Source organism: Marinomonas alcarazii, assembly GCF_003208215.1.
Lineage (GTDB): Bacteria > Pseudomonadota > Gammaproteobacteria > Pseudomonadales > Marinomonadaceae > Marinomonas > Marinomonas alcarazii.
The window spans coordinates 443,590-501,260 of the sequence record NZ_QKLW01000002.1; the positions used below are offsets into that span (position 1 = coordinate 443,590).

Annotated in this window: 45 protein-coding genes (2 of these 45 only partly in view); 14 read left to right on the forward strand and 31 right to left on the reverse strand. The window is 44.4% G+C overall.

Annotated elements, in window-relative coordinates:
• The 3 genes from DFP75_RS06965 to DFP75_RS06975 all read left to right on the forward strand — a co-directional run.
• Window positions 1-815, forward strand: the 3' portion of a protein-coding gene (locus DFP75_RS06965) for an ABC transporter ATP-binding protein (protein ID WP_110573644.1). It extends 40 nt beyond the left edge of the window; the window shows 815 of its 855 coding nt (coding positions 41-855); the start codon falls outside the window, past its left edge; its stop codon occupies window positions 813-815.
• Between the two features lie 67 nt (window positions 816-882).
• Window positions 883-2,121 (forward strand): MDR family MFS transporter, encoded by a 1,239-nt coding sequence (locus tag DFP75_RS06970; RefSeq protein ID WP_110573646.1) that lies wholly within the window; start codon window positions 883-885, stop codon window positions 2,119-2,121.
• A gap of 158 nt (window positions 2,122-2,279) precedes the next feature.
• Window positions 2,280-6,278, forward strand: a complete 3,999-nt coding sequence (locus tag DFP75_RS06975) for a non-ribosomal peptide synthetase (RefSeq protein ID WP_110573648.1) — start codon at window positions 2,280-2,282, stop codon at window positions 6,276-6,278.
• 64 nt (window positions 6,279-6,342) lie between these two features.
• Here the strand turns inward: DFP75_RS06975 and DFP75_RS06980 are convergent, their stop codons facing one another.
• The 7 genes from DFP75_RS06980 to DFP75_RS07010 form a co-directional block, all read right to left on the reverse strand.
• Window positions 6,343-8,004 carry a glycoside hydrolase family 3 protein gene (locus DFP75_RS06980; protein WP_110573650.1) on the reverse strand — a complete coding sequence of 554 codons (1,662 nt, stop codon included), beginning with the start codon at window positions 8,002-8,004 and terminating at the stop codon, window positions 6,343-6,345.
• A gap of 20 nt (window positions 8,005-8,024) precedes the next feature.
• Complete coding sequence (locus DFP75_RS06985) at window positions 8,025-9,371, reverse strand: MFS transporter (RefSeq protein ID WP_110573652.1); 1,347 nt, start codon at window positions 9,369-9,371, stop codon at window positions 8,025-8,027.
• Between the two features lie 183 nt (window positions 9,372-9,554).
• Window positions 9,555-10,454: a helix-turn-helix transcriptional regulator gene (locus tag DFP75_RS06990; RefSeq protein ID WP_110573654.1), complete on the reverse strand. Its 900-nt coding sequence runs from the start codon at window positions 10,452-10,454 to the stop codon at window positions 9,555-9,557.
• Window positions 10,455-10,610: 156 nt separating this feature from the next.
• Complete coding sequence (fucP, locus tag DFP75_RS06995; RefSeq protein WP_110573656.1) at window positions 10,611-11,915, reverse strand: L-fucose:H+ symporter permease; 1,305 nt, start codon at window positions 11,913-11,915, stop codon at window positions 10,611-10,613.
• A 347-nt stretch (window positions 11,916-12,262) separates the two neighbouring features.
• Window positions 12,263-14,629 carry a zinc/cadmium/mercury/lead-transporting ATPase gene (locus tag DFP75_RS07000; RefSeq protein ID WP_110573658.1) on the reverse strand — a complete coding sequence of 789 codons (2,367 nt, stop codon included), beginning with the start codon at window positions 14,627-14,629 and terminating at the stop codon, window positions 12,263-12,265.
• 99 nt (window positions 14,630-14,728) lie between these two features.
• Complete coding sequence (locus tag DFP75_RS07005; RefSeq protein WP_110573660.1) at window positions 14,729-15,013, reverse strand: hypothetical protein; 285 nt, start codon at window positions 15,011-15,013, stop codon at window positions 14,729-14,731.
• 192 nt (window positions 15,014-15,205) lie between these two features.
• Window positions 15,206-15,745, reverse strand: coding sequence for a hydrolase (locus tag DFP75_RS07010; RefSeq protein WP_110573662.1), 540 nt, complete (start codon window positions 15,743-15,745; stop codon window positions 15,206-15,208).
• 225 nt (window positions 15,746-15,970) lie between these two features.
• Here DFP75_RS07010 and DFP75_RS07015 point away from each other — a divergent pair, with 225 nt between their 5' ends.
• From DFP75_RS07015 to DFP75_RS07045, 7 genes are all read left to right on the forward strand, one after another.
• A complete protein-coding gene (locus DFP75_RS07015; RefSeq protein ID WP_110573664.1) occupies window positions 15,971-17,800 on the forward strand; it encodes an ABC transporter permease in 1,830 nt (609 codons plus the stop codon).
• Window position 17,801: 1 nt separating this feature from the next.
• Entirely contained in the window at window positions 17,802-18,962 is a 1,161-nt protein-coding gene (locus DFP75_RS07020; RefSeq protein ID WP_110573666.1) for an ABC transporter ATP-binding protein, read from the forward strand.
• A 36-nt stretch (window positions 18,963-18,998) separates the two neighbouring features.
• Window positions 18,999-20,117 carry an ABC transporter substrate-binding protein gene (locus DFP75_RS07025; RefSeq protein WP_110573668.1) on the forward strand — a complete coding sequence of 373 codons (1,119 nt, stop codon included), beginning with the start codon at window positions 18,999-19,001 and terminating at the stop codon, window positions 20,115-20,117.
• Between the two features lie 99 nt (window positions 20,118-20,216).
• Window positions 20,217-21,071: an inositol monophosphatase family protein gene (locus DFP75_RS07030; protein ID WP_110573669.1), complete on the forward strand. Its 855-nt coding sequence runs from the start codon at window positions 20,217-20,219 to the stop codon at window positions 21,069-21,071.
• A 32-nt stretch (window positions 21,072-21,103) separates the two neighbouring features.
• Window positions 21,104-21,739, forward strand: a complete 636-nt coding sequence (locus tag DFP75_RS07035; protein WP_110573671.1) for a dual specificity protein phosphatase family protein — start codon at window positions 21,104-21,106, stop codon at window positions 21,737-21,739.
• Window positions 21,736-22,752 carry a LacI family DNA-binding transcriptional regulator gene (locus tag DFP75_RS07040; RefSeq protein ID WP_110573673.1) on the forward strand — a complete coding sequence of 339 codons (1,017 nt, stop codon included), beginning with the start codon at window positions 21,736-21,738 and terminating at the stop codon, window positions 22,750-22,752. The genes DFP75_RS07035 and DFP75_RS07040 overlap by 4 nt, the downstream gene beginning before the upstream one ends.
• A 108-nt stretch (window positions 22,753-22,860) precedes the next feature.
• Window positions 22,861-23,274: an acyl-CoA thioesterase gene (locus DFP75_RS07045; RefSeq protein ID WP_110573675.1), complete on the forward strand. Its 414-nt coding sequence runs from the start codon at window positions 22,861-22,863 to the stop codon at window positions 23,272-23,274.
• A gap of 75 nt (window positions 23,275-23,349) precedes the next feature.
• On the opposite strand, the gene iolG is transcribed toward DFP75_RS07045, so the two are convergent.
• The 9 genes from iolG to DFP75_RS07090 form a co-directional block, all read right to left on the reverse strand.
• Window positions 23,350-24,348, reverse strand: coding sequence for an inositol 2-dehydrogenase (gene iolG / locus DFP75_RS07050; RefSeq protein WP_110573677.1), 999 nt, complete (start codon window positions 24,346-24,348; stop codon window positions 23,350-23,352).
• A 271-nt stretch (window positions 24,349-24,619) separates the two neighbouring features.
• Entirely contained in the window at window positions 24,620-25,432 is an 813-nt protein-coding gene (iolB, locus tag DFP75_RS07055) for a 5-deoxy-glucuronate isomerase (RefSeq protein WP_110573679.1), read from the reverse strand.
• Window positions 25,433-25,452: 20 nt separating this feature from the next.
• Window positions 25,453-26,973, reverse strand: a complete 1,521-nt coding sequence (locus DFP75_RS07060) for a CoA-acylating methylmalonate-semialdehyde dehydrogenase (protein WP_110573681.1) — start codon at window positions 26,971-26,973, stop codon at window positions 25,453-25,455.
• Between the two features lie 51 nt (window positions 26,974-27,024).
• On the reverse strand, window positions 27,025-27,957 hold the full coding sequence (iolE, locus tag DFP75_RS07065; protein WP_110573683.1) for a myo-inosose-2 dehydratase: 933 nt from the start codon (window positions 27,955-27,957) through the stop codon (window positions 27,025-27,027).
• Between the two features lie 29 nt (window positions 27,958-27,986).
• Window positions 27,987-29,849 (reverse strand): 3D-(3,5/4)-trihydroxycyclohexane-1,2-dione acylhydrolase (decyclizing), encoded by a 1,863-nt coding sequence (gene iolD / locus DFP75_RS07070; RefSeq protein WP_110573685.1) that lies wholly within the window; start codon window positions 29,847-29,849, stop codon window positions 27,987-27,989.
• Complete coding sequence (locus DFP75_RS07075; RefSeq protein WP_110573687.1) at window positions 29,849-31,807, reverse strand: bifunctional 5-dehydro-2-deoxygluconokinase/5-dehydro-2-deoxyphosphogluconate aldolase; 1,959 nt, start codon at window positions 31,805-31,807, stop codon at window positions 29,849-29,851. Before DFP75_RS07075 ends, iolD begins: the two co-directional genes overlap by 1 nt.
• The gene (locus tag DFP75_RS07080) at window positions 31,804-32,970 is read right to left on the reverse strand and encodes a Gfo/Idh/MocA family protein (protein ID WP_110573689.1); all 1,167 of its coding nucleotides are present in this window, start codon (window positions 32,968-32,970) and stop codon (window positions 31,804-31,806) included. The genes DFP75_RS07075 and DFP75_RS07080 overlap by 4 nt, the downstream gene beginning before the upstream one ends.
• An 11-nt stretch (window positions 32,971-32,981) precedes the next feature.
• Complete coding sequence (locus tag DFP75_RS07085; protein ID WP_110573690.1) at window positions 32,982-33,779, reverse strand: ATP-binding cassette domain-containing protein; 798 nt, start codon at window positions 33,777-33,779, stop codon at window positions 32,982-32,984.
• Between the two features lie 53 nt (window positions 33,780-33,832).
• Window positions 33,833-34,990 carry an ABC transporter permease gene (locus tag DFP75_RS07090; protein WP_245926998.1) on the reverse strand — a complete coding sequence of 386 codons (1,158 nt, stop codon included), beginning with the start codon at window positions 34,988-34,990 and terminating at the stop codon, window positions 33,833-33,835.
• A gap of 470 nt (window positions 34,991-35,460) precedes the next feature.
• Here DFP75_RS07090 and DFP75_RS07095 point away from each other — a divergent pair, with 470 nt between their 5' ends.
• Both DFP75_RS07095 and DFP75_RS07100 read left to right on the forward strand, forming a co-directional pair.
• On the forward strand, window positions 35,461-36,420 hold the full coding sequence (locus DFP75_RS07095; RefSeq protein WP_181417005.1) for a sugar ABC transporter substrate-binding protein: 960 nt from the start codon (window positions 35,461-35,463) through the stop codon (window positions 36,418-36,420).
• A gap of 131 nt (window positions 36,421-36,551) precedes the next feature.
• A complete protein-coding gene (locus DFP75_RS07100) occupies window positions 36,552-37,412 on the forward strand; it encodes a MurR/RpiR family transcriptional regulator (RefSeq protein WP_110573692.1) in 861 nt (286 codons plus the stop codon).
• Here DFP75_RS07100 and DFP75_RS07105 read toward each other — a convergent pair.
• From DFP75_RS07105 to katG, 3 genes are all read right to left on the reverse strand, one after another.
• Window positions 37,409-37,828: a GNAT family acetyltransferase gene (locus DFP75_RS07105; RefSeq protein WP_110573694.1), complete on the reverse strand. Its 420-nt coding sequence runs from the start codon at window positions 37,826-37,828 to the stop codon at window positions 37,409-37,411. The two genes, DFP75_RS07100 and DFP75_RS07105, sit on opposite strands and share 4 nt — an antisense overlap.
• A gap of 16 nt (window positions 37,829-37,844) precedes the next feature.
• Window positions 37,845-38,312, reverse strand: coding sequence for a DUF2127 domain-containing protein (locus DFP75_RS07110; protein ID WP_110573696.1), 468 nt, complete (start codon window positions 38,310-38,312; stop codon window positions 37,845-37,847).
• A 178-nt stretch (window positions 38,313-38,490) separates the two neighbouring features.
• A complete protein-coding gene (gene katG / locus DFP75_RS07115; RefSeq protein ID WP_110573698.1) occupies window positions 38,491-40,689 on the reverse strand; it encodes a catalase/peroxidase HPI in 2,199 nt (732 codons plus the stop codon).
• A 240-nt stretch (window positions 40,690-40,929) separates the two neighbouring features.
• Here katG and codA point away from each other — a divergent pair, with 240 nt between their 5' ends.
• Window positions 40,930-42,177: a cytosine deaminase gene (gene codA / locus DFP75_RS07120; protein WP_110573700.1), complete on the forward strand. Its 1,248-nt coding sequence runs from the start codon at window positions 40,930-40,932 to the stop codon at window positions 42,175-42,177.
• A gap of 314 nt (window positions 42,178-42,491) precedes the next feature.
• Window positions 42,492-44,429 carry a methyl-accepting chemotaxis protein gene (locus DFP75_RS07125; protein ID WP_245926999.1) on the forward strand — a complete coding sequence of 646 codons (1,938 nt, stop codon included), beginning with the start codon at window positions 42,492-42,494 and terminating at the stop codon, window positions 44,427-44,429.
• A gap of 69 nt (window positions 44,430-44,498) precedes the next feature.
• On the opposite strand, the gene DFP75_RS07130 is transcribed toward DFP75_RS07125, so the two are convergent.
• The 12 genes from DFP75_RS07130 to DFP75_RS07185 all read right to left on the reverse strand — a co-directional run.
• On the reverse strand, window positions 44,499-44,918 hold the full coding sequence (locus DFP75_RS07130; RefSeq protein ID WP_110573704.1) for a hypothetical protein: 420 nt from the start codon (window positions 44,916-44,918) through the stop codon (window positions 44,499-44,501).
• 124 nt (window positions 44,919-45,042) lie between these two features.
• Window positions 45,043-46,011 (reverse strand): D-2-hydroxyacid dehydrogenase family protein, encoded by a 969-nt coding sequence (locus DFP75_RS07135; RefSeq protein ID WP_110573706.1) that lies wholly within the window; start codon window positions 46,009-46,011, stop codon window positions 45,043-45,045.
• A 207-nt stretch (window positions 46,012-46,218) separates the two neighbouring features.
• Window positions 46,219-47,394 carry an acetyl-CoA C-acyltransferase FadA gene (fadA, locus tag DFP75_RS07140; protein WP_110573709.1) on the reverse strand — a complete coding sequence of 392 codons (1,176 nt, stop codon included), beginning with the start codon at window positions 47,392-47,394 and terminating at the stop codon, window positions 46,219-46,221.
• 27 nt (window positions 47,395-47,421) lie between these two features.
• The gene (gene fadB, locus DFP75_RS07145) at window positions 47,422-49,572 is read right to left on the reverse strand and encodes a fatty acid oxidation complex subunit alpha FadB (RefSeq protein WP_110573711.1); all 2,151 of its coding nucleotides are present in this window, start codon (window positions 49,570-49,572) and stop codon (window positions 47,422-47,424) included.
• Between the two features lie 120 nt (window positions 49,573-49,692).
• On the reverse strand, window positions 49,693-50,622 hold the full coding sequence (locus DFP75_RS07150) for an electron transfer flavoprotein subunit alpha/FixB family protein (protein ID WP_110573714.1): 930 nt from the start codon (window positions 50,620-50,622) through the stop codon (window positions 49,693-49,695).
• Entirely contained in the window at window positions 50,619-51,371 is a 753-nt protein-coding gene (locus tag DFP75_RS07155) for an electron transfer flavoprotein subunit beta/FixA family protein (protein ID WP_110573715.1), read from the reverse strand. Before DFP75_RS07155 ends, DFP75_RS07150 begins: the two co-directional genes overlap by 4 nt.
• A gap of 425 nt (window positions 51,372-51,796) precedes the next feature.
• A complete protein-coding gene (locus DFP75_RS07160) occupies window positions 51,797-52,549 on the reverse strand; it encodes an enoyl-CoA hydratase-related protein (RefSeq protein ID WP_110573717.1) in 753 nt (250 codons plus the stop codon).
• Window positions 52,549-53,109, reverse strand: a complete 561-nt coding sequence (locus DFP75_RS07165; protein ID WP_110573719.1) for a DUF2889 domain-containing protein — start codon at window positions 53,107-53,109, stop codon at window positions 52,549-52,551. Before DFP75_RS07165 ends, DFP75_RS07160 begins: the two co-directional genes overlap by 1 nt.
• Window positions 53,110-53,146: 37 nt before the next feature.
• Window positions 53,147-54,841: an AMP-binding protein gene (locus tag DFP75_RS07170; RefSeq protein ID WP_110573721.1), complete on the reverse strand. Its 1,695-nt coding sequence runs from the start codon at window positions 54,839-54,841 to the stop codon at window positions 53,147-53,149.
• A gap of 103 nt (window positions 54,842-54,944) precedes the next feature.
• On the reverse strand, window positions 54,945-55,259 hold the full coding sequence (locus tag DFP75_RS07175) for an SCP2 sterol-binding domain-containing protein (protein WP_110573723.1): 315 nt from the start codon (window positions 55,257-55,259) through the stop codon (window positions 54,945-54,947).
• 80 nt (window positions 55,260-55,339) lie between these two features.
• Complete coding sequence (locus tag DFP75_RS07180; protein WP_110573725.1) at window positions 55,340-57,145, reverse strand: acyl-CoA dehydrogenase C-terminal domain-containing protein; 1,806 nt, start codon at window positions 57,143-57,145, stop codon at window positions 55,340-55,342.
• Window positions 57,146-57,355: 210 nt separating this feature from the next.
• Window positions 57,356-57,671, reverse strand: partial view of a CobW family GTP-binding protein gene (locus DFP75_RS07185; RefSeq protein ID WP_110573727.1) — the 3' end only. It continues 722 nt past the right edge of the window; 316 of the gene's 1,038 nt are visible here — the last part of the coding sequence; its start codon lies beyond the right edge, outside the window — the gene reads right to left on this strand; it ends in the stop codon at window positions 57,356-57,358.

Sequence of the window (57,671 nt, forward strand, 5' to 3'; positions counted from 1 at the left end):
TCGTTCTAGCAAATGATATGTCCTTTGCTTTAGAGCCAGGTAAAGTAAACGTGATTATCGGACCAAACGGTACAGGCAAAAGCACACTTCTAAAAACGTTGTTTGGCGACATTCAAGCTAAATCCGGTGTGGTGTCTTTTGAAAACGAAACACTTCAGCGCAAGCAGCTGTCTCGATGGCGCAAACAATTTGGCTATATGCCCCAAGACATTCGTCTTGATGTTGAGTTAAGCGTTTTAGAAGTGGTGTTACTGGGACAATTAAATACTCTAGGGTTTCGCTTGGATGACAGCGTTATCGAAGAAGCGCTCTCTGCCTTAGATAAAATTGGCCTGCTGCATCTTGCCGATCGACAGGTCAATAAGCTGAGTGGTGGCCAATGCCAGATGATCTTATTCGCTCAAGCTTTGATGCGTAAACCCAAAATCCTCATGCTAGACGAGCCTGTCAGCGCATTGGATCTGCACTTTCAGCACGTTCTTCTTGATCATCTAGATGCGCAAACCAAAGAACAAGGCTGGGTTACCATCATGGTGCTTCACGATCTAAATCTTGCCGCGCAATATGCTGACAACCTCTTAGTTCTCAAAGATGGTAAGCTCGTTGCCAATGGTCACCCAAGTGATATTCTCACACCTTCTTTGGTTAAAAATGTCTATAACGTCAATGCAGACATCACAAAAGACTCTGCCGGTATCCCTTTTGTACGCACGATTAGAAATACGCGGACAACTTCCTCCAGCAAAACCTCAGAATCAAATAACCTGTCAGGAACGAGAAAAAAGATAATAAGCATCGCTGAAGGTGCTATCTGATTCTTCTTAAGACAGCAAAACCCTTGCTTCAAGGTATTATTCCATTAAGGCTTACAGTCACAACATCATGTTTTCGAAACACCTACTAAAAGATTGGCACTTACTCTCTCCAGCAGGACGAGTTTTGGTCATCAACGGCTTCACTTTCAATCTTGGCTTTTACATGTTACTGCCTTATCTAGCCGATCATTTGCAGCATAATTTGGGCATCAGTGGTTGGTATGTGGGTCTGATAATAGGGCTTAGAGTATTAAGCCAACAAGGCATGTTTCTGGTAGGCGGAACTTTAGGTGACAGATTAGGCTACAAACGCCTTATTCTATTAGGCTGCGCTGTACGTATCATTGGTTTTACTTTACTTGGTATTGGTCAAACGGTTCCCGTCCTAATCTTAGGGGCATTTTGTTCTGGCTTTGCTGGCGCCCTTTTTACACCAAGCAGCCAAGCTTATTTAGCCTCCGAATACCCAGAGCAAAAAGCCAGAGACAAAGTATTCGCGCTGCAAAATGTCACATCCGGAGCAGGAATGCTGCTAGGGCCATTGGTAGGTTTATCTCTTCTTTATTTCGATTTCGCTTTAGTTGGTGTCATTTCAGCGGCTTTATTTACTGTCTTACTGGTCATTCAATGGCGTTATTTACCTGAGTTGGCATCACAAAGAAACACCACACACGCCCACTCAAAATTTTGGCAACAATGGGGGCAAATGCTTACACACAAAGCCTTTATGCAATTTGTCCTGTGCTCTTCCGTTTACCACTTACTGTTTCATCAATTGTATATTGCTGTTCCTCACGAAATACGTGCCATCACTCAAGATGTCAGCATTATCACTTGGGTTTTCGCTACTTCTTCTATCTTGGGCGTGTTAATGCAAATGCCTGTCAGTCGATTCGTAGAATCCTATTTGGGAACAGCACGCGGAATCGGCTTAGGAATGGCTATGATGGGCTCTAGCTATTTGTGGCTCAACCTTAGTTTCTCTTCGTTACCGGCACTGCCCTTTATCCTTTGTGCCGTGTTTTTTAGCCTTGGCTCAATGTTAGTGTTCCCGCTGTTAGGTGCTTATGTCCCTAAATTTTGTTCTCCCAAAGAACTAGGTAGCCATTACGGATTGTATTCGTGTGTGGGAGGTGTTTACGCTTTTATCGGCAACATCACCACCGGCTGGCTATTGTCTTCCACCAGCATACATCACGGCTGGGTATGGTCAGGTTTAGCAAGCTTTGGCATTTTGTCTGGAGCACTGCTTTTCTTGCAAGTGAACCAACATATTAAGCGTCAAAACGTAAGTTTAATACGTTAAAACAACGCGCCACTCCCCTTCTATTTTTTACACTTATTCTTATGTAAATTATTACTTAACAGCTTAATACTAAGGTGACTTTATGTTAATTTAAGTAAATGTTAAGCGTGCTTTAATCACACGCTTCAAATGGACTATTTTTTTGCAGGAGCAAACAAATGATTAAAAGTCATAGTAATTGCTATGGTTCAAAAGAACCTATTTCTCAACAATCATTTGCCCTACCTCTTTCTACTGCCCAACGAGGGCAATGGATCGCCCAGAAACTAGCCCCTAAAGACACTGCCTTTAATATTGCCGAATACCTTGAATTAAAAGGGTTCATTGACGTCATTCACTTTACTTCAGCCATCAGCCAGCTCATCCGCGAAGCCGATTGCATTCGCTGCCAAATTATTGAAGAAAATGACACAACCTCACAGATAATCCATCAAAATGACGAAGGGTATTTTTCGTTACTGGATATGAGCGATAACGACGACCCACATCAAGCTGCGATGAGGTGGATGACAGAGGATATGATGCAACCCCTTACCAAAGCGGGTGATAAATTATGGCGCAGCGCCCTTATTAAAATAGCCAATAACCATTACTACTGGTACCACCGCTGCCACCATGTCGCTTTAGACGGTTTTGGGGGTAATTTACTGACCCTTAGACTCGCTCAGATATACAACGCACTGATTAACAACCAGGACGCAGGAGCCAACCCTTTTGGCTCTCTGGCAACACTCATAGAAAGCGAGAATGAATATAAGTCTTCTAAACGCTATAAGAAAGACCGTCAGTACTGGCTAGAAAACCTAATTGACTTGCCTGACCCCACATCACTATCACAAAGAATCGACCCTTCCCAAGATCAAAAACCATTACGTCAATCGTTAACAATATCGCAAACACTAAAAGACACGCTAAGCACTGTTGGACAACAGGTTAATGCCAGCCTACCGCAAACCCTCATCGCACTTGTTGCCGCGTATTTTTACAGAATGACAGGCTCGAATGATTTAGTGTTTGCTATGCCGGTTACAGCGAGAACCCAACGCGCCCAACGCAACACCCCAGGTATGATGGCCAACGCCGTCCCTATCCGACTAAGCTTATCAACTGAAATAACATTAGATGAATTAATTACCCAAGTCTCTAAAGTAGTACTAAAAGCCCTCCGTCATCAGCAATATCGCTATGAAGACCTAAAGCGTGACCTAGGACTAATGTCTGCAGGACAGCAAATTGCTTCACTGGGTGTCAACATTGAACCCTTTAACTATGATTTAACATTTGGCAATTGTTCGACCTCTTTGCACAACTTGAGCAATGCTTTAATAGATGATCTCACCGTTTTCGTCTTCGATCGCAACGATAATAATGGCCTACAAATTGAATTTGATGCCAATCCAACTCGGTATACTCGAAAAGAGTTAGAAAACCATTTAGTGCAATTTGAGAACCTAATAAACAGCATGATAATTGCGCCAAGCAGCCCTATCAGTAAGGCGGCGCTATTAAGCGAAAGTGAACGCTATAAAATTTTACATAGTTGGAACGATACCGTAGCCCCAATACCGCAAGAATCCGTTGTGGAGAGCTTTATAAAGCAGGCTAAATGTAGCCCGCTTGCGCCTGCCGTCTCTTCGGGTCAAGGCTCGTTAAACTATTTGCAGCTCGATGCACTCTCTAATGCTTGGGCCAACAAACTCATAAAAGAGCAAGTTCGCCCTAGTGATTTAGTCGCGATTGCACTCACTCGCAACATGGATATGCTCGTTGCCCTTTTAGGTACCCTAAAGGCCGGCGCGGCGTATCTCCCCTTGGACCCTGATTTTCCAGAGGAACGTCTTCGCAGCATACTCGAGGACGCGCAACCCAAATTAATACTCAGTTGCCACAGTGCTCAAGAACAACTTCCTAAGACCACAACTCCTTGCATATTAATAGACGATCAACACACCGATATTTCATTAGACCCAAGTGTCTCTCACCCTACGGGGCTGACTATTTCAAAGAACAGCTCGGCGTATGTAATCTACACATCTGGCTCTACGGGGCGACCTAAAGGTGTAGAAATTCCGCATAGCGCTTTGATGAATTTTTTATACGCTATGCAAAAAGAGCTCAACCTTACAAGCAAAGATAAATTCTTAGCAGTGACAACCATTTCATTCGACATTTCTATCCTTGAGTTATTCTTACCATTGACCGTAGGTGCATCTGTTGTCATTGCCGATAGAAAAACGGTTCGTGATCCTCAAGCTTTAACGGAACTTGCGGTTAATAAAGGCGTCACTCTACTCCAGGCCACGCCTTCTCTTTGGCAGGCACTATTGCCAACCTACAGCAATGAATTGCATGGCATTAAACCTTTAGTTGGAGGAGAAGCTTTACCAGGCCATTTAGCTCAAACGATGGCAAAGCTTGGACACCCTGTTATCAACCTCTATGGACCAACAGAAACCACTATCTGGTCAAGTATTATGCCGCTTGTTAATCAGGCAGATCTTCGTCAACCACCTATTGGTAAACCTATCCTGAATACCCAAATGTATGTATTAGACCACGCTATGGAACCAACGCCGGTTGGTGTCACAGGGGACTTGTATATTGCAGGAGAAGGTTTAGCGCTAGGTTATTACCAACGCCCAGACTTAACAAACGAACGTTTTTTACCTAACCCCTACGGTAGCGAAGGAAGCCGCCTGTATGTCACAGGAGATAAAGCTCGCTGGCGACAAGACGGCATACTGGAATACCAAGGCCGTGACGATCACCAAATTAAGATTCGTGGCTTCCGTATCGAAATCGGTGACATAGAATCTGCTTTACTCACGTGTCGTGAAGTGAGTCAGACCGTCGTCGTAGCACAAACATCTCCAAACGGAGATAAGCAACTGGTCGCCTATGTTATACCGGTCGACAGCCAACTAGACACGGGCATATTACGTAACCAATTAATAAAAGTCCTGCCGGATTATATGGTTCCAGCTCACTTCATTTTACTAAACGATATGCCATTAACACCAAACGGCAAAGTAAACCGCAAGGCCCTCCCTTTGCCGACTTGGCAGGCTTCTAATAGTTATGTGAAACCCAGAAACCAGCTCGAAGAGATGTTAGCAAATCTATGGGCCGAAACGCTTGGACTGAAATTGGTCGGCATTCATGACAACTTTTTCGAAATTGGCGGTGACTCTATATCAGCCACAAAAATTTTGAATCACATTCAGAAAAACCTGCTCATTGAAGTACCTCTTGGCGTTCTATTTAAAGCCTCAACCATTGCAGAGCTTTCTGACTATCTAAGTCATAGCGATGACTGGGACCCCATGATTGGCATGTTGCCAATTAAATCCAGCGGTACAGAAAAGCCACTATTTTGCATCCATCCGGCACTTGGCCTAGCTTGGGGTTATGCTGGGCTATTACGTCATTTACCTAAATCAACACCTGTTTATGGTTTACAAGCAACGGGGTTACGTCATGCTTCCCGCTTGCCAGAATCCATCGAAGAAATGGCAGAAGAGTACATACAACAAATAAAGCGCATTCAACCTGAAGGGCCATATCGTTTATTAGGTTGGTCTTTTGGTGGTTTGGTTGCTCATGCAATTACTGAAAAACTGCAAGCTGAGAATAATGTCGTGTCCTTTTTGTGTATGCTGGACAGCTATCCGTATAAAGTTGGCTACCAACAACCTGAGAATGAAGCCGATATTGTCAGAGCGGCTCTGCTATTCCTTGGCTATGACCTTAGTACGTTAGAACAACTACCGATTAACAAAGAAGAGTTAGCCTCTCTCTTATGGCGAGATTACGATGATTCTTCCATGGCTGTGGTACAAGACATTCAAAAAAGCCAAGCAGACATCATGGATAGAGTTCAAATAATTATTGAAAATAATCTTAAATTAGCAAGTCACTTTAAACCAAAAACGGTAGAAGCAGACCTGCTATTTTTTGTAGCGGATGAAAGCGCAAATGGTTCAATGGGGAACATCCTTGAACACCAATCAAACGCTTGGACATCAAGAGTAACAGGTGCAATAGAGGCTCATAATATTCCTTGCCGACATCAAGACATGCTGGATTCTGAGCCTCTCGATATTATTGGCCCAATCCTCAGAGAACACTTAATGAAAGAGTCATCTGAAAAGATCTAAGCCAAGTCACTACAACAGAAATAGCATTATGCTTAATGCTATTTCTGTCGCCTCTTTCAAACTATCAAAAATGCAATTGCTCTAACCCACAAAACGGATCAATGGCGGCAGTTTCATTAAAGGCTAAACGCCCTAATAACCCATCTACCACAGCCTTTTGAACCTCTAATAAAGGGCTATAAGCATTAATATAGACAGGCACTTTAGGTGCATCGTATAAAAGATAAGGATGTCCAAAAGATACCATAACTGTTGGCAGGTCGACCCATGGGCGGTACATGGCGTTACCGAAGCCCCCATGCAAAGCCATCCAATCAATATAGATATGCGATTTTACCAACATAGATTCATCAGCACTTAGGTAAAGCACCCAATCATAGTCTTTTGTATCCAATGCCATTCCAGCTTCAAAAACCGTTACCTCAAAACCTTCATCTTCTAGCATTTTAGGTACCTCAAGCGGTAGAGGAAAAGGTACAAAAATATTATTTATTCCGGTCGATATCACCAATACCCGTTTTTGTTTAGCAGGATTAATTGGCAAAATATCATGGCGATTTTTTACTAAATGCACAGTACGACGATTTAACTCTGGAATTTTATCAGCGTAGTCAGAAGCCAACAGTGCGTTAAACTTATCAACACTGATTTCTGGTTGCTCATGTTGCAACCCCAAAGCCGCTTTCATCGCCAGAATTCGCATTACAGACTGTTCTAGACGGTTTTCCGAAACCCGACCTTCACGAACGGCTTTAAGCATATAGGCGAAGTCTTCCAATGGGTCTTTACAGAACAGCAGCATGTCGCAACCGTTTTCAATGATCTCCGCCACCACGTCTTCACGTTTCGCCCAACTACTTAACCCGGCCATGACAGAAGCATCAGATACGATCAAACCGTTAAAGCCCAGTTCATCACGTAATAGCTGCTCATTAAGCAACTTACTCACACTAGCCGGACGCCACCATTCTTCAGGGTTATTCTCATGAGCCTTTACATATTCAGGTAAAGCAATATGTGCCGACATAATCGACATCACATTGCTCTCAATAGCACTGCGATAAAGTCGACCATAACGCTCTTGCCATTCCGGCATAGTCAGCGGATTAACCGTGGTCACTAGGTGTTGATCACGATCATCAAAACCTTCACCTGGCCAATGTTTAGCGGTTGCTGCGATACCATTTTTTTGAAAAGTCGTGATGTTAGAGCAACCCATGGTTTCGATAAGGTCCACGTCACTGCCGTAAGATCGAGTCCCCACAACCGCGCTGCGAAACTTAGCATTAATGTCAACCACAGGCGTAAAAGACCAATTAATACCTAACAGTTTCGCTTCTTGAGCAATCACCTGAGTACAATATTCCACTGCACTCTCATCTTTTAACCCTGCAAGACCAAGCTGATTCGGAACTTGAGCACCGAACGGAAAGCTCATACCTCCACCCTCAAGATCACCACTCACCAAAAGTGGCACAGCTGAATGGCTACGCAACTGGTTCATCATAGTGACTTCAGTATCAAGATCTTGTCCAACAAACTTGGTTACAGCGCCAGGTTGAATCGTCTCAATAAGAGACAGCTCTTCTGCAGAGTTTGCCCTTACAATAAGATTAAACAGCTGCCCTACTTTTTGCTCTAGAGACAATTCGGCAAAGGTTTTATTAACCCACTCAATCGCCTTATCATCTAAAAAAAATGGAGCTTTACGAAATAACTCATTCATAAAATAAACCTCAGTATCCCTTAACTTGCTTGATTCGACTCACGAGTCACTCGCAATTCAGATTGCATAGTGCCCTCTATTTCCTGTGTAATCGGATAGAAATAAGCAATAAACGCAACACAACCAGCACCAAAAGCAGGAACCACACTCATGAAAAGTAAAATCATTTGTATGGATTCTGCCGTTTGCTCAGCGCCAGCTTGATAACCTGCAAAGCTCAAACCGATCCCAACCAAAGCGCCACTTAATCCCATGCCAAATTTATGAGAAAACGTTGCTGAACTGGTCGACAAGCCCACGACACGGCGACCAGACTTCCATTCAATATAATCTGCAGTATCAGCAACTAGCCCCCACAAAGAAGAAGCGGCAATCCCTTTCGACAACTGATTGAAAAAGATAATGGCATAGATCAAATAGATATCTGATGGATCAACCCAGTATAAATTACCGATCAAACACATACTCAAACATGCCCCAGTAATGACTAAGTTTCGCTTTGAATAACGCTTAACTAACTGAGACATAAGAGCAGAACCAGCAATCATGCCCAAACTTGCCATTGTAAAGAACATACCAGCCTTACTAGTATCTCCAACAATATAAGTAAAATAATACATGCCAACAGCAAAAGGCATGATGGTAAAAGTAAACAGTGGAATACCCATTAAAATGGTGACCCACCAAGCGCGGTTTTTAATCACCACCGCAAAGTCCTCTTTTAAGGAGGAGCGCTGCTTGATCATTGGTACTCGCTCTTTGACGCGAGAGAAACACAGCCAAAACATCACCACCATAATGGCACTTAGTAACATCATGGTGTGTTGAAAGCCTTGTTGCTTGTTACCGTTTCCAAAAAATTCCACCAATGGTAACGTACTCGCATTTACCAATAATGCGCCTGTAAAAGCTAATACCATGCGGAATGATGCCATCTGACCTCGCTCTACAGGGCTATCGGATATAGTGGCTGGCAAAGAAGAATATGGAATGTTGATGGCAGTATAAAATGTCATTAACAGGATATAGGTAACAAATGCCCAAATGATTTTGCCAGATTCATCCAAATCAGGGGTCGTGAAAGTTAGAACAGCGACTATCGCCAAAGGAATAGGAACATAGAGTAAATAAGGGCGGAACTTACCAAACCGAGTTTTGGTTCTATCCCCAATCATCCCCATTATTGGGTCAGATATAGCGTCCCACATTCTGGTAATAAAGAATAAGGTTCCGACCAGAGCAGCAGAAATTCCAAACACATCTGTATAGAAAAACATCAGATAGGTGCCAACAGCCGTAAAAACCACATTGCTAGCCAAGTCACCAAATCCATAACTTAATTTATCGAAAAACGACAACTTTTTCATAATGACACCTTTTTTGTATTTATTGTTTGGTTTCATTATGAGAATTAATATCAAACGTGCTATCCGATTTTTGACCTACTCGTTAGCCATTTTTTGACATGACTTGAATCACTCCGAACAAAAAAACTCTGAAAGCGATCTTTTCACCAAGTCACCAGCAAAGCTAAAAGCGCGAGAAAATAGTTAAAGATACAAAAAAGATTTATCCAACCACGGCATAATTCGCTGCTTCAATGAAACCAAATCTACCCCAGCGTAGGCTTGACCAGTACTCACTAAATTCACCGATTCTCTCTTAAGGCGGAATTCGGTTGGGGTGCAATCATATTCACGGCGAAATGCCATATTGAAGGCTTTCACGGAAGGAAAGCCATGGTCCAAAGCAATATCAGATATGGTTTTCTTAGGTTTCTGGGCCAAATCTGACAAGCTTTTTTCTAGCCGGTAAAGCGTCAAATAGCGCAAAAAAGTCTCGCCCACTTTGGCTTTAAAATAGCGACTTAAATAAGCTTCGGACAGGCCTCGCTCCTCAGCAAGCAAGGATAGAGAAAGGTGTTCTTGGTAGCGCAAGGTTATCTGACGCAAAAGATCATTCATCAATAAGGTGGACTCCATAGAGTCCGTACTAATTGTATTCGTTGAAGGAAAGTAACGAGTAAACAGCAAACCAAGCTGGGCCAACAAACTGCTTTGCGCCTGCTGCCAATGATCCGCTTTATAATGCTGCTCCCACCATAAATGCGCCAACAAACGCTTGATAGTGGGCAGCGTATTTTTCTGCACCAAACTCCACTTTTTCATCGGAAGCGTATCCAGAGCCAATCCTGCAAAGTTATGCTGTAAGCAAAGTACTAGATTATCGCCTTCAGTCGACTGAGTGGCGTGAGGCAATGCTTTATTAATAAAAAGTACATCCCCTTCCTGCAAAAGTAGTATTTCATCTACGACCTGAACACGAATACGACCTTTCACCACCCACAAGCATTCGTGAGCATCATGATGATGTAATTCACACTGCGTCACACAATGAGCAAATATACGGCTTTCTTCTTCTAATATTTCCGCTCTATTTGACAAATACATAACCTCTAAAATCCCTATTCATCCACCTAAACGAAATACAAACTCTTTCCAGGCTGATTTTATTGTACAGAATCATAAAGAAGTAAGCCCACAAAGTCACAAGCAAAAAAAAGCCCCGCATCAGCGAGGCTCTTTCGTCTTAACGACAATCAATGATTAAATAGACGTGTTTTTCACTGAGAACATACCGTATAAAGCCACAACCAAGAAGCAAACGGCAGGCACAACATATGAAAAAATCGCGCCGTACTCATCAATAGTCGCGCCTTGGATCAATGGCATCACGGCACCACCTAAGATAGCCATGACCAAACCTGCAGAACCGAATTTTGTATCACCGCCAAGACCATCCAATGCGATGCTGTAAATGGTTGGAAACATCAAAGATAAACAAGCTGAAATAGACACAATTGCCCAAACACCAGTTACACCTGGCACCATGACAGCATAAAGACACAACACACTGCCCAACAGAGCCAAAATACTCAACAATACAGCGGGACGGAAAAAGCCCATCAACCATGTCATCACAAAACGGGATACTAAGAAAACAATCAAACTGTACTGCAAGTAATCAGACGCACTGGCTTCAGAACCACCCAGCGTTTCTTGCACATATTGAATGGTAAAGGTCCACGTACAAGTTTGCGCTGCCACGTTAAAGAACTGCGCAACCACACCCCAACGGTATTGTTTTCTACCGATCAATCGACCCAATGTCGCCACAAAATCGATCTTCTGCACTTCATCAATATTGACCTTGTTCGCCGATTTTGGCACACGCATAAAATAGATAAGCGCCCAGATAATCATCAACACAAACGCCATACCGACATAAGGCGTCATCACACTGTTTAATTCATCTGCACGAATGCTAAGCAACATCTCTGGCGCCATGCTTGCTCTTTCTTCAGCCGTTGCCGTGTTTAAGTTGGGAAGAATCAAAGTCGCCGCAAGAAATACACCGATATTAGTACCAACAGGGTTAAACGCCTGAGCCAAGTTCAAACGACGCGCTGCACTGCCTTCTGGCCCCATGGTCATCACAAAAGGATTCGCCGAGGTTTCTAAAATAGACAGGCCAGCCGCCAAAATAAACAAAGCAGCCAAAAAGAAACCATATGTCATCGAAACACTGGCAGGGTAAAAAGCCAAGGCACCTAAAATAGCCAAGCCTAAACCCGTCAACACACCCGCTTTATAAGAGTAACGGGCGTTAATAAACGCCGCAGGAATCGCCAAACAGAAATACGCACCGTAATAAGCGAACTGTACTAAAGCGGATTCAAAGGTGCTCATAGTAAAGATTTTACTAAACACTTTTACCAATGGATCGGTCATGTTGGCAGCGACGCCCCATGCAGCGAAACAGGTAATCAATAAAATAAACGCGATTTTCATGTTCGGATAAACGAACGGAGCAGAAAGGGAATTTTCAGGAGCTGTATTTTGATTTTTCATAAAGCAAACAACATCTATTATTTTATAGTTGGATGATAAGACGTGCTGACTACCTATTCTCGAATAGACAGACCAAAACACCTCGTCATCATCAGACATTGATATAGGCTAACCGCAGTTTGGGCATTATTTTGCTTGGTTTAAAACCTGCAATAGCGCCCTTTCTACGACCAACATCAAACACAAGGTGCGAAATCCTACCACCAACTTTCTATAAAAATGCACTTGCAGAACAAAACTTAGCGCTTTGTAAGTGGATTAATCTTTTCTTGCCCATTTCATTAACATAAATGAAATATTCATGACTTAGGGTTCATTTTAATCTCCCTAAGTCACTGTAATATTTGCTAATTGTTTTTATTTGACGGGGTATTTCGCAATAACCGCAAAGCATTTGCTGTGACCAAAGCAGTCGCACCAGAGTCAGCCAATACCGCCAACCATAGTCCCGTTATACCCAACAAAGTCGTCACCAGAAACACCGCTTTTAAGCCCAAAGCAATGGTGATATTTTGACGAATGTTGGCATTCGTCGCGCGCGATAGACGAATCATCTCAGCCAAACCTTGTAAGCGATTATGTGTCAGCGCCGCATCGGCCGTTTCCAACGCCACGTCCGTACCGCTACCCATAGCAATACCGATGCTAGATGCCTTCATTGCTGGCGCATCATTGATGCCATCGCCCACCATGGCGGTCGCTTGTTGTTGATTCAACTCAGTGACCGCCGTAACTTTGTCTTCTGGTAATAAATCCGCTCGATAATCTATGTTCAATTCGGCCGCAATCGCCGCCGCGGCACGGGCATTATCACCTGTTAACATCACACCATGAATACCCAAAGCGGCTAGGTCTTTAAGCGCCGCCTTGGCATCGTCACGCAATCTATCTCGCAATGCGATTAAAGCAATAAGCTCGTCCTCTTCGAGCACAACCACGACCGTTTTCCCCTCTTCTTCAAGGCTAGTCACTTGCTGTTGAATACGATTATCTAGCGCTCGCTCTAACTTACTTGGTGCGCTTATGCTGATTTTCTTACCCGCAAAGTCTCCTTCTACCCCAACACCTGCCAAGGTTTTTCGATTATCAGCGTGAACAAGAGCAACACCTTGCTGTTCAGCATAATCCACAATGGCTTTCGCCAATGGATGATGAGACCCCATTTCGACAGACGCTGCCACTGCCAATGAATGATTAATCTCAGAGCCATTAAAAGTCACCACATCCGTCACACTTGGCTTGCCTTCAGTTAGCGTACCGGTTTTATCAAAAGCAATGGTTTTGACTCGACCAAGTTGCTCTAACGCCAAGCCGCCCTTAATCAAAGCACCACGGCGAGTCGCCGCCGCTAAACCAGAGGTTATCGCCGCTGGCGTAGAAATCACCAAAGCACAAGGACAACCAATCAATAACAAAGCCAAGCCGCGATAAATCCACGTATCCCAAGGTTGAGCGAAGGCCAGAGGCGGAATCAAGATCACTAAGACAGAAACCAGCATAATCACTGGCGTATAAATACGGCTGAATTTATCTAAGAAACGCTCAAGCGGTGCTCGACGCTCTTCCGCTTCTTCGATTAACTGTAAAATCCGATCTATGGCGCTATTACCAGGCTGCGACACCACTTTGAGTCGCACAACTCGATCAGCCAACAAACTTCCTGCTGGGACTTTTTCATCGCGTAATCGTTCAACTGGAACGGACTCACCCGTCAAGGCGCTTTCATCGAAGCTTGCCATCTCTGACAAGAGTTCAGCATCGGCTGGCAAACGTTCACCTGGTGAGACTTCGATTTCATCCCCTAGACGTAAATCCGCAATAGCGATTTTTTGGCGAACGCCATGTTTGATAATCAAGGCTTCTTCTGGCAACAGCGCCATCAAGGCACTGACGCCTTTGCGTGCGCGATTTGCTGCAAAGGATTCCAAACACTCGCCAATCATAAAGAGCAACAGCACCATCGCGGCTTCTGCGGTAGCGCCAATAAATAACGCACCTATCGCTGCGACACTCATCAGAGTTTCAATGGCAAAAGGCGAACCGCTTCGCATCATACGCCATGATTTTTTCACGATGGGCACCAAGCCAACCAAGGTGGTGACAATAAACGCCGTCTCACCATACACTGGATTAAGTTGCGCTAGGCCCCAGCTCACTAACATCAACAGCGCTAAACCCACAATGGGAGCGTATTCGAAGAATGGCTGACGAGATAACCATGAGGCTGTTTTTTGATTGAGAATAGTCTGTGAATTAGCTGGATTAGAAGCACTTTCGTCCAAAGAAACTAAGCGAAAGCCTAACCCTTTCACTGCATCCTGAACCTTATCCGAGACATCAGCATTCGCCTCAACGCTTAATTTTTCAGTCGAAAAAACAACATTTGTGCTCACAATACCATCTAAAGAAGCGACCGCTTTTTCGATACTACGCGCACAGCTCGCGCAATCCATGCCGCTGACTCGCCAACGATATGTTTGTTTGCCGAGTTCTTGTGCTAAAGAGGCATCGTCTTCGTCATCAGAAGAACAACATGAGCTTGCTTTTTTTCCGCTATCGTCGCTTGCATAACAAGAGGAAACCTCTCTCGATGTCGAGCAGCAAGACCCGCTTGCTTCCTGATGCGAGTGTGATGAATGATCTTTTGATTGATGACACTGACATGAAGAATGAGATTGGCAATTTTCTTTATGTTGACCTGATGAATGATGCATACATCTCTCCAGTTATGAATCTATAACAAGAGTGTAGACCTTGGAGAATACTCCAAGGTCAAGCATCTATTCCCATGTATTGAAAATAAAAAAAGAGCCTTAGCTCTTCGTCGAAACACCCTCTACTTCCAACACTGTTTTCGCGTCAGTACGTTCCATAATTTTGACCAAGGCTGATTGAATCACCTCGTCTTCACGTACATCACTCTGCCCCACAAAACGCTGATCCTGTGGCTCAGCGCCCTCTTCTGCGGTAAAGGTCACAATCACTTCTGTGGCGATGTCTTCTGTATCACCAAAGTATGCAATAGAAAGTTGCGGATAACCTTTGAAACCCATTTTTACTTTCTTCGCGATACGTTTTTTCGATTTATCTATGTTCATGCAGCCTGCCTAAAGGGAAAGGTATTGAGTATCAATAAAAACCATTGCTGGATTAAACCACAAAGCAGACTAATCAAGGTAAATTAAACACAAAATAACCCTACCCTAGCCCTCCCCTTCAAAGACACAAGGGGAGGGAATAAAAAGCTCTAAACTCCTCCCCCTGCCAAGAGGGAGATTGGGTGGGGTAAATCACTTAATTAAACTAAGTGCCCCTCTAAACTCGTCCGCTCGACAATCACCAATTAATTCAAACAAGCACATTTCAAGGCTAGTCACTTCTGCACCTTTGCGTGCCATTTTGTCGAGCGCCATGACTTTGTTTTCTATCGTTCGTGAGGACACACAATCACTCACCAACTCCACGTCATAACCCAGGTCTAGCAAACCTAGCGCTGTTTGATAAACACAAATATGCGTTTCGATACCGGTAATCAGCCACGAGTTCATCTTGGCCTTTTTAACCGCATTGATAAAATCAGGCTCACCACAAGCACTAAAAGAATACTTAGCTATTGGCTTAACGGTATCCAAAACCTCACGTAACTCTGGCACGGTTGCCCCCAGTTTTTCTGGGTTTTGTTCCAACCACAGAATCGGCATTCCCAATAACTTGGCGGCTTTTACTAATTTAACCAAATTGGCAATAAACGCCTCGCTGTCATGGACGATACTTGCAAGCTTTCCCTGCACGTCGATCACCACTAAACCGGTTTTGTCTTTTCTTAACATGCTGTTTTCCTTTTTTTTTATTTTGTTCGGCAATACATTTCCCCGTGACTAGAAAGCTAAAGTAGCAAGAGATCTCTGTGTGCTCAATCGAATCAATCACTCTCCTTCATCAGAGTGATCATGAAGACAAAGAAACTTTTTTGCACGTATGTGCAAAATGTCATCGGTTTGTCATAGAGGAAGCTTATTGTTTAGGAAATTACATGTTTTTCTAAGGAATAACTTATGACCACCTTGCTCAACGCTGCAGAGCAAAAGAAGCCAAACCTTTGGCGACGCGCAAGGCATTCATTTGCTGTTGCCCGACATGAGCCAGCCAATTTGATTGGCCTAGTTCTGGCTATTTTCTTTGCCTATTTGATTCTTGCACCTGTGCTCTCCATTCTGGTGGATTCTTTTATTGTGCAATCCGGAGACGAAGCCAGAACCCATCAAGACGAAGGAAGTTTCACTCTTTACTATATCGTTCGCACCCTGTTTTCACGCATTTCTGAAATATTGTTATGGCAACCGCTGTATAACACGTTAGCCATTGCGGCTGGCACTGTGGTGTTTTCAATGACAATAGGCGTCGCTCTAGCATGGTTAGTGAACCGCACCAATATGGCAGGACGCGCTTGGTTCGCCACGGCGCTGATTGTGCCTTTTATGTTACCGACGTGGACGTTCGCTCTCGCTTGGACGACGATTTTTAAAAACCGCACTGTTGGCGGACAGCCTGGCTGGCTAGAGTCCTTGGGCATTACCACTTCAAACAGTGTGGCTTACGGTTATTTCCCCATCGTTTTTATCTTGGTTTTGCATTACACGCCTTTGGTCATCTTGATTGTCGGCAATGCGTTACGTCGACTTGATTCACAAATGGAAGACAGTGCTCGCGTGCTCGGTGCGCCATCACGAGTCATCGCCTTCTCTATCGTATTACCCTTAATTCGCCCAGCCTTGATGTCTGCCGCTTTATTGATATTTGCCGATTGTATTGGCGAGTTCGCGGTACCTTATATTTTAGGTTTACCAGTGCGCTACGACACCTTAGCAACTGGACTTTATCGCGCCTTAGACACTAGACAAAACGGCGTAGCTGCGGTCATTGCTGGCGTCATTATGATCATCGGCGTGATTACCTTGCTAATTGATGTACGGATGATGAAAGAGGCTCGACGCTTCGTCACTGTTGGCGGTAAAGGCAACATGGATAGACTGCGCAAACTTGGTCGCATGCGTTTACCGGCATCTGGTCTTGCTGGTGCATTTGTATTCATTGGTGTGGTGCTGCCATTACTGACGCTGTTCTTATCGACTATCATGATTTTGCCTGGCCGCTTCAACCTAGAAAACTTCACCTTTGACTATTGGATTGGCAGTAATTTAGACACGGTTGCCCTACGCAATGGCATATTGCTGACACCAGAGTTCTGGCAAGCCGCGTGGAATACCATCGTGATTGTCGGTTCCTCTTCAATGATCTCAGGCGTCTTAGGCTTGTTAGTCGGTTATGCGGTGTTACGTTGCTCATTCAAAGGCGTTGGCTCGTTCTTACGCCAAATTACCTTCTTACCTTATTTGGTCCCCGGTATTGCCTTTGCGGCTGCGTTTTTATCTTTGTTCGCCGTGGCTCGTGGCCCGATTCCAGCACTGTACGGCACGCCAGCCATATTAATTATTGCTCTAGTGGCTTCCAAAATGCCCTTTGCAAGTCGATCTGGCATCGCCGCCATGACTCAGCTAGGCAAAGAACCGGAAGAAGCGGCGCGTATTGCTGGCGCTAACTGGTTTAGCCGCATGACAAAAATCATTATTCCAATACAAGCTGGGCCATTGGCAACAGGAATTCTACTGCCATTCATTTCCGGTATTAAAGGTGTCAGCCTGTTCATTATCTTGGCGATTCCATCTACGGATGTTCTCACCACTTATTCACTGCGTTTACTCGATTACAACTACGACCAAGCCGCCAATGCGGTGGTCTTGATGATTGCGCTTATCGCTTGGCTTGGCACCGTATTGATCCAAAAGATCTCAGGTACAGGTTTGGCTCAAGGTCTGGAGAATTAATATGCCTACAATCACATTAACCAATCTAACAAAACGCTATGACGGCAATACTGAACCTTCCGTCGACCAAGTATCACTGACCGTAGAAGATGGTGAATTTATGTGTTTGCTTGGTCCCTCTGGTTGCGGAAAAACAACGATATTGCGCATGATTGCGGGGATCGAACATTCCACTAGTGGCGAAATTGCCGTAGACAATTTGGTGGTCGATTCGGTTCACCAGTCCTGCTTTATTCCACCGGAGCAACGCCGTATCGGTTTAGTCTTTCAGAACTACGCCCTTTGGCCTCACATGACCGTAGAGCGCAATGTCGACTTTGGCCTACGCTTACAAAACGTCCCAGCCCAAGAACGCAAAGCACGCTGCTTGGATGTGATGAGCAAGTTACGCATTCTCGAATACGCAGATCGTTATCCGTCCCAATTGTCTGGCGGTCAACAACAACGCGTTGCCTTAGCTCGCATGCTGGCGGTGAACCCGGGTGTTTTGCTATTGGATGAGCCGTTATCAAATCTTGATGCCACTCTACGCCTAGAAATGCGCGCCGAACTACGCCGTTTACACCAAACCTTTGGCACCACGATCATTTTTGTTAGTCACGACCAATGGGAAGCCATGACGCTGGCAAACACCATTGCAGTCATGAATAAAGGACAACTACAACAAATAGGCACACCCGATGAAATTTACGCCGAACCGAGCAATCGATTTGTTGCAGAGTTTATTGGTAATCCGAAGATCAATATTGTTGATTTAAAAGCAGCAACCACAGAACACGTCAGTCTTGCCAATCATATTCAAAGCAGAATTTCTGCCAACGAATTTACAAGCGTCTGTGCGATTCGCCCTGAGGAAATCGTGCTGAACAACACCGCCACACCTCATACTCTGCCAATGATCATTGAAAACATCATGCCCACTGGTGGCAGTTGGGTTATTGAACTGAGTTTTGGCGAGGACAGATTATTTCATTCCACTCAGTCTCGCCCGGCTTGGCGTGAAGGCGAACCTGTAAACGTCCTTTTACCCATGCAATCACTGCATTTTTTTGATCACAACGGAAAACGACTTGTTCTGCCCGAGTCGGATCTTGATTACAGCCATTTACTGCTCAGGTCTAACCCTACACACACTAATCAGCCATACGCAAAACAAGCATAGAAGACTCAAACTAAACGATACTCTAAGGACAATGTTATGACTTTCACCATGAAAAAAAGCCTTATCACATTAACCGTTAGCCTAGCCACACTTGGGTCAGCGTCTGTCTCAGCAGCTGACTCGTTTGATCTTCAAGCATTAATCGCAGCAGCGAAACAAGAAGCACCACTGACCGTTTATGACTCCACAGGTAAAATCGTCAAACAAGCAGAATCCTTCAGCCAAAAATACGGCATTCAAGCGACAGGAATAAAAGCCAAAGCCTCACAGATACTTGAGATTGTTAGCCGTGAAGCCAAAGCAGGAAATGTGAAAGCCGATGTTGCTATTCTGGCCGATGCGCCAGCTGGCATGGAGCAACTTTTATCAAAAGGTTATGTCACCAGCTGGGTGCCGAGCGATCTAGCAAAACACATTCCTGCGACCTACCAAAACCCACTTACGGTGGTTTTAGCACCGAATATTTGGGCTTACAACACAGGCCTTTATGACTCATGCCCAATCAGCAATATCTGGCAACTGACCAAACCAGAGTGGCGCGGCAAAGTAGCCATGCAGGACCCTCTTGGTAAACCCTCTTATACCGACTGGTTTAACCAGCTCGCCACACACCACGACAAAGCCATGGCCGACGCCTACCAAGCTGAATTTGGCAAGCCATTACAAACCAATGAAGACAGCGCCACTGCCGAGTTTGTTAAAGCTCTGGCTGAAAACCGCCCCTTGGTCACAAGTTCAGATACCGAAGCCGCCAACGCGGTTGGCGCGCCAGACGTGAAAGACAGTTTTGTGGGCATGGTCAGCGCTGCTAAATTCAGAAACAATAAAAATGGCATGAAGCTTGGACTGTGTGCCGACATGGTGCCATTTAGTGGCTGGAGCTACCCAGGCTTAGGCTTTATCACCACAGGGACAAAAAGCCCTAATGCCGCGAAACTCTTTATTCATTACATGATGACAGCGGAAGGCATCGCGCCACAGGGCGTTGATGGAAAAATGTCCACCAACCAGACGATAAAATTACCGGATAATGAGCCATCAGGGATAGACAAAGTGCGTAACCAAATCATGGGCTACGACGCATCCACAGCAAAATCGGATTGGGAAAGCCGTCAAGACTGGCAAGATCTGTGGAGCCTAAGCTTCAAAAACTAAGCGATAGCCTACTTACTTTGGCAATCACTAACAATGAAATCAGTTGGGACGACTTTTTCCCAACTGATTTATATATAACAAATCGAAAAGGATCCCTCCTTGACCCTCCACGACATCAAAGAAAGTGAATTAGAAAAACGTGAGACCGCTCTGCATGACATTGCTCTTAGCGCAGGCGCATTAGCTCTGGAACGCTATCGTGCTAGAACCCCGGGTGACTTCACCATGAAGGGTCAACAAGACTTTTTGACGGAAGCCGATACGCTAGTGGAAGCACACATTCGCCAGTCCATTTATCGCCTTTTTCCTGAAGATGGGTTATTTGGCGAAGAAACCGGAGGCTCAGTGAGCAATCCGTCTCTCTGGGTCGTTGACCCTATTGATGGCACAGCCAACTTCGCTCGTGGCATAGACCATTTCTGTGTCTCCATAGCTTTTGTTCACAATGGCGAAACCCTGCTTGGGGCGATTTATAACCCTGCGACAAACGAAATGTATTTAGCGCGTAAAGGACACTACGTCAGAAAAAACGGCCAACCGCTGCGAGTTTCTAGCATAACAAATACCCACAGTTCCTCCTTTGAATTAGGATGGTCTACACGAGTCCCCCAAGAAACCTACTTGGCAATTGTTTCTTCATTATTGGCAAGTGGCACCAATATTCGTCGTGGCGCATCTGGCGCGTTGGCATTGGCTTGGGTAGCGGAAGGCAGAACTGATGGCTACGCTGAATCACATATGAATGCATGGGACTGCTTAGCCGGTTTACTCATGGTCCGTGAAGCTGGCGGACGCACAGGGCTTTACCCCCAGAACCATGAAGAAATAGCTCAGGGCGGTGAAATTCTCGCTGTGGCACCCGGTGTCTCGGAACAATTTTCCAGTGCCACCATGATAACTCTGGCCCCTGAAACAAATAGACAAAAATCAAATCAGCTTGGCCTGATCGCCTAGTTTGTTGGCCCTAAACAATGAAAGAGACAAGTATGACGACAGAAAAAGTAAAAAAACGCTATCCTCGGCCGCCAATGAGCCTTATTGAAAGCAAGATTCCTGGTTGGGAAGTGGATATCTACATTGGCGGCTCGACAAGTGTGGCTGACGCAGAATTGCTTGAGAAACACAATATAAAAGTGGTGCTTAACTGCGCGATAAACCTAGACATTGACCTAGTAAGTTCGCAAGAGCCTAATCCACCAGAGCACCTACTAAAACATGGTTGGGCGCCGGTTCGCTATTACAAAATTGGCATGATCGATGGCCCAGGAAACCCAGAATCCATGGTCTTGGCAGGTTACCACTTAATGCGCTCAGCACTGGATCAGGTACTGCCTGAAAAAGCCTCTTACAAAGTTCGTGAAAAAGGCAATATCTTGGTGAACTGCCGTGGTGGACGCAGCCGTTCAGTGACTATAGTCGCCTTGTTTTTGCATTTAGAATACCCTGATCGATATCCGACGCTGGACTCTGCTATTGCCCATATTCGCGAAAAACGCGAGCTTCATCCAGATGAATGGTATGAAACCCCAAAACCGGCGCTAATTCATCTAGCAGAACGTGCCGCCAGCATGGAAAAGATGCTACGTGACGCAGGCTTTGGTCAGGACATGAGAAAAGCATGAAAAAAACACAACCGAAAAATATCGCCAGCGCCGCAGAAGTTGCCAAACTCGCTGGCGTTTCTCGGTCTGCTGTTTCTCGCACCTTTACTCCGGGTGCGAGTGTTTCCAAAGACACTCGTGAACGTGTACTGGCCGCTGCTGCGGAGTTAAATTATCACGTTAATCATCTTGCCCGTGGTTTGTCCAACGAGAAAAGCCGCCCCGTGTGTATTCTTGGTGCTAACTTAAACGCCCCTTATCAAGCTAGCTTACTCGATGCTCTCACCCAGCGTTTGCAATTGGCAGGTCGAGCTGTGATGGTAATCAATACATCTGGTGGCGAGGCCAGCGCAGATGCCGCATTACGACAAACATTAAATTATCGCGCTTCGGCAACCATTGTCTTATCTGGCACACCACAAACTACCTTGATCGAAACCTGCGTACAAAGCGGTCAACACGTTATTCTTGTTAACCGTGCAGGCCAGTTTGAAGGAACAGATCACATCAGTATCGACTATCAATCCGCTATGGCCGATGCCCATCACATGCTGTTTCGAGCCGGATGTAATAACCTTGCCGTGGTCTCATCGACTATTCAATCACCAAGCATATTGACGCGGGAAACCCTGTTTATTCAAGCTGCAAACAACGCCGAACAAGCTTGTACTTTGCTTCGAGCTGGGCCTACCAGCTATCAAACAGGTGTCGAAGCTGCTAGACGTTTATTAGCCTCGCGCGACAGACCGGACGGCGTATTTTGCGTTACCGATTTGATCGCTTGTGGTTTTATGGATGTCGCAAGAAATGAATTTGGCTTACGCATTCCAGAAGACATCTGTATAGTCGGATTTGATGATATCGAACAGTCAAGTTGGCTTGGCTACCAGCTTACCACCTTTGCACAACCGCTAACCGCCATGGCCGATGCTATTTCAGAACTACTGGAACATACACCTGACAAAACCCACAAAAAACAGCACCTGACCTTCCATGCGCCACCCGTTTGGAGACACTCAGTTCGACCAAGCTAACCGCATCGCCCCTTTTCTCTGTTAGTAAAGTCGAGCGATTTTGTTATTTGTTTCCCTTTTAAAGCATCGTAACCTTTTCCAATCGAGCTTTTTTAATAGGGAGTAACCATGCTCAACAAAACACAAATCAAAGTACGCGGCTATCACTTAGACCTTTTTCAGCACGTTAACAATGCACGTTATTTGGAGTTTATAGAAGAAGGACGCTGGGCTTTTTTCGATGAGTTTTTCGAGCGCGACGACTGGATGCAAGAAGATTTTGTTTGGCCCGTTGTTAATATCAATATCAACTTCAAATCTGAAGCCAATTTCGGTGACCTACTCGAAGTACAGACCCACTATACCAAGATTGGTAATCGCAGCATCACCATGAAACAGACCATCGTCAAACTTCCTGACAATGACATTGTTGTTGAAGCGGATGTGACTTATGTTTGCTTCTCCAAAGCCGCTAAATCAGCAATTCCTTTTCCCGATGACATCAGACAAAAAGTCGAGCAATCTATTGCTTCTTTAGAATAAATAGACGCTCAACACAGTTCATCTTAAATATTAGAAAGGGCAAGTCTACCCTTTCTAATAGATTTACCTAAACCATTACCAGGTCAGTGTGATTTTCTGCCCTGTTTCCAATGATTTCTGTGCTGCATCTGCAAGCATTTGCGCACGACGTCCATCTTCGAAACTTGGAGAGACAGGTTTCTTGGCCAAGACGTTTTCGATAAAAGAGGTTAGCTGCAGGTTATAGGCATCCACGTAACGATCAATAAAGAAGTTATAAAGTGGGTCTTGTACTTGCGTAGTGTCTTTGGTGAAGCGCGTTACCGAGGTTGGCGTTTGGTTATTCGATATCACCATGCCTTCGGAGCCAAATGCTTCCACACGTTGATCATAGCCATAGATAGCGCGACGAGAGCCATTAATATGAATCAAGCGACCTGATTGGCTTTTCATAATCAACATCACGCTATCCACATCGCCAATTTCGGTGATCTTTTCATCCACCATAGCGCTACCAAAAGCTTGCAGCTCCACAATCTCTTCACCTAAGACAAAACGTGCCATATCAAAGTCATGAATGATCATATCGCGAAAAATGCCGCCAGACGATTTCAGATACTCTACTGGCGCCATGCCTGGATCTCGACTGGTAATGATAATCTGCTCTAACTTACCAATACTGCCATCTTGCGCCGCTTTTACCACAGCCGCATGGCTTGGGTCATAACGACGGTTAAAACCAATTTGAATCGGCACGTGGCAATCTTTAATTTGCTCTAAACACGCATTAACCGTAGCCGTATCCAAATCAATGGGCTTTTCACACAAAATCGCTTTACCGGCTTTAGCTGCCTTTATGATCAAGTCCACATGAGTATCCGTACTGGTTGCGATCAAAACCGCATCCACGTCAGGATCAGCCAAGGCCACTTCTACACTATCCGCTACCTGAGCACCGGTTGCTTTTGCTACCGCTTCCGCCGCTGGCGCATAGACATCAAACACATATTTTAAGTTCGATTGAGCAAACGCCTGAATATTTTGGGCGTGCATCTTTCCGATTCGACCAGCACCAAACAAAGCAAAATTAAGCATTTTATTATCCCTTCAATGTTATTTTTACTGCTCTCTAAAACAATATTGGCATCACCGAATACCCCCTCCCAACCTCCCCCTTAGCAGGGGGAGGAGCTTAGCACTTTTGCCTCCTCCCTTATGCCTTTAAAGGGGGCAGAACTTGGTACTAACTTGGTACTTTTGTCCCCTCCCCTTATCTTCAAGGGGAGGGTTAGGGTGGGGTTATTTCTTAAGTTACCAACAATAGTTTCGATAGCAGCTGTTATTTTTATTTAATAATGTGTGTGCTTTAAACTTTCTTGTCACGCTCAATAATCCACTCATGATCCGGATCATTATGAAAAATCCAATTACGACTTGGTCCTGCCATAACGTTCAGGTAGTAGGATTGATAACCATGTGGCACACCTACAGGATGATAGCCTTCTGGCACCATCACGAGATCTCCGTCTTCCACAGCCATGGTTTCATCAATACTTCTGTCATCCGTATAAACTCGCTGAAAAGCAAAGCCTTGTGGCGGATCAATCTTGTGATAATAGGTTTCCTCCAGCTGAGTTTCAGCAGGAGCCGCATCGGTATCATGTTTGTGTGGTGGATAGCTTGACCAGCCTCCGCTAGGCGTAATCACTTCACACACTAATAAGCTATCAGCTGGTTCGTTGCCGAATAAGATATTACACACATGGCGAGTGTTGCTGGTGACGCCCCGCGTTTCGTATTGGCATTGCTCCGGTGTGATCAATTTCGCTTGGAATCCGCCTTTGCCTGGCGCCTTACAAAAAGCCACTTCCACATCGGTTATGGCTTCAATACGAATCTCGTCTTGTGCTGGCGAATACACCGAATAAGGTGCTTTTTGCTCGAACACACTCATACGATCTCCAATGTTTTTCCACGCTTCCTGCTTGGTACTGGCGTTCGCTTTGCCTGATAAAATCACAGCGCATACTTCATCGGTTCCGGTTTGAATCGTAACGGATTCGCCCGCTTTCAGTTGATGGGCTTCAAAGCCAACATACTGCCAATTAGCACTTTCTGGCGTCACTAATTGAGTTTGTGTTTCACCTTCTAGCTGGCGTTTTTTACTTAATAAGGACATGGTCAAAACCTCGACATTGCTTATTTCATGGTTGGCATGGAAAACTCAGCGCCTGCACGCAGACCAGTTGGCCAACGCGCTGTAATGGTTTTCATACGAGTATAAAAACGAACACCGTCTGGACCATGCATATGTAAAGGTCCAAACAAAGAACGCTTCCAACCACCAAAACTATGGAACGCCATTGGCACAGGAATAGGCACGTTTACACCTACCATGCCAACTTGAACTTTCTCGGTAAACTGACGCACTGTGTCGCCGTCGCGAGTAAAAATCGCTGTGCCATTGCCATATTCATGTTGATTAATGAGCGCCAAACCTTCTTCATACGAATCCACTCGGACTACACACAAAACTGGGCCAAAGATCTCTTCGTCATAAATGCGCATGCCCGCTTTAACCTGATCAAATAAGGTTGGTCCGACAAAATAGCCTTGTTCGTGATTTTTACGGACAAAATCACGGCCATCCACCACCAAAGTTGCGCCCTCTTCAACACCTGAAGTAATGTAATCTCGTACTTTTTGCGCATGTTCTTTGCTGATGAGTGGCCCCATGTGCGGCTCTTCCTCCATACCAAATTGCTTATACAAACCTGGCCCTACCGCCATGCTTGAAATTTCTGTTTTCAAGCTGGAAATCAGATTATCAGCAACATCATCACCAACACACACCGCAACCGAAATAGCCATACAGCGCTCACCAGCTGAGCCATAAGCGGCCCCCATTAGCGAATTCACTACTTGACTAGGATCAGCATCTGGCATCACCAACATATGATTCTTTGCACCGCCCAGCGCTTGAACACGTTTGCCGTGAGCACTGGCAGTAGCATAAATGTATTCAGCGATTGGGGTAGAACCAACAAAGCTCACCGCTTGAATGCGTTCATCGGTCAGCAAGACATCAACCGACTCTTTATCGCCATTAACGACATTAAACACACCGTCCGGCAAACCGGCTTCTTTTAACAACTCAGCAAGACGCATAATGGTACTTGGGTCTTTTTCAGACGGCTTCATCACGAAGGTATTTCCACAAGCGATGGACACAGGAAACATCCACATTGGCACCATGGCAGGGAAATTAAATGGGCTGATACCCGCACAAACGCCTAGTGGCTGCATCAGGCTATAGCTATCGACACCACGACCAACATTCAAACTGTGCTCACCTTTTTGTAGATGAGGAATACCACATGCAAATTCAACAACTTCCAGACCACGAGTCAACTCACCCATTGCATCCGAATACACCTTGCCGTGTTCGCTAGAAATCAACTCCGCCAGCTCATGACTATGTTGCTCTACTAAAGCTTTGAACTTAAACAACACACGAGCGCGATTTAATGGTGTCACCTGAGACCACGTTTCAAAAGCCGTCTGTGCCGCTGCAATCGCACCTTGCGTTTCTTCAACCGTACTCAAGGAAACCTGTAATGACACTTCACCCGTTGCGGGATTAAAAACGTTTGCTTGTCGTGAGGAAGTACTTTCTACAATTTGGTTATTGATGAAGTTACCCATAACGTTATTAGACATTTTCTTCTCTCTTCTTTGTTTTTTTAAAGTACATGAATGACAAGTGGCAAATTAAAAGTGAAAACCTGCCTTATCTAAATTCGCAGACAAATACTCGTAGCCTTTTGTCGCATAGGTTAATGGATGCGCAATAGCCGGATCTTGCTCTGCTTCCACTACAATCCAGCCGCGATAACCTGCTTCTTTCAGTACTTCAAAAATAGGAAAATAATTAATACTGCCATCTCCCGGCACGGTATAAACCCCCTCTAGAACAGCGTTCAAAAACGCGCTATCGCGATTAAGGTTGTCCTTCAAAACAGCTGGGCGAATGTCTTTACAATGTACATGCACGATACGTCTAGCGTGTTTTTTTGCCATTTCTAAAGCATCACCGCCCGCAAAAGTAATGTGTCCGGTATCCAACAATAAACCCACATTATCACCGGTCATTTGCATAAGCTTATCGACTTCTTCAGCGGTTTCGATCACGGTTCCCATATGATGGTGATAAGCCATTTTTACGCCTTCCGACGCCATATAGTCTGCGACTGCCGTCATACGTTTAGCGTATTCCTGCCATTGACTCTGGGTCATGCGAGGACGTTGTGACAAAGGCACTGACTGGTCCCCATGAACACATCCACTGACTTCAGCAAATACCATGACGTTCGATCCCAACGCTTTCAATAAGTTAAGATGGTCCTGCATGGCCTCAATTTCTTCTTCCACACTACGCTCTAACAAACGAGCACTGTACCAACCGGACACTAAAGATAGATCATGTTTCTTGAGGATAGGCCCAAGCACATCAGCATCACGAGGGAATTTATTGCCTAATTCAATACCGCTAAAGCCAGCTTGACGCGCTTCACTCAAACATACTTCCAAAGGCGTATCAGCCCCCAAAGATGGCAAATCATCATTGGTCCAAGTAAGAGGATTAATGCCAATTCTGATCTTTGATTCCGTTGTCGCATTATTATTTTTATTCGTGCTGTTCATGAGATCACTCCACAATCTGATCTGAAAAATTAATAAGGTTGCTGTTGTTTCGCTATTTTGTATTGACGCTCGGCATCAATCACTTGCTCACGGTTTGACACTTCTGGGACAGCAACATCCCACCAAGCCCCTCCTTCTTGAGTGCTTGAAATTGGGTCCGTATCGATAGCAATCACATAAGTTTTATCACTGGCTTTAGCTCGAACTAACGCTTCTTCTAAATCAGCAAGACAAGAAACTTGCTCGGAGTTCGCTCCTAACGCTTTAGCATGAGCAGCAAAGTCAGTTTTTGGTGCCCCTGCTTCTACTGTATGGCAGTGCTGCAATAAATTATTGAATGACTCGCCACCACATGCTTTTTGCAGACGATTAATACACGCATAACCACGGTTATCTAAAACAACAATGATCAGCTTCAAGCCCAGCATCACCGATGTGGCGATTTCAGAGTTCAGCATCAAATAACTGCCATCCCCCACCATCACAATCACTTCACGATCAGGTGTTGCCATTTTCACACCCAACCCTCCCGCTAGCTCGTAACCCATGCAGGAAAAACCATATTCCACGTGATAACCAAGGTCTGACGATGTACGCCACAATTTGTGCAATTCGCCAGGCAAACCACCCGCTGCTTGCACTAAAGTACTATTGGCGCTTGCTGTGCGATTAATCACACCAATCACATTCGCATCGGTTGGCAAATAATCATGATCGCTCGCTTGTTTTGGCAAGGCGGTCACTTGCTCCACTGCCGCGAGCCAATCAAGATTCAAGGCTTTCACCTTATCACTCCAAGTCGCTGGCGTTTGATAATCTTCAACCTCGGCCAATAACTCTTGCAACGTGACTTTTGCATCGCCAATTAAAGGCACGGCATTGTGCTTTTCTGCATCAAAAGAAGTGACATTGATGCTTAATAAAGTGTGATCTGGGTTGGCAAACAAGGTACGCGATGCCGAAGTAAAATCTTGCAGACGCGTACCAATCGCGATGATTAAGTCTGCTTCTTGCGCAGCAGCATTCGCCGCACTAGAACCCGTTACACCTACCGCTCCTAGATTCAATTCGTGATCCCAAGGCAAAGCCCCTTTACCTGCTTGCGTTTCACAAGCGGGAATATGACATCGCTCAATCAAGGCCGTTACTTCTTCGAGTGCCAAGCTGTAATGCACACCACCACCAATTAAAACTAGTGGTTTTTTCGCCTGTTTAATCGCAGCAACTGCCTCAGCCAACTGATCAACATCAGCACGATTTCGACGAAGTTTATGAACTTTTTTCGCAAAGAAACTAACAGGGTAATCAAACGCCATGGTCTGCACATCTTGCGGCAATGCCAAGGTGGCAGGCCCACAAGTAGTTGGATCTAACATGGTATTGATCGCCACAGGCAAGCTAGTAATCAACTGTTCTGGTCGATTGATCCGATCAAAATAACGCGACACGGGACGAAAACAATCGTTTACAGACATGGTAGGATCATTAAAATGCTCGACCTGTTGTAATACCGGATCAGGCGTTCTCGTGGCAAAGACATCCCCCGGTAAAAACAGCACAGGTAAACGATTCGCCATCGCCATGCCAGCAGCCGTCACCATGTTAAGAGCACCAGGACCGATAGAAGAAGTACAGGCCATAATACGTTGGCGACGATGTTGCTTAGCGTAGGCACTAGCCGCTAGGGCCATGCCTTGTTCATTATGAGCTCGAAAGGTCGTAAACTCGTCTTTGACTTGAGCCAAAGCTTCACCAATTCCTGCCACGTTGCCGTGACCAAAAATTGCCCAGGCTCCACCAAACAAAGGCACTTCCTCACCGTCAATGACTGTGAATTGCCTCTGTAAATGTCTGACCAAGGCTTGCGCCATTGTTAGACGTATTGTGTCCATCATGCCTCCTTCCTTTTCATCATCTGGCTGTCGTTTCGCTGCTGCCACAATGCACTCATTTCTAAATAGTTTTGCGTTACACGCTCAATAAGCATCGCATCATCAATGTCTTTTCTTAACCAAGCTTTAACCGGTTCAGAAAATAATGTTCGGCCAATAGCAAAACCTTTACAAATGTCTTGTCCTGCGGCCGCTTCGAAGCCTGCTTTTAATACATCTACTGGCGCGTCCAAACCTAACAAAACCACACCGCGACAATACGGCGCTCTGGCCTTGATTAAGTCACTAATATTTTGCCAAGCCGCTTTACTCGGAGAAGGTAATTTCCACCAATCAGGGAATATGCCCAAGTTATAGAAACGTTCGATTGACCGTGACAAAGTATCGTCTTTTACCTCGGACCCCACAGGCGGAATGATTTCCACTAGTAACTCATGGCCCGTTGTGCAGCAAGCGCGATACAGATCCATAACCTTTTGCTCCTGCTCATTACGCAAACTGACTTCATCATCTGGATGATAAAACACCAAGCATTTCACAATATGATTGGCCGGCCATGTTGCAATCGCTTGTCCGACGTTATTGCCTAATTCGAAACGCAATGGGCGGCTACTTGGTAACTCCACTGGTCGAGCGATCCAAAAATCTTTACCAGTGATATCATTTAAAACATCTTGGGCAAAGGTACCATCCGCCAAGATTCCCGTACCACCAACCTTGCCTTCTAAAGCTGAAGATCCTTGATAAGCTGCTTGTAGAATCAATTGCTTTGCTTTCGAGATTTGCGACAAAGGCGCGCCCGCTTCACGACACATATCGACAAATTGGCGTCGGTGATCGAAAGCCAAAATACACATGTCTTGCCATGCTTTTGTAGGGTCTTCACGCAACATGCGCTGAGTGGTGACCCGATGCAAATAGTTCAACACGGGATCAAGGTCGGGTCTTGGAATGTCATTGCGATTAGCCAAGTAATAATCCAGCTCTTCAAGACTAGGCATGGCAGGCGAACATCCATGGCGAGAAACCACAATCGCACCACACGCATTGGCGTAGTCACAGGCTTTTTCCGTCGCTTCACCCGGAATCCAGCCACGCAAATAACCACTCATAAAAGCATCGCCAGCACCCAGTACGTTCAGAACATCCACAGTGACACCGTAACGAGTGATACCTTCGTCTAACGTATCAGGTATCTCGCCTTTAAAAACAGAACACCCCAAGGCACCACGTTTCACAACAAACTCTGCAGTTGAAACCTTACGAATACGCTTTAAACATTCAATGGTATCTTCACAGCCACCAGCAATGTGAAACTCCTCTTCAGTTCCAACCACCAAATCGCACAAAGGCATAATAGACAGCAAATGCTGGGTAACAGAGTCGTTTGATACAAAACGATTTTCGCCTTCACCTTTCCCCGTCAACCCCCACAACACAGGTCGATAATCGATATCGACCACCACTTTTGTATTATTGGCTTTGGCGTACTTGATCGCTGTCCTAGCCGCTTGATCTGTACCTTTGGTAGAAAAATGCGTACCAGTAATTAATAAGGCTTTTGCTGAAGCAATATAGGCTTCGTTAAAGTCGCTTTCACTGATCGCCATGTCCGCGCAGTTTTCACGATAAAAGATTAATGGAAAGGTGTCTTTGTCTTTAATACCAAGCAACACCAAACCGGTTAAGCGTTCTTTGTCAGTCACCACATGAGAAACATCCACACCCGCTCGCGCAAGCTCTTGACGCACAAATCGCCCCATGTGCTCGTCACCGACACGGGTTAGCATGGCCGACTTCAATCCCATTCGAGAAGTACCAAAGGCGATATTACAAGACGAACCACCAAGGTATTTTTTAAAACTGCTCACGTCTTCTAATGGCGCACCAATCTGTTCCGAATATAGGTCAACCGCGGCACGCCCTAAGCAAATAACATCCAATTTTTTATTATTCATTTTTGATCTCCATCGTATTGCTCTACCTCGACCCAAGCTTTTTTATCAACGGATTCCACCACGCTGTCGAGAATGATATTAACCTGGGTCGCAGCACGAAAATCTGGCCATAAAGGCGCATCGTTAACAATACCTTGAAACAAGTCTCGAATTTCAACGGCTTTCATATCGTTGAAGCCCAAACCATGGCCTGCAGACACGCAAAAAGCTTGATAATCCGGATGCTCCGGTCCCACTAAAATACGTTTAAATCCTTGAGTCTGAGGATTACCTTCAGCAATGTACAAAGACAATTCAGACAAGGTTTCTTGGTCAAAAATTAAACTTCCTTTGGTGCCTGTAATTTCGAATGACAAACCATTTTTTCGACCCCATGCGATACGTGATGCTTCTAATGTACCTTGGGCACCATTGGCAAAACGCACCATCATATGCGCTTGGTCGTCGTTTTCGACTTCGCCAACACCGGGTTTCGAATCATCGAGCGTTGGAGCCAATGGACGCTGTTGATGCACGATTTTTAAATCGGCACACAATGACGTGATCGGAGCGACGAGATGAGTGGCCAATTGCACAAGATGTGAGGCTAAATCATTCAGCGCTCCAGTTCCCGCAAATTGCTTTTGTAAACGCCAGCTAAAGGGCAAATTGGCGTCAGCAAGATAATCTTCGTTGAACACACCTCGAAAATGCACTACCTCGCCGATATCTCCACGAGCAATTAATTGCTTAGCAAATTGCACTGTTGGATTCTTAATATAATTAAAGCCAACCAGTGTTTTCACACCGGCTTTTTCAGCCGCTTCGGTCATTTCTTTGGCATCCGCAGCATTAAGTGCGAGAGGCTTTTCACTGTAAACATGCTTGCCAGCAGAGATAGCAGCCAAGGCAATTTCTTTATGCAGAAAGTTCGGCGCGCAGATATCGACCACATCAATGTCAACATCGTTAATTAAGGCCTTCCAATCCCCTGTTGAGCGGTTAAAACCTAACTCCAAAGCCTTCGCTTTAGCTAATTCAGCCGTGGCATCGGCTAACATTTCGCAGTGCAATTGACTGTGGGGAATGGCAAAAGCCGCCATTGCATTTCGATAAGCAATCGCATGAGCTTTGCCCATGTACCCTGAACCCACCAAACCAACACGCATTTGTTTTTTTGTCATGATGTCGTCCCTTATGCGGTGGCATCCAAACGGCTAAATTCTTCCAGCTCCGCCGTAAGTTCATCCAACTCTTGGCCGCCTGCCATCATTTCCAGTACGTCTTCGCGGCTCACTTCAGATTTCATAAAGGAACCTAGGCTCTGCCCACGATTCAATAATGTAAAACGATCGGCAATGGGATAAGCATGATGAACGTTGTGAGTAATCAAAATCACCGCTAAGCCTCGGGCTTTGGCTTTCGCGACAACTTTCAAAACATTGGCAGATTGCTTCACACCAAGGGCCGCAGTGGGTTCATCTAGGATCAAAACCTTGGCACCAAAGTGAATCGCACGAGCAATCGCTAAACACTGCCTTTCCCCCCCTGACATAGTGCCAATCGCTTGGGAAGGGTCACGGACATTAATGCCCATTTCGGCCATGCCTTTTTGAGCAATTTGATTAGCGGTTTCAATATCAAAACGCTTAAAAATCCCGCGCCCTTTGGTGATTTCTCGCCCCATAAAAAAGTTACGTGTCACACTCATTAAAGGCACTAATGCAAGATCTTGATAAACGGTCGCAATACCTGAATCAAGGGCTTCTACTGGTGATTCGAACACCACTGGTTTGCCTTCAAACAAATACTCACCATCGCTTGGTGCGTGAACACCTGCTAGAGTTTTGATCAAGGTGGATTTACCTGCGCCGTTATCACCTAGCAAACAGTGAACTTCACCCAGTTTCACCTTCATGTCGATGTCTTTGATGGCAATAACTGAACCGAAGTAGCGGCTCACTTTTTTTAATTCAATAATAAATTCGCTCATTTTGTTCTCCTAAATTCTGATTCTAAAAAGTCAACTCGAGTACGGGCTCGCCGCTAATGTCGGGCCTCTGTTACCTTTTTACGAATGTAGTTATTGAACAAAACCGCGATTAACAACATGGCTCCCAAAAACACGCGGAACCAATCTGAATCGATACCGGTGAAGAAGATGCCCATTTGTACGACACCAAAGATCAAGGCGCCAAAACACGCACCAATGACTGAACCATAACCACCGGTCAGTAACGCACCACCGATGACCACAGCAATAATGGCTTCGAACTCTTTTAAAACACCGCGGTCAGCGGATGCGGAACCAAATTCAAACACCTGACAAGCCGCGTAAACCGTTGCGGTGAATGCCGTAAACATGAACAAAGAGATTTTGACCTTATCAACTGGCACGCCAACGTTTCGCGCCGCTTTGTCATCGCCACCCGTCGCAAAAATCCAGTTACCGTATTTCGTACGCAATAGAACCCAACTTGCAACGACGGCTAGGAATACACACCAGACAATCACCATTGGAATACCTTCAACCACTGGAGTGCCATCATCGTAAGAACTAATCAAGCCAATATTGGCGAACCAGGTAAACAGGCTTTTACCAATGACACCGCCAAACACCGCGGCGAGCCAATCTCCATCGGCGTATTTGTCGATACCGCCCACGATGGTGCGATTAGTGAATAGAATAGAAAGCGCGATGGTCAAACCACGCAACATGAAAAGGAATGCAAGACTCACAATAAAAGAAGGCAAACCAGTCTTAACAACTATGTAGCCATTCAGAAAACCAATTAGCATGGCACCAGCAAAAGCAAAAAGAATCGCTCCCCAGATTGGCCACCCCCAATAAACAGCCGGAATCGTCATCATCATGCCAGCAAAACCAATCATCGAACCAATCGACAAATCAAACTCGCCTGCAATCATCAATAGGCAGGCACTAATAGCAATCAAACCTAATTGTGCTGATACGGTTGTCCAGTTTATGATGCCATCGGAGGCAAACATGCCGGAATCCCCTGCGGTGATAAAAAAGAAAACAAACACTAATAATGCACCAGAAATCGCCCCAAATTCAGGCCGATGCAACAACCGCTTCCACGTGGGAACCTTGCGAACTCGTTCATCTCCAGCTGATTTTTCTTCTCTTGATTTATCTTCTGCCATTTTAGATAAATCAACCGATTGAGTTTGATCAGTCATAGCGTCACACCTTACTTTTTATAGTTATTTTTTTGTGATTTCTAAACATGTTTAGCGAGCAGCTTACTTGCCTAACAACTCGTTACGTCTCTTACTTCTCGTACAAATTGCTCTTTAGTAGCGTACTCAGTAACACGATAGAGCTTAATGTCTTTTCATTTCAACAATGGAACCATAATAGAATATTTATTTCATTCTATTCAATAGACAAAATAAAAATTTACATTAAATACAAAATAAATTGCCCAAAAAACATCAGAAAGTCTTTATAAAATGAAAATAAAACCATAAAAAACAATTAACTATCTAAAAACATTCATTGCAGAATAAAAAATTTCGAAATATTGCAATTATGAAACATTCATTCTAAAATCATTCCAATTCTGCTCAAAAATAGATCAGAGTTAGAATTTGCTAAATCCAAAAATAAGTAATAACAAAAATAATTAAACGAAACGGAGATAGTCGTAATGAAGAAATTCCTGAAGAAAGGTACAGCCATACTCGTCGCCGGCGCTGCGACTCTAGGCGTTATGTCCATGCCCACAGCGGCTCACGCTGAAGGTGAACGTTATGTGTTCATTTCCCATGCACCTGATTCTGATTCTTGGTGGAACGTGATCAAGAATGCAGTGAAGCAAGCCGCTTCCGACATGAATGTCACCGTTGAATACCGTAACCCGCCAACCGGCGATTTAGCCGATATGGCAAGAATCGTCGAACAAGCCGTTGCGACTAACCCTGATGGTATTGTGCTTTCTATTGCAGATTTCGATACCTTGGAAGGACCTCTAGAAAGGGCCTCTAAAAAAGGCATTCCTTTCATTACCATGAACTCCGGTACACTGGAACAATCTAAGGCATTAGGCGCGTTGCTCCATGTAGGGCAACCTGAGTTTGCCGCTGGATTCGGGGCAGGCCAACGCGCGAAAAAGCAAGGAGTGAAATCCTTCTTATGTGTTAACCACTATATTACCAACCCTGCGTCTGTTGAGCGCTGCATGGGCTTTGCTAAAGGCTTAGGCGTTGAGCTTGGTAACCAGATGATTGACGCTGGATCCGATCCAACCAACGTGGAAACCAAAGTATCAGCTTACCTCCGTAAGAACCCAAATACCGAAGCAATCCTTACCTTAGGGCCAACATCAGCTCACCCGACATTGCGAGCACTAGAAAAAAATCGCAATATCAAAAACATTTACTTCGGAACGTTTGATTTAAGCGGGCAAATTTCGGCAGCGATCAAAGATGGTAAAATTAACTTTGCTATTGACCAACAGCCGTACTTACAAGGTTACTTACCTATCAGCTTCTTAACGCTTTACACTCGTTACGGTTTGATTCCGAGTAACGATGTAAACTCAGGTCCTGGCTTCATTACCAAAGACAACATAGAACTCGTTGAAAAATATGCTGGGGAATTCCGTTAATATAATTTATTGACAAAAGCTGGGGTCGTGAACGACCTCAGCATCGCCTCTCGGCAAGTATTTATCATAAAAAATCGCTATAATGCGAATCATTGAATACATAGTTAGATCACAATTTTAGGAGCCACTGTTTGGGCGCACCAACTTCTCTTGACCAATTACAGCAAGCCATTAGTCGGAACTACGATGATTTAAGCAAACGCTTACAACAAGTAGCACGCTTTTTACTAGAGCACCCCAATACTGTCGCTTTAGAAACGGTGGCAAGTCTCGCAGAACAATGTGATGTGCCTCCTTCGACCCTCGTTCGTTTTGCAGCGGCTTTTGAATACAATGGCTTTAGTGAGATGCAAAACCTTTTTAGACAAGCTCTCGTTGAACAAACATCCAGCTATAGTGAGCGAGTTAAATTGAGCAAAAGCACTGTCAGCACCACGATTGATGCTTCTCACATTCTAGAAGAGTTCAGCAGCAGCAATGCGTTTTCCATGAACCACATGAACCACCACTTCTCACAAGAAATGCTCAATAAAGCGGTCGACCTACTTGAAAACGCTCAAAATATTTATCTCATAGGTTTACGCCGTGCATTCCCAATTTCAAGCTACTTTGCTTACAGCTTAAGACACTTAAATAAAACGACCCACCTTATTGATGGCGGTGGCGGAATGCTCATTGAGCAAGCTAGCAATATTCGAGAAAACGACGTAATCATTGCGACGGCATTTAGCCCTTACGCCAAAGAAACCGTTAATGTCAGCGAATACGCTTTTAAAGCTGGCGCTCAAGTGATCGCCATTACTGACAGCAAAATCAGTCCATTAGCCGCCCTTTCAGACGTTTGTTTTGATGTAAAAGAAGCAGAAGTATTGGGATTTCGTTCCCTCACTTCCTCTATGACATTGGCGCAAACCTTACTCGTCGCTTTGGCGTATAGACTAAACAGCGATGGCAAAATGGGAGACACCAAACCAATTGAGTGGCAACATTAATTGTCGTTTTCGAAGCGCTTTCCTAAGCTGACAACTTGGTCATTGCCGTAACCAATCGCGTTGTAAAATGCGATGACGGTTTGATTCGTATTACGCACTTGCAAATTAATTTTAGGACAACCTTTGGCTAAGATTAACCCTTCAACTGCTTTCATAATGGTTTGTCCATAGCCTTTTCTTTGATGATCTGGACTAACGGCCAAATAATTAATCCAGCCACGATGACCTTCATAACCTCCCATTACTGTAGCAACCACTTCATTGCCGACGACACCTACGAGAAACAAATCGGCATCTACCTTCAACTTGCGATCAATATCTTTATTAGGATCGTTCTGAGGAGCCACTAAACCACATTGATTCCATAGAGCAATCACTACTTTTCTGTCTTGTTCTTCATATGGGCGAATATTCATAACATTCAAAGACCTTCTATTTAGTCATGATCGATAATGCCTTCTCACCTCGCTTTAGGACCCAATACAAGTAAGCCACAACGATTAAATTAAACAACAATATCGCAAAGTTAACATGGCTAGGGTTTTGGTAGATAGCATGTAATTCAAAAGGCAGATAGAGTGAGCCGCTAACGAAAGCGAACCATTCCGTCCATCTCAGCTTATGCCATAACCCATAGGCAATAACAAAACGAAAACAGGAATACATAAGGGCTACGGTGATCACTAACACTTGATCTTGCTGAGTCAATTTTTCGATAAAGTTTAAGGATAAATTCACATAGTAATTGTTTGGTGATATGGGCCAGTTTTGCATTAGCTGGGCCGCAAGATGATGAAGGTCCTGCTTAGCGATAGCATTGACACTTAGCGCTAAACATAGAGCCAGCAGACCTTTTACGCCATCGACCACCGCAATTGCTTTTAAGCCTTCAAACTTCATAAAAACGTCTCTCGAAAATAATCAGAGTACTAAAATTGAATGACAAAAAAGTGATTACTTTATGTATTTTGCTTAAGCTCAATAACAGACAAGTCTCTTTGCAATAAAAAAACCCCGCAATCCTGTTGTCAGGAAGCGGGGTTGGGTGTTGGTAACACCAATAAATGAAACTAAGAGATTAAGCTAGATCGAAACGATCCAACTCCATTACTTTGGTCCATGCTGCAATAAAGTCTTTCACAAAACGTTCTTGTGAATCAGAGCAAGCATACACCTCGGCAATAGCACGAAGCTGAGAGTTAGAACCAAACACAAGATCCGCACGTGTTGCAGTCCATAGTATCTTACCAGTTGTACGGTCACGGCCTTGGAACTCTTGCTCTTCTTCAGAAGTAGCAAACCATTTGGTTCCCATATCCAACAAATTCACAAAGAAATCATTGCTTAGAACTTCTGGTTGCTTCGTCAACACACCATGCTGGGATTGACCAGTATTGGCATTCAAGACACGTAGACCACCTAACAGAACTGTCATCTCTGGCGCTGAAAGCGTTAACAATTGCGCTCTATCTATCAGCATTTCTTCGGCAGATACCGTGTACTTGCCTTTCAAGTAATTACGGAAGCCATCCGCAACAGGCTCAAGGAAAGCAAAAGAATCCACATCAGTTTGTTCTTGAGACGCATCTGCTCGGCCTGCTGTAAATGGTACAGTCACATTATGACCCGCTGCTTTTGCCGCTTGCTCAACCCCAACCGAACCACCTAAAACAATTAAATCAGCAATAGACACTTGTTTAGTTGAATTTTGGCTATTGAACTGTGCTTGAATTCCTTCTAATACAGACAAGACTTTAGCAAGCTCTTCCGGCTGGTTTACAGCCCAATCTTTTTGCGGTGCTAAACGAATACGAGCACCATTGGCACCGCCACGCATATCTGAACCACGGTAAGTCGATGCAGACGCCCAAGCCGTTGATACCAACTGAGCAACGCTCAAGCCTGATGCTTGGATTTTTGCTTTCAGATCGGCAATATCCTGATCGTTAACACTCTCGTAAGTCACCGCCGGAATCGGATCCTGCCAGACTAATTCTTCTTGTGGTACTAAAGGCCCAAGGTAACGAGACACAGGCCCCATATCACGATGAGTCAATTTGTACCAAGCTCGTGCAAAGGCATCAGCTAGCTGATCAGGGTTCTCATAAAAGCGTTTCGAAATTGGCGCGTAAATTGGATCATCACGTAATGCCAAATCCGATGTAAACATCACGGGCGCATGGCGTTTAGAGGAATCATGAGCATCTGGAACAGAGTTCGCTGCCGCACCGTCTTTTGGTGTCCACTGCCAAGCGCCAGCAGGGCTCTTAGTTAATTCCCAATCGTATTCAAACAAGTTTTCAAAGTAACCGTTGTCCCAAGCAATTGGGCTCTTCGTCCAAGCCCCTTCAAGACCACTTGAAATCGTATCGGCACCTTTACCTGTACCCATAGAATTATTCCAACCAAAACCTTGCTCCGCGATACCTGCAGCTTCTGGGTCAGCACCCACTTGGGCGGCATCACCTGCACCGTGTGCTTTACCAAAAGTATGACCACCAGCGATCAAAGCAACCGTTTCTTCATCGTTCATCGCCATACGACCAAAAGTGTCACGAATATCACGAGCTGAAGCTAATGTATCAGGCTTACCGTCTGGACCTTCTGGGTTAACATAAATTAGACCCATTTGTACGGCAGCCAATGGATTTTCTAGCTCTCGGTCGCCAGTATAACGCTCGTCATCCAGCCAAGTTTTTTCTGTTCCCCAGTAAATGTCTTCTTCTGGTTGCCATACGTCAACGCGACCACCAGCAAAACCGAAGGTTTTAAAACCCATGGATTCTAAAGCACAGTTACCTGCTAATATCATCAAATCTGCCCAAGAAATCTTACGGCCGTATTTCTGTTTAATAGGCCAAAGTAAGCGGCGTGCTTTATCTAAGTTAACGTTATCTGGCCAGCTATTTAAGGGGGCAAAACGTTGAGTACCTGACGTCGCTCCGCCACGGCCATCTGCAGTACGATATGTACCCGCGCTGTGCCAAGCCATACGAATGAAAAATGGACCATAATGTCCGTAATCTGCAGGCCACCAGTCTTGGGAGTCTGTCATCAGGGCATACAAATCTTGGCGCAAGGCTTCAAGGTCTAAACTATTAAATTCTTTGGCATAATCGAAATCTTCGCCCATTGGGTTAGATTTCGGGGAATGCTGATGCAAAATATTCAAATTTAGCTGATTCGGCCACCAGTCTTTATTAGATGTACCACGGCCGGATGACTGATTTGCGCCTGCGGCACCATGATTAAAAGGACACTTACCTTCATTAGACATAACGCTCTCTCCTGCTTGCTGCTTAGAACATTTTATTTTTCAATAACGCTTGATTGACTATAGTTATAAACTTAAAAATAGTAAGTAACTAATAAATAAAAACTAAGGAGATAATAGTCTAGACCATCATCTGCAGCCTAATTTATAGCTGAGGAATACAATTTACCCATAACAATAACAGCTTAAATGGGTAATATTACAACTTATCTTCTTTGCACTAAGTAATCACTGAGGCCTTTTATGCACATCATTAACGCCCGTTTACGCCAGCGTCCAGAACTCTTTTCTATTCATATTGATCAGGGCCAGTTCAGTAAAATTGAAACTCAACAGGACACATTAGTAGCATCAGGAGATACCATCGACGCTAGTGGAAATCTAGTCTGTGCGCCTTTTGTTGAGCCACATATTCATCTGGATGCAGCATTAACAGCAGGTGAACCAGAATGGAATCAAAGCGGTACTTTATTCGAAGGTATTGAACGCTGGAGCCAACGTAAGCCAATGCTAAACAAAGCCGATATACGTCGCCGAGCGTTATCAACTATTGAGCTTCTGGTGCAAAACGGGGTGCAGGCGATTCGAACTCATGCAGATACGACCGACCCGACCTTGATAGGCGTTCGTACTCTTTGTGAGATTCGTGATGAGCTAAAAGACAAAATCGATTTGCAAGTGGTTGCCTTTCCCCAAGATGGCATGCTGTCGTACCCAAATGGCCTAAAGCTAATGGAAGAAGCGTTAGAGATTGGCGTCGATGTGGTCGGTGGTATTCCTCATTTTGAATACACTCGTGAATTGGGAGAGAAGTCCGTCAAAATAATCATTGAGCTGGCGAAAAAATACGACCGCTTGGTTGATGTGCATTGTGATGAAATCGATGATCCAAATTCTCGCTTCTTAGAATTCTTGGCTTTTGAGGCCCTATTCCATGATATGGGATCAAAAGTCACAGCAAGCCATACAACAGCCATGCACTCTTACGACAACGCCTACTGTTCGAAGCTATTTAGATTATTGAAGAACTCCGGCATTAACTTTATCTCTTGCCCAACCGAAAGCATTCACTTGCAGGGGCGTTTTGATACCTACCCGAAACGCCGAGGCGTAACGAGAGTCAAAGAATTACGTGAAGCCGACATTAACGTCTGTCTAGGGCAAGACTCGATCTTCGACCCTTGGTATTCACTGGGTAATGGCAAGCTGCTTAGAACCTTAGATTACGCCATGCACATCTGCCAAATGATGGGTTATCAAGACTATGCCCGCGCACTGGACATGATCACAGACAACAGCGCCAAAACCATGTGCTTACAAGGTTATGGTATTGAAGTGGGTAATGCCGCAAACTTTATTTTACTGGAAGGACATGACGATTACAGTGTACTGCGCCGTCAAGGTGAGGTATTACTTTCTGTGCGCCATGGCAATGTTATTATGGAACGCAAACCGTCTGAGGTAATCACTCAACCTTGGCTTACAGAGTAAAAGTGCGTCATTAATTAAAAAAATCAATCAAATTGAAAATAGGTGGCAAAGGCCTTCATAACCACCTATTTTACTTCATTCAAACTTTTTTCAGCCTAAAAAACCATAATGAATAAATATGTTCATTTAGTTCAAAAAGTAACCATTATTTTTTTGCGCTAATCAACTTCCTTTCCTAGACTTCAATCATCTTAAGGATTGATAAAGGATTACAAATGCGCATCCACTCTATTCGAATCAAGATGATGCTCCCCATCGTCTTTCTTTCCATTATTCTAATATCTCTTTTTGTTTTTATGATGCTAATGAGTAGCATGCAAAAAAATAATATGAAGCAGCAAGCAGAGCATTATTTTGAGGCGATCTCAGAGGTATTAAACGCAGATAGAGATATTTACCAAGCCAGATTAGCTCAGGAAAAAATGCTCGATGGTGAAGGTCCAAAAGAAACAGACGAAGCAGATTTTAGAGAGAACGCCCAACAAGTATTCGATCGCTTTCAACTTTACAAACAATATCTGGAAAATGAGCCAAAAGACCTCCTCACGCCTTTCGAGTCATTCAACACACTTTACAATGAATGGCTAAATTCAAGTGAAAAACTCATTTCAACCTCCAAAGGCAGCATGCAATTTTCAGAGAAGATGATGAGTTTAGATAAAAAATTCGCCGTTATTCGTAATATGCTTGATGAAGCAGGCGAACGATTAAGAGAGCACATTCAAGATTCGAAAGATGAAATTGACTCAGCCGAAGAACTTAATACTTATGTAGAAGCGATAACAGAAGTATTAAATGCAGACAGAGACTTGTATCAAGCACGCTTAGCCCAACAAAAAATCGTCAACCATGTTGGAAATAGTAAAGAAAATAAAGATGAGTTTAATATAAATGCGAGCCAGGCTTTAGAAAGATTTAGAGCCTACCGTGGACATCTAGTGGATGAACCACAATTAACACAAGCTTATAGCAAGTTTGATGTATTATTTGATGAATGGTTTCAAGAAAGTCTTGTTCATTTAGATTCACCTGAAGCTCAAATCTCTAACAAACTCCCTCAAGAGATTATTGATGCAGACACAAAATTCGAGGCAATTCGTAGCCTACTAGATAGCGCAGGAAACGCTGTAAGAAAGCACTCTAGAGAAATAGAAGCTAAGAACGTAAAAGCGATTTCCAATAACCAAAGAATTGCCATGATAATTACCGCTATTGCTTTTGTCATTGCATTGCTACTTGGTTACTTTATCCCTCTAAAAATAACCAAAAACGTTGAAAATATGGCCCTACGCATACGCGAAATTGCGGAAGGTGACGGTGATTTAACACAACGAATCGACTCTACATCTAAAGATGAACTCGGAGATTTAGCCAAAGAGTTTGATGGCTTTGTAGAACAACTTCGCTCAATCATTAGCAACATTCATAAACAATCATCCGCTCTTGGCAGCATGACGACCGAATTAAAAAACGCCTCAGACACGACCAACAACATTACTCATGCGCTAGTGAATGCCTCAACCTCTATGATAAGCGCAGGGCAAGAAATGAATATAGCAAACCAACAAATGGCAGAAGTAGCAAAAGACACAGAAACAGAAGCCACAACGTCTAGCCAATTAACAGCAAAAGGAATTCAAGCTGTAAATACTTCCCATACCGCCATCTCTAGCCTTATTAGTGATATTGAGGAATCCTTAAAACGAGCCGATCAGCTTGAAAAAAGCTCAGAAAATATTTCATCCGTTCTTGAAGTCATTAGAAACATTGCTGAACAAACCAACTTGCTTGCATTAAACGCCGCCATTGAAGCAGCGCGAGCAGGCGAACAAGGTCGAGGATTTGCGGTTGTTGCCGATGAAGTTCGAACCCTAGCAACACGTACTCAAAACAGCACTGATGAAATAGAAACTATTATCGAACAACTTAAAATGAACGTGAAAGAATCTTCTATTGCGACTCAAAATAGCCGTAGTAATGCAGACCACACTGCATCAAACTTTGAACAAGTAATCAGCATATTTGACTCGCTGAATACATCATTCGAAAAAGTACAACAAATGGCTTCAAAAACAGCGCAAGCGACACTTGAACAGGCCGCATTATCAGACGGCATTAACCAAAGCCTTGTCCAACTAAAGGAACAAACAGATGGTGTTAAAGATGTCTCTGCTCTAATAAAAACACAGTCCACACAGATAACAGATTTGTATAAAACCCTCAACAGTGAAGTTGGTAATTTTAAAGTCTAGCGCGAGAGTAGATAAGATACTAAACCGCCTCTTGCTCTTTAATCCCCCTTAAAGAGCAAGACGGTGAACCTATTTATCTATTGGACAGTTTTCCATACCGACACGATAAGTCGAGACAGAGCCCATCCCAGAAAACTTACGGAACGCGTTAAAAGCGTCGTAACTAGGTTTGTAGCTCACAGTATAATTCATGTTTATTTGCGAGCCATAATTACCGCAACAGTTAGGGCTTACAGATGCATCTTGGCTGATGACTTGAAAGCCTTCTAGATTATTGTCTTTACCAAAAGCAATTAACTCCTCGGTTTTTGCTTTATAGATTGCGCCAACATCTACATCCGCATTAGGCTGAAGATTTTCCATATAAGAAAAAGACGTTATATCTTTGACATCGCATACAGGTTCTTCAGAAACATCTTGAGCAACGAGCAAGTTAGAAAAAAGTACAGCGGGCACGGCTAACAGCAGCGCTGATGGAAGAGCTTTCATATGAAACATCCTATGTGATTTAAAATATCCATTGAAGTCATGATGACTCATGACTTCAGTTGATTAAAACATTTGCCGAACAGGCTAATGACAGCTTAGATAATAGCATTAATCGAACTTAACTTTATGAAGTAGCGACCAAATTTTCTGCTTTACCATTGGCAAAAGCCACAACATTTTCAAACGCAATTTTGAAGTAAAGCTCGTAACTGGCTTTTTCAACATAACCAATATGCGGAGTGCAAAGCACATTTGGTAAAGACAACAAAGGTTCATTTTCTAACGTGGCAGGCTCACTTTCAAATACGTCGACAGCCGCTCGTTTACTCGGGTTAGCCAGCATTTCTGCATACAAGGCACCGCTTTCAATTAGTTCTGCTCGGCTGGTATTTACTAACAAAGAGTCAGACTTCATCAAAGCCAAATCCGCCTGCGTCACAATGCCTTTAGTTGCCTCATTGAGTCGCAAATGCAAGGTAATAATATCTGCCGTTTGAAAGAAAGCCGCTTTCGATTCAGCAGCAAGGAAACCATGCTCCTTAGCCAAGGATCTTGAGCTTTCACTTCCCCATACAAGCACTTTCATTCCAAAGGCATTCGCGTATTGCGCGATACGTTGACCTATTTTGCCATACCCCCAAATCCCCAGAACAGACCCGTTTAATACTCGTCCCAATCCCAAGGAGCCAGACTGCTGCCAATGACCTTGTGAAAACTGAGAAACATATTCGGGAATATGTCGACTTGCCGACATAATCAAACCCCAACATAACTCAGACGGAGCAACCGGTGAACCAATACCTTCTGCCACAGCCACACCGTATTTGTGGCACAGCTTGACATCAATGTGATTGCTAATCTTCCCTGTTTGGCTAATCAGTTTTAAATTCGGTAAGTTAGCCAGCAACTCTTCAGAAATGACCGTACGTTCACGTATCAAAACCAGCGCATCGAAATCTTTTAAATTGGCAACCAAATCACTGACGCTAAGAAAGGTTTCATTAAAAACATGCACATCATGGCCTTTTAAAACATCAAAACATGCCAAGTCTTTAACGCTATTTTGATAATCATCTAATATTGCTACTTTCACAAAACATTCCTCGTTCAGTCACACGAAACCGCTTGGTTATTGGCACTTATCATCAACCAGTATCGTACAAAACACCAGAGCAAAAAAAGCCCCGCACATAGCGGGGCTAAAGACAGAAATTACCATTTCAGACTAATTAAAGCCCTTCCTCGACGTCATGAATGAAGCCGAGACAAGGCAAAACAGACAAGCACAATAGTCGTCTATTTATACGCGCTCAAAGACAGTCGCAATACCCTGCCCCATACCAATACACATGGTAGCAAGGCCAACCGTCGCGTCTTTATCACGCATTACATTTAGCAATGTCGTAGAGATACGTGTACCTGAACAGCCAAGCGGATGACCAAGAGCAATCGCACCACCATTCAAGTTCACTTTATCATCGACAAGATCTAGTAGACCCAAATCTTTCAGTACAGGGATAGACTGGGCTGCAAATGCCTCGTTTAGCTCAACGACCTCAATATCATCGATCGTCAAACCTGCACGCTTCAATGCTTTCTTAGTTGCAGGTACCGGTCCATAACCCATAATCGCAGGATCACAACCCGCTACCGCCATGCTACGCACTTTAGCGATTGGCGTTAAACCCAGTTCTTCGGCTTTCTTCGCAGACATCATCAACATGGCCGATGCACCATCCGACAAAGCCGAAGACGTACCCGCTGTTACTGTACCAACTTTTGGCATGAAAACAGGCTTCAACCCTGCCAAAGATTCCATAGAGGTTTCAGGGCGAATGACTTCATCCACTTCCACTAGGATCTTATTGCCATCCGCATCGTGCCCTTCAATTGATACGATTTCATTATTAAAACGACCTTGCAAAGTCGCTTCATGAGCAAGACGATGTGAACGCACGGCAAAGGCATCTTGGTCTTCACGGCTCACGCCGTGCATTTTACCTAGCATTTCCGCCGTCACCCCCATCATCATGGAGGCTTTCGCCATATGTTTAGACAATGCAGGGTTAACATCTACGCCGTGCATCATATTGACGTGTCCCATGTGCTCGACACCACCAACAACAAACACATCTCCTTGGCCTGTCATAATAGCCTGAGCTGCCGTATGGATCGCAGACATAGACGAACCACATAGACGGTTAACGGTTTGTGCCGCCGTGGTTATTGGTAAACCAGCCAACAAAGACACAGCACGGGCCATGTTAAAGCCTTGCTCTAGCGTTTGGTTTACACACCCCCAGATCAAGTCTTCTACGTCTTTTTGATCCACATTCGGGTTACGCTTAAACAACTCTTTTACCAATGCAGCAGATAAATTTTCTGCTCGCACATTACGAAATACACCGTTTTTCGTTTTACCCATTGGTGAGCGAACAGCGTCGATAATGACGACATCATTTGGATTCAGTTTCATGGAAATTCTCCTCTAGCCTATGGGAAATTATGCGCCGTAATAAGTGTCGTTGTTCTTCGCCATTTCACGCATTTTTGCGGTTGGCTCGTACAACTTACCTAAGTGGCTGTATTTGTCTGCAAGGTCACAAAATGCCTGCAGTCCCATTTGGTCTAAGTAGTGCAAAGCACCACCAAGGTATGGAGGGAAACCAATACCGTAAATCAATCCCATATCCGCTTCTGCAGCAGAAGAAACAATGTTTTCTTCTAAACAGCGAACCGTTTCAATGCATAAAGGAATCATCATTCGAGCGACAATATCGTCTTCTGTTAACTCAGAATTAGACGTGATAACAGGTGCTAGCAAATCGTTAATTTCGGCATCAAAAATCTTCTTCGGTTTGCCTTTGCGATCTGCCTCGTAGGTATAAAAACCTTTACCATTTTTCTGACCAAAACGTTCTAGCTCGAACAAGCGATCTACTGCATTTTTGCCTTCATGCTTCATGCGATCAGGGAAACCTTCCGCCATTACTTGATCCGCATGGAATGCCGTATCAACACCCACCACATCAAGCAAATACGCAGGTCCCATCGGCCAGCCAAATTTCTCCATGGTCTTATCAACCACTTGGAAATCCGCCCCTTCCTGCATCATCAAAGAAAAACCAGCGAAATAAGGAAACAATACACGGTTTACTAAGAATCCAGGGCAGTCATTTACCACAACAGGTGTTTTACCCATGGCTTGGGCATAAGCAACGGTTTTAGCGATAGCCGCATCACTGGTTTTCTCGCCGCGAATAACCTCTACTAAAGGCATACGATGTACTGGGTTAAAAAAGTGCATACCACAGAAGTTTTCTGGGCGTTTCAAATCTTTTGCCAATTCCGTAATGGAGATCGTTGACGTGTTAGAAGTCAAAATAGCGTCATCGGCGATTTTACTTTCTACTTCAGCCAATACAGACTTTTTGATTTTGACATTTTCAACAACCGCTTCAACCACAAGGTCAACGTGTTCAAATTCGCCATAACTCAGCGCAGGAACAATTGCGTTCATCGCTTTAAACGCTTTTTCAGTCGTTAAACGTCCGCGCTCTACTTGACCATTGAAAAGTTTATTCGCTTCACTCAAGCCTAGTTCTAGGGCTTCTGGGCGAATGTCTTTCATGATAATCGGCGTACCTTTGGAGGCTGATTGATAGGCAACACCACCACCCATAATGCCCGCACCCAATACAGCGGCTTGCTTAACAGGCGTCGCACCTTTCGAGTATTTACCCGCTGTCTTCTTAATTTGTTGATCACTTAGGAATAAGTTAACCAAGGATTTCGCCACTGGACCTTTAGCTAGCTTTACAAAGCCTTTGATTTCAGTATCAAGGGCCTTTTCCATCTCTTGGCTAATGCCTTTTTCAATGGTCTTAATCGCTGCCATTGGCGCAGGATAATGTTTACCCGCTTTCGCTCCGACAACACCACGAACGGATTCAAAGACCATCATTTTTTCAATAGGAGTGAATACCATTGGCGCGCGTAATTCATTACGACGTGCATGATAATCCAGCTTGCCATCCATCACTTGTTGAATGAGGTGACGAGCCGATTCATTCACTTTATCTGCTGCAACCACGGCATCGACAGCACCATCTTTAAAAGCATCTTCGCTGCGCTTCTGGGCACCACCACAAATCCATTCACAGGCATTGTCTGCACCAATTAAACGAGGAAGACGAACTGTACCGCCCCAGCCTGGATAGATGCCGAGCTGAGTTTCTGGCAAACCAATTTTTGCTGTCGTCGCCATAACACGATAATCACAGGCCAAGGCCAACTCCATACCGCCACCAAGTGCAATGCCGTTAATAGCCGCAACTGTCGGGCAACATAAGTTAGAAATGTCGTTAAAGATATTATGAGCATGACGAAGTTTATCGGTTAAATCCTCTTCTTCGAGTTTGAACCAAGAAGTAAATTCCGTAATGTCTGCGCCGACGACAAACACGTCTTTTGCGCTGGCAAAAATAACGCCTTGCAAATCATCAATATGTTTAAGGGCATTAACGGCTTCAGCCAATTCATTCAAGGTTAGACTGTTGAATTTATTAACCGACTCACCGACCAAGTCCAGAGTGACAGTTGCCACGCCGGCATCATCGGCTGCAACCTTGATTGCTTGTCCTTCGAAAATCATGCTGGTCTCCAATTATTTTTATTATGATGACGGTGGTTTTTTTCCCATCGTCACCTGATATTTACACGCTGTTTTTGCTTCTTTTTCAAGCAATACAAACAACCTAGTTTCTACGAACCGTTATAGGCTTTTTTCTAGCTCAGGCACGGCATCGAACAAGTCGGCCACTAAGCCATAATCCGCAACTTGGAAAATTGGCGCCTCTTCATCTTTGTTGATGGCAACAATCACCTTAGAATCTTTCATACCAGCCAAATGTTGGATCGCACCAGAGATGCCAACCGCGATGTACAGATCTGGCGCAACCGTTTTACCCGTTTGGCCTACTTGTAAATCATTCGGTACAAAGCCTGCATCCACCGCTGCACGTGAAGCACCAATGGCTGCACCCAGCTTGTCTGCAATCCCTTCCAACAACTTGAAGTTATCGCCGTTGCCCATCCCTCGACCACCAGAGATAATCACATTCGCCGCGGTCAATTCAGGTCGATCAGATTCAGCCAATTGCTCTTTCACAAAACGGCTACGATCCGATGCAATTACTTGCGAAAGCACCTGACGCTCTGCACTACCGCCCGTACTCGCAGCGGCATCAAAACCCGTAGCTCGAACGGTCAATACTTTGACAGCATCCGTTGTTTTTACCGTCGCAATAGCATTGCCCGCGTAAATTGGACGAACAAACGTATCTGCAGATTCAACTTTGATCACATCAGAGAGCTGAGCTACGTTCAATAATGCAGCCACACGCGGTAACGTATTTTTGCCTGTTGTTGTTGCTGGAGCCAAAATATGTTCATAGCCGTCAGCAACCTCAACGATTAATTTAGAAACATTTTCAGCCAACTGATGTTCATAGGCGGCATTATCAGCAACTAACACTTTAGTTACCCCAGCCACTTGTGATGCTTGCTCAACAACGGTTTGACATTCAAAACCAGCAACCAATAAATGCACGTCCGCGTTAATTTGTGTGGCTGCGGTTACCGTGTTTAACGTCGCAGGCTTTAGAGATTTATTATCGTGTTCTGCAATGATTAAAACGCTCATGACACCACCTTCGCTTCGTTTTTAAGTTTGTCTACTAATTCAGCAACAGAGCCAACTTTAATACCACCAGCACGCTGCGGTGGTGGTGTAACAGAAACGATGCTGACATTAGAACCCACTTCCACACCTAGGTCGGCAGGTGTTTTAACATCCAATGGTTTCTTCTTCGCTTTCATAATATTTGGCAAAGAAGCAAAACGCGGTTCGTTTAGACGAAGGTCTGTCGTAACAACCGCTGGCAAGGTAATCGCTAGAGTTTGCAGACCACCATCAATTTCACGAGTAACCTGAGCTTCCCCGTTTTCAATCACAACTTCTGAGGCAAATGTTGCTTGAGGATAATCCAGTAGCGCGGCCACCATTTGACCCGTCTGATTATTATCAGAATCGATCGCTTGCTTACCCATAATCACTAAGTCCGCAGCTTCTTCTTGTGCCACTTTAGCGATAAGTTTTGCAACCGATAACGAATCCAAACCATCTTCGGCTTCAACTTGAATCGCGCGGTCAGCACCAAGCGCCATCGCTGTACGCAATGTTTCTTGGCAAGATTTTGAACCAACAGACACAACCACGACTTCAGATGCCACCCCTTTTTCTTTTAGGCGTATAGCTTCTTCCACAGCGATTTCACAGAAAGGGTTCATGGACATTTTGACGTTGGTAAGATCGACCGCTGATTGGTCGGGTTTGACGCGAACTTTGACGTTGTAGTCTATGACTCGCTTTACAGATACTAAGATTTTCATAAGCCCCTCGTATTTATTTTTCGATCCTGTTTGATGCATTCAACCAAGGATATTTATTTGGTCGAGATCATGCAGATATTCCTTATCAATAGAACTCTTTATTTAACCTCTATAGTAGTTTGGGAATGCTTTTCATCAATAACAAAAAAGCGCCAGTTAACTGACAAAAATAATCACACATTAATCCGTTAAAGCATAGAGGTTTCAAAAAACAACAATAACAGACAAGATGCTTCTTGAGTTTAGTATGAATTGGAAAAAAAGATTGCAAGTAAAAAGGGACAAAAAAGAGGAACAACTATAAAAGAGTAACAAGGCGCTGATTAAGAAGTATAGGGCCACTATGTTAACAATGAAAATGACCTCCCCTAGGGCAAGGTCACCTTCTGCCTGTTAGTGGCTTCTCTTAAGACAACAAAAAAATGCTATTTATTACGGGACAAAAATGCCATGAAAGCTTGATGCGCTTCAGTTGAACGCAACCGATCTTTGAAAATTCTTCCCTCACGCATCAAAGCCATTTGTACATCGTCTTGGGCTCTGTACTTCAATAAGTCTTTACTCAAAGCCACCGCCTCGACAGGCAACCCTGCCACTTTATTGGCGTAGTGTAGAGCAACGCGATATGCCTCACCCTCTTCACAAAGGTGATTAACCAAACCCATTTCATGAGCTTGTGTCGCATCCACCACTTCTCCAAGTATCAATATTTCAAAGGCTCTTTGATGACCTGCCAATAAAGGCAATAAATGGCTCGATGCTGCTTCTGGTACCAAGCCCAGTTGCACAAAAGGAAACTGCAATCGCGCTTCACGGGAGGCAAGCACCAAATCACAATGCAGTAACATAGTCGCACCAACGCCTACTGCTCTGCCTTCTACACCTGCGATGAGCGGTTTTTTATAACTGGTCAATACCTGCAAGAAAGCCATAATCGCTTCCATTTTCTCAGGTGTTTGAGCAATCTGCACAAATTCATTAATGTCGTTACCCGACGAAAAATCATTCCCTGCACCGTGGATCAAGGTGACTTTTATTTCCGGGTTTGCTTCTGCGCGGCGCAAGGCGTTAGTTAACGCCTGATACATAGCCAAGGTAATCGCATTTTTCTTTTCGACTCGATTGAAACACAGAATCTGCACACCAGACTCAATATTTTCAGTAACAAAATCACTCATTACTGACTCTCCTTTGAAGGTAAATGCAATACTTGCTCTTCGACTAATTTACGTACCATAGGGCCATCTTCTGACCAACCATGACAACTGTTAACTAACTTGGTAAGCGTTGCGGGGACATGCTGAGGGTATTTTTTTCCCAAAGGCTGCCACATGGTTTGAAAAGCAGTGGTTGCGACTACAGGTAATAATTCCAATACATGGGTGCAACCTACTTTCCCACTAAAAGTCTGCTTTATCCAACGGCTCCACCCAGCCTTTATACGAGTTCCTTTCAAAGCTTCGAAGCTGGGTGCGGCACCACCGCAACTGGGAAAGGGAAAAGAATCCATTGAAACAGACACCTCTTTAATTAAAAAGGTGTCGTCTAACGTTAAACAAACCGTAATATCATGGAAAGGGCTGCCTTCTGGCACCAAAGTCCCATCAAATTCACGGTTAACATCATACGGCTTGATATCTTGCATCGTCGCTTCGATGTCCCACAAACCATCATCTCGTAAATAGCCATAGGACTCGATGGTGCGGCGATGCATTAACTTGCGCTTATCCGGCGGCATGCTGCACTCCTACTTTAGTGATCTGCCTAACCAAAGGTTAGGCTTGTTCTTCACGTAAAGCACGACGCAACACTTTACCCACATTGGTTTTCGGTAGTTCTTTACGTACTTCAAAGAACTTAGGCACTTTATAAGCGGCTAAATTTTCCTTACAGTAAAGGCGCAGTTCTTTGGTATCCAATGACTCAACATTGGCTCTCAAAACAACAAAGGCTTTAACCGCTTCACCGGTCTTATCATCCGGCACACCAATGGCTGCCGATTCCAAAATATCTGGGTACGAAGATAGGCAATCTTCTACTTCTGTAGGGTAAACATTAAACCCAGAAACAATAATCATGTCTTTAGCACGATCCACTATCTGCAAGTAGCCATCAGGGTGCTGCATCGCAATATCGCCCGTGATTAAAAAGCCGTCTTCCGTCATCACGTCACGAGTCGCTTCTTCTCGGTTCCAATACCCTTTCATTACCTGAGGGCCACGCACACACAACATGCCTGCTTCACCTTGTGGCAAAGCTTCACCTTCTGTGTTTTGAATCTTGATATCGGTTTCAGCTACAGCAAGTCCAATGGTACCAATGCGCTCTTTGCCAATCGGGTTAAAAGAAACAACTGGGGATGTCTCTGTTAAACCATAACCTTCTACTACTTGGCAGCCAGTTACCTTTTTCCACTCATCTGCAGCAGCATGAGTTAGCGGCATACCACCTGAGCAGGTTAATTTAAGACTGGAGAAATCAAGCTCTTTAAAGCCAGCATTGTTACATAGACCAACAAACAATGTGTTTAATCCAACAAAGCCTGTGAAGCGCCATTTTTTAAGCTCTTTCACGAAGCCTGGCAGATCCCTTGGGTTTGGAATCAATACGCTGTGTGCGCCTTTTTCTAATAAGGTCAAACCATGAATGAGGAAGGCATAAATATGGTACAGAGGAAGCGGAGCAATATAGAGCTCAGTTCGTTCAGCCACAATGGAGCCCAGTCTTGAACCCAACTGGTACATATTGGAGATTAGATTTGCATGAGTCAGCATGGCCCCTTTTGCCACACCGGTTGTTCCGCCAGTATATTGTAAGACGGCAATCTGCTCCGACGACACAGATACTTTAGAGACCGATTTACCTTTTCCTTTTGCCAGCACATCATTCAACATAAGAGCATTAGGAATATGGTAATCAGGCACCATTTTCTTCACATACTTAACAATAGAGTTAACAAGTAAGCGTTTTACAGGAGAATGGAAGTCGGCGATTTCGGTAATAATCACATGTTTTATAGAGGTTTTTGCCAGTATTTTACCGACGTTGTGCGCCATATTTGCAAACACAACCAGTGCTTTTACACCCGCATCATTAAACTGATGCTCCAGCTCTTTCGGTGTATAGAGTGGATTCGTATTTACTACAATCAAACCTGCTTTCATTGCACCAAACAGCACAACTGGGTATTGAATAACATTAGGAAGTTGAACGGCGATTCGATCGCCTGGGACTAAATCGGTTTCATGTTGAAGATAAGCCGCAAATTGATCGGACTTTTCATTCAATTCACCATAAGTGATGGTCCTACCCACACTGGTAAAAGCAGGCAGGTCAGCATATTTTTTCGATGCTAACGCAAGGACATCAGTTAAAGACTCATAACCATTGGGGTTAAGCGATTCGGGTAAGTAGCTGCCTGGCGCTTTTCCAATATTTACGTTGCTATTAGAAGAAGTATCCATTGTCATAAAAAGCTCCATTTGTTTTTTTTATTTAGGAGTTGGGAAGTAACAAAAGCCCAACCGCACAGATGGCAGTTGAGCTTTAAAGCGGTCGCTAAACTTAATCGCCCTATTGCGGGAAGATTTGAGTCAGCTTAGTCGCCAGCATAATGTCACCATCAGCTCGGATTTTACCCTGCATAAACGCTGCCATGCCATCTAATTCCCCACTCATAACGTCTTTGAGAGTGGCTAGATCCATACTCAATGTTACCGTCGGATCGTCATGCTCACCTTCTCCCATCGAGCATTTACCGTCCTCGATACTTAAGTGATAGCTGTCAGCATCATCTAAGTCAAATTGAAACACCGCTTCCATATCATCGGCTTCATCCGCATCGAAACGCTCTAGCATAGCCTCAAAAACTGCTTTTGCTTCACTCATAATATCAACCTCTTCAATCTTTCAAAAACTTTCTTATCCATGCACTTAAAAAATGCATGGATGGTTATTTATTACGCTAATTAGGCATTCAGGAATAAGAAGTTATCTTCTTCCATTGCCAACAAATTATCAGCACCTGACAACATCGCTTCTGCATGGGCGCGAGTACGTGGCAACAAGCGATCGTAGTAGAAAGTCGCTGTTTGCAGTTTGGCCGTATAAAAACCAACTTCGTCTGTACCTTCGTCCAATTTATTTTGTGCGGTAACCGCCATACGTGCCCAGAAATAAGCCAATACAACATAGCCTGAGAACATTAGGTAATCGACGGATGCTGCACCTACTTCATCTTTGTTACGCATGGCTTTCATGCCGATCTTCATCGTTACATCGCCCCATTCGCCGTTTAATTTATCGAGCGCTGTGATGTACGATTTAACGCGTTTATCGCCTTTGTGTTCTTTACAGAATTTGTGAATGATTTTGGTAAAGCGACGCAGTGTTGCACCTTGAGTCATTAATACTTTACGACCTAAAAGGTCCAATGCTTGAATCCCTGTTGTTCCCTCATACAACATAGAAATACGACAATCACGGACGTTCTGCTCCATGCCCCACTCGGCAATAAAGCCATGACCACCAAACACCTGAAGACCATGGTTTGCCGCTTCAAAACCGGTTTCTGTTAAAAACGCTTTGGCAATAGGAGTCAGCAACGACATAAGCTCGTCGGCTTCAGCTTTTTCATCCGCTGTGCCTCTTTTCATAGTATCTACAAGCATAGAACAATAATGAATCAGAGCACGACCACCTTCCGCAAAAGCTTTTTGGGTCAGTAGCATACGGCGTACGTCAGGGTGAACAATAATAGGGTCCGCTGCTTTTTCTGGTGCTTTTGGCCCAGATAAAGCACGCATTTGCAGACGGTCTTTAGCGTAAGCAACAGAATTTTGTAACGCCCACTCTGCATGCGCCAAACCTTGTAACGCTGTACCAAGACGAGCGGCGTTCATGAAAGTGAACATGCAATTTAAGCCACGGTTAGGCTCGCCAATTAGAAAGCCTTTCGCACCATCAAAATTCATGACGCAAGTCGCGTTACCATGAATACCCATTTTGTGTTCAATAGAACCACAAGACACTTGGTTGCGATCTGCCACTTCTCCAGCGTCGTCAACATTGTGTTTTGGCACAATGAACAGGGAAATACCTTTCGTGCCAGCAGGGGCGTCAGGCAAGCGAGCCAATACGATATGGACAATATTGTCAGCCATATCGTGTTCACCTGCGGAGATAAAGATTTTAGTACCTGTAATGGCGTAGCTACCGTCATCTTGTGGCTCTGCTTTGGTTTTCAACATACCAAGATCAGTACCACAATGAGGTTCAGTCAGACACATGGTGCCTGTCCACTCACCAGAAACAAGTTTTGTTAAGTAGGTTTGTTTTTGCTCATCCGTACCATGTAGCTCGATGGTATTCATCGCGCCATGGCTTAATCCTGGGTACATGCCCCACGACCAGTTTGATGTGGCGATCATTTCTGTCACCATCATACCAAGAGAATCTGGTAAACCTTGTCCACCGACTTCTTCAGGATGAGACAACGAAGGCCAGCCACCTTCAACATACTGCTGATAGGCTTCTTTAAAACCTTCAGGTGTTGTTACAACACCATCTTTAAACTGACAACCTTGTTGATCACCAACACGGTTTAGAGGAGAAAGCACTCGCTCGGCAAATTTAGCACCCTCTTCAAGAATCGCTGCCACCATATCCGGCGTCGCTTCTTCGGCACCTGGCAATTTTGCGTAGTGTCCATGAAAGTCGAGAACTTCTTCTGTGACGAATTTAATATCGCGTAACGGAGCTTTATATTCAGGCATGGCCTATGACCTCTTATTGTTTTTATCCATCTGTCCCAATTGGAACCTCTTATGTTAGAAAGGTTCCTCTATAAGAGACATTCTCTCAATAACAAAAGGTGCCAAAGTTAATGACAAAATAAACCAAGACCGCATTTATTTGTTTCAAACTGAGTTTTTTGTGAATAAAGGCAATCAATAAGGCGAACCTAAAAAAACAGCATCATGCCGCTAAATTAACGCCTCACAGCATAGTTTTACCTGATCAGGCCATTTTTCATCAATACTACCGATTACTTCCATCTTACTAACTTCCCGCCACGGGGCGACAGTCGAGACAACTTCGCCACGCGCAACATTGACAAAAACAGCCTCATACAAATTGAGGGCAAACACACCTTTCACTCGGTAAACACCCTCTTGCAATGCAATTAGACGAATCATCGACAACAGCGTTTCACTGTCAGTGTATTCACCAAGGGCCCAGTGCCAACCCAAAACCTGCATAGAATCTTGTTGTTTTTGATAGTAATGGCGTCCGCTAAAA

What these genes read in the sequence shown, in the direction of transcription:
- DFP75_RS07015 (WP_110573664.1), top strand. Translation starts at nt 15,971, where the DNA reads ATGACCACCTTGCTCAACGCTGCAGAGCAAAAGAAGCCAAACCTTTGG.
- fadA (WP_110573709.1), bottom strand. Translation starts at nt 47,394, where the DNA reads ATGAAACTGAATCCAAATGATGTCGTCATTATCGACGCTGTTCGCTCA.
- DFP75_RS07085 (WP_110573690.1), bottom strand. Translation starts at nt 33,779, where the DNA reads ATGAGCGAATTTATTATTGAATTAAAAAAAGTGAGCCGCTACTTCGGT.
- DFP75_RS06970 (WP_110573646.1), top strand. Translation starts at nt 883, where the DNA reads ATGTTTTCGAAACACCTACTAAAAGATTGGCACTTACTCTCTCCAGCA.
- fadB (WP_110573711.1), bottom strand. Translation starts at nt 49,572, where the DNA reads ATGATTTTCGAAGGACAAGCAATCAAGGTTGCAGCCGATGATGCCGGC.
- DFP75_RS07155 (WP_110573715.1), bottom strand. Translation starts at nt 51,371, where the DNA reads ATGAAAATCTTAGTATCTGTAAAGCGAGTCATAGACTACAACGTCAAA.
- DFP75_RS07075 (WP_110573687.1), bottom strand. Translation starts at nt 31,807, where the DNA reads ATGAATAATAAAAAATTGGATGTTATTTGCTTAGGGCGTGCCGCGGTT.
- DFP75_RS07060 (WP_110573681.1), bottom strand. Translation starts at nt 26,973, where the DNA reads ATGTCTAATAACGTTATGGGTAACTTCATCAATAACCAAATTGTAGAA.
- DFP75_RS07110 (WP_110573696.1), bottom strand. Translation starts at nt 38,312, where the DNA reads ATGAAGTTTGAAGGCTTAAAAGCAATTGCGGTGGTCGATGGCGTAAAA.
- DFP75_RS07080 (WP_110573689.1), bottom strand. Translation starts at nt 32,970, where the DNA reads ATGACAAAAAAACAAATGCGTGTTGGTTTGGTGGGTTCAGGGTACATG.
- iolE (WP_110573683.1), bottom strand. Translation starts at nt 27,957, where the DNA reads ATGAACAGCACGAATAAAAATAATAATGCGACAACGGAATCAAAGATC.
- DFP75_RS06975 (WP_110573648.1), top strand. Translation starts at nt 2,280, where the DNA reads ATGATTAAAAGTCATAGTAATTGCTATGGTTCAAAAGAACCTATTTCT.
- katG (WP_110573698.1), bottom strand. Translation starts at nt 40,689, where the DNA reads ATGTCTAATGAAGGTAAGTGTCCTTTTAATCATGGTGCCGCAGGCGCA.
- iolD (WP_110573685.1), bottom strand. Translation starts at nt 29,849, where the DNA reads ATGGACACAATACGTCTAACAATGGCGCAAGCCTTGGTCAGACATTTA.
- DFP75_RS07025 (WP_110573668.1), top strand. Translation starts at nt 18,999, where the DNA reads ATGACTTTCACCATGAAAAAAAGCCTTATCACATTAACCGTTAGCCTA.
- DFP75_RS07160 (WP_110573717.1), bottom strand. Translation starts at nt 52,549, where the DNA reads ATGAGTGATTTTGTTACTGAAAATATTGAGTCTGGTGTGCAGATTCTG.
- DFP75_RS07125 (WP_245926999.1), top strand. Translation starts at nt 42,492, where the DNA reads ATGCAAAAAAATAATATGAAGCAGCAAGCAGAGCATTATTTTGAGGCG.
- iolG (WP_110573677.1), bottom strand. Translation starts at nt 24,348, where the DNA reads ATGCTTAATTTTGCTTTGTTTGGTGCTGGTCGAATCGGAAAGATGCAC.
- DFP75_RS07150 (WP_110573714.1), bottom strand. Translation starts at nt 50,622, where the DNA reads ATGAGCGTTTTAATCATTGCAGAACACGATAATAAATCTCTAAAGCCT.
- DFP75_RS07130 (WP_110573704.1), bottom strand. Translation starts at nt 44,918, where the DNA reads ATGAAAGCTCTTCCATCAGCGCTGCTGTTAGCCGTGCCCGCTGTACTT.
- DFP75_RS06980 (WP_110573650.1), bottom strand. Translation starts at nt 8,004, where the DNA reads ATGAATGAGTTATTTCGTAAAGCTCCATTTTTTTTAGATGATAAGGCG.
- DFP75_RS07105 (WP_110573694.1), bottom strand. Translation starts at nt 37,828, where the DNA reads ATGAATATTCGCCCATATGAAGAACAAGACAGAAAAGTAGTGATTGCT.
- DFP75_RS07040 (WP_110573673.1), top strand. Translation starts at nt 21,736, where the DNA reads ATGAAAAAAACACAACCGAAAAATATCGCCAGCGCCGCAGAAGTTGCC.
- DFP75_RS07035 (WP_110573671.1), top strand. Translation starts at nt 21,104, where the DNA reads ATGACGACAGAAAAAGTAAAAAAACGCTATCCTCGGCCGCCAATGAGC.
- DFP75_RS07005 (WP_110573660.1), bottom strand. Translation starts at nt 15,013, where the DNA reads ATGAACATAGATAAATCGAAAAAACGTATCGCGAAGAAAGTAAAAATG.
- DFP75_RS07000 (WP_110573658.1), bottom strand. Translation starts at nt 14,629, where the DNA reads ATGCATCATTCATCAGGTCAACATAAAGAAAATTGCCAATCTCATTCT.
- DFP75_RS07180 (WP_110573725.1), bottom strand. Translation starts at nt 57,145, where the DNA reads ATGCCTGAATATAAAGCTCCGTTACGCGATATTAAATTCGTCACAGAA.
- iolB (WP_110573679.1), bottom strand. Translation starts at nt 25,432, where the DNA reads ATGTCCTTATTAAGTAAAAAACGCCAGCTAGAAGGTGAAACACAAACT.
- codA (WP_110573700.1), top strand. Translation starts at nt 40,930, where the DNA reads ATGCACATCATTAACGCCCGTTTACGCCAGCGTCCAGAACTCTTTTCT.
- DFP75_RS07170 (WP_110573721.1), bottom strand. Translation starts at nt 54,841, where the DNA reads ATGACAATGGATACTTCTTCTAATAGCAACGTAAATATTGGAAAAGCG.
- fucP (WP_110573656.1), bottom strand. Translation starts at nt 11,915, where the DNA reads ATGAAAAATCAAAATACAGCTCCTGAAAATTCCCTTTCTGCTCCGTTC.
- DFP75_RS07045 (WP_110573675.1), top strand. Translation starts at nt 22,861, where the DNA reads ATGCTCAACAAAACACAAATCAAAGTACGCGGCTATCACTTAGACCTT.
- DFP75_RS06990 (WP_110573654.1), bottom strand. Translation starts at nt 10,454, where the DNA reads ATGTATTTGTCAAATAGAGCGGAAATATTAGAAGAAGAAAGCCGTATA.
- DFP75_RS07175 (WP_110573723.1), bottom strand. Translation starts at nt 55,259, where the DNA reads ATGAGTGAAGCAAAAGCAGTTTTTGAGGCTATGCTAGAGCGTTTCGAT.
- DFP75_RS07020 (WP_110573666.1), top strand. Translation starts at nt 17,802, where the DNA reads ATGCCTACAATCACATTAACCAATCTAACAAAACGCTATGACGGCAAT.
- DFP75_RS07090 (WP_245926998.1), bottom strand. Translation starts at nt 34,990, where the DNA reads ATGACTGATCAAACTCAATCGGTTGATTTATCTAAAATGGCAGAAGAT.
- DFP75_RS07095 (WP_181417005.1), top strand. Translation starts at nt 35,461, where the DNA reads ATGAAGAAATTCCTGAAGAAAGGTACAGCCATACTCGTCGCCGGCGCT.
- DFP75_RS07010 (WP_110573662.1), bottom strand. Translation starts at nt 15,745, where the DNA reads ATGTTAAGAAAAGACAAAACCGGTTTAGTGGTGATCGACGTGCAGGGA.
- DFP75_RS06985 (WP_110573652.1), bottom strand. Translation starts at nt 9,371, where the DNA reads ATGAAAAAGTTGTCGTTTTTCGATAAATTAAGTTATGGATTTGGTGAC.
- DFP75_RS07165 (WP_110573719.1), bottom strand. Translation starts at nt 53,109, where the DNA reads ATGCCGCCGGATAAGCGCAAGTTAATGCATCGCCGCACCATCGAGTCC.